Source organism: Bacillus sp. FSL K6-1006 (assembly GCF_038593175.1).
Lineage (GTDB): Bacteria > Bacillota > Bacilli > Bacillales > Bacillaceae > Bacillus > Bacillus safensis.
The window spans coordinates 3279129-3336799 of the sequence record NZ_CP151970.1; the positions used below are offsets into that span (position 1 = coordinate 3279129).

General features: G+C 42.8%; 52 protein-coding genes (1 of these 52 only partly in view). 25 read left to right on the forward strand and 27 right to left on the reverse strand.

Annotated elements, in window-relative coordinates; genetic code table 11:
- The 3 genes from NSS65_RS17090 to tagD form a co-directional block, all read right to left on the reverse strand.
- Positions 1-502, reverse strand: partial view of a CDP-glycerol glycerophosphotransferase family protein gene (locus tag NSS65_RS17090; protein WP_065214839.1) — the 5' portion only. The gene continues 1775 nt to the left of window position 1, outside the view; the window shows 502 of its 2277 coding nt (coding positions 1-502); the start codon lies at positions 500-502; its stop codon lies off the left edge, out of view.
- Between the two features lie 58 nt (positions 503-560).
- Positions 561-2027: an alpha-glucosyltransferase N-terminal domain-containing protein gene (locus tag NSS65_RS17095; protein WP_034281135.1), complete on the reverse strand. Its 1467-nt coding sequence runs from the start codon at positions 2025-2027 to the stop codon at positions 561-563.
- Between the two features lie 95 nt (positions 2028-2122).
- Positions 2123-2512 (reverse strand): glycerol-3-phosphate cytidylyltransferase, encoded by a 390-nt coding sequence (gene tagD / locus NSS65_RS17100; protein WP_034281137.1) that lies wholly within the window; start codon positions 2510-2512, stop codon positions 2123-2125.
- A gap of 365 nt (positions 2513-2877) precedes the next feature.
- Here tagD and NSS65_RS17105 point away from each other — a divergent pair, with 365 nt between their 5' ends.
- On the forward strand, positions 2878-3648 hold the full coding sequence (locus NSS65_RS17105) for a WecB/TagA/CpsF family glycosyltransferase (protein WP_024426277.1): 771 nt from the start codon (positions 2878-2880) through the stop codon (positions 3646-3648).
- An 11-nt stretch (positions 3649-3659) separates the two neighbouring features.
- The gene (locus NSS65_RS17110; protein WP_080701167.1) at positions 3660-4850 is read left to right on the forward strand and encodes a CDP-glycerol glycerophosphotransferase family protein; all 1191 of its coding nucleotides are present in this window, start codon (positions 3660-3662) and stop codon (positions 4848-4850) included.
- 17 nt (positions 4851-4867) lie between these two features.
- Here NSS65_RS17110 and NSS65_RS17115 read toward each other — a convergent pair whose 3' ends face one another.
- The 12 genes from NSS65_RS17115 to NSS65_RS17170 all read right to left on the reverse strand — a co-directional run bounded on the left by NSS65_RS17115 (position 4868) and on the right by NSS65_RS17170 (position 19119).
- Positions 4868-7498, reverse strand: a complete 2631-nt coding sequence (locus tag NSS65_RS17115; protein ID WP_326135254.1) for an N-acetylglucosaminidase — start codon at positions 7496-7498, stop codon at positions 4868-4870.
- Positions 7499-7622: 124 nt separating this feature from the next.
- Positions 7623-8573, reverse strand: a complete 951-nt coding sequence (manA, locus tag NSS65_RS17120; RefSeq protein WP_024426280.1) for a mannose-6-phosphate isomerase, class I — start codon at positions 8571-8573, stop codon at positions 7623-7625.
- Between the two features lie 147 nt (positions 8574-8720).
- Positions 8721-9542 carry a carbohydrate ABC transporter permease gene (locus NSS65_RS17125; protein ID WP_065214843.1) on the reverse strand — a complete coding sequence of 274 codons (822 nt, stop codon included), beginning with the start codon at positions 9540-9542 and terminating at the stop codon, positions 8721-8723.
- Positions 9539-10510, reverse strand: a complete 972-nt coding sequence (locus tag NSS65_RS17130) for a sugar ABC transporter permease (RefSeq protein WP_034281144.1) — start codon at positions 10508-10510, stop codon at positions 9539-9541. The genes NSS65_RS17125 and NSS65_RS17130 overlap by 4 nt, the downstream gene beginning before the upstream one ends.
- 56 nt (positions 10511-10566) lie before the next feature.
- On the reverse strand, positions 10567-11832 hold the full coding sequence (locus NSS65_RS17135; protein WP_326135253.1) for an ABC transporter substrate-binding protein: 1266 nt from the start codon (positions 11830-11832) through the stop codon (positions 10567-10569).
- Between the two features lie 103 nt (positions 11833-11935).
- A complete protein-coding gene (locus tag NSS65_RS17140) occupies positions 11936-13354 on the reverse strand; it encodes a response regulator (protein ID WP_326135252.1) in 1419 nt (472 codons plus the stop codon).
- Positions 13348-14790 carry a sensor histidine kinase gene (locus NSS65_RS17145; RefSeq protein ID WP_268412554.1) on the reverse strand — a complete coding sequence of 481 codons (1443 nt, stop codon included), beginning with the start codon at positions 14788-14790 and terminating at the stop codon, positions 13348-13350. Before NSS65_RS17145 ends, NSS65_RS17140 begins: the two co-directional genes overlap by 7 nt.
- A complete protein-coding gene (locus NSS65_RS17150) occupies positions 14787-15788 on the reverse strand; it encodes a sugar-binding protein (RefSeq protein ID WP_034281148.1) in 1002 nt (333 codons plus the stop codon). Before NSS65_RS17150 ends, NSS65_RS17145 begins: the two co-directional genes overlap by 4 nt.
- 69 nt (positions 15789-15857) lie before the next feature.
- The gene (locus NSS65_RS17155) at positions 15858-16313 is read right to left on the reverse strand and encodes a GNAT family N-acetyltransferase (RefSeq protein WP_024423655.1); all 456 of its coding nucleotides are present in this window, start codon (positions 16311-16313) and stop codon (positions 15858-15860) included.
- Positions 16314-16434: 121 nt separating this feature from the next.
- Positions 16435-17034, reverse strand: a complete 600-nt coding sequence (locus NSS65_RS17160) for a bifunctional 4-hydroxy-2-oxoglutarate aldolase/2-dehydro-3-deoxy-phosphogluconate aldolase (RefSeq protein WP_041115555.1) — start codon at positions 17032-17034, stop codon at positions 16435-16437.
- Entirely contained in the window at positions 17006-18022 is a 1017-nt protein-coding gene (locus NSS65_RS17165; protein WP_211043573.1) for a sugar kinase, read from the reverse strand. The genes NSS65_RS17160 and NSS65_RS17165 overlap by 29 nt, the downstream gene beginning before the upstream one ends.
- An 86-nt stretch (positions 18023-18108) precedes the next feature.
- On the reverse strand, positions 18109-19119 hold the full coding sequence (locus NSS65_RS17170) for a LacI family DNA-binding transcriptional regulator (protein WP_041115553.1): 1011 nt from the start codon (positions 19117-19119) through the stop codon (positions 18109-18111).
- 259 nt (positions 19120-19378) lie between these two features.
- Here NSS65_RS17170 and kduI point away from each other — a divergent pair, with 259 nt between their 5' ends.
- From kduI to NSS65_RS17195, 5 genes are all read left to right on the forward strand, one after another.
- Positions 19379-20206: a 5-dehydro-4-deoxy-D-glucuronate isomerase gene (gene kduI / locus NSS65_RS17175; RefSeq protein WP_046313033.1), complete on the forward strand. Its 828-nt coding sequence runs from the start codon at positions 19379-19381 to the stop codon at positions 20204-20206.
- Positions 20207-20214: 8 nt separating this feature from the next.
- Positions 20215-20985 (forward strand): 2-dehydro-3-deoxy-D-gluconate 5-dehydrogenase KduD, encoded by a 771-nt coding sequence (kduD, locus tag NSS65_RS17180; protein WP_046313029.1) that lies wholly within the window; start codon positions 20215-20217, stop codon positions 20983-20985.
- 103 nt (positions 20986-21088) lie between these two features.
- Positions 21089-22555 carry a spore germination protein gene (locus tag NSS65_RS17185; protein ID WP_034281156.1) on the forward strand — a complete coding sequence of 489 codons (1467 nt, stop codon included), beginning with the start codon at positions 21089-21091 and terminating at the stop codon, positions 22553-22555.
- 3 nt (positions 22556-22558) lie between these two features.
- On the forward strand, positions 22559-23659 hold the full coding sequence (locus NSS65_RS17190; protein WP_326135251.1) for a GerAB/ArcD/ProY family transporter: 1101 nt from the start codon (positions 22559-22561) through the stop codon (positions 23657-23659).
- Positions 23656-24801, forward strand: coding sequence for a Ger(x)C family spore germination protein (locus NSS65_RS17195; protein ID WP_326135250.1), 1146 nt, complete (start codon positions 23656-23658; stop codon positions 24799-24801). The genes NSS65_RS17190 and NSS65_RS17195 overlap by 4 nt, the downstream gene beginning before the upstream one ends.
- 13 nt (positions 24802-24814) lie before the next feature.
- Here the strand turns inward: NSS65_RS17195 and NSS65_RS17200 are convergent, their stop codons facing one another.
- Both NSS65_RS17200 and NSS65_RS17205 read right to left on the reverse strand, forming a co-directional pair.
- On the reverse strand, positions 24815-26212 hold the full coding sequence (locus NSS65_RS17200) for a bifunctional glycosyltransferase family 2 protein/class I SAM-dependent methyltransferase (RefSeq protein WP_326135249.1): 1398 nt from the start codon (positions 26210-26212) through the stop codon (positions 24815-24817).
- Positions 26213-26348: 136 nt separating this feature from the next.
- Complete coding sequence (locus tag NSS65_RS17205; RefSeq protein ID WP_117603441.1) at positions 26349-27713, reverse strand: sugar porter family MFS transporter; 1365 nt, start codon at positions 27711-27713, stop codon at positions 26349-26351.
- Between the two features lie 257 nt (positions 27714-27970).
- On the opposite strand from NSS65_RS17205, the gene NSS65_RS17210 reads away from it, so the two are divergent.
- Both NSS65_RS17210 and NSS65_RS17215 read left to right on the forward strand, forming a co-directional pair.
- Positions 27971-28936, forward strand: coding sequence for an LCP family protein (locus NSS65_RS17210; protein WP_025093927.1), 966 nt, complete (start codon positions 27971-27973; stop codon positions 28934-28936).
- A gap of 163 nt (positions 28937-29099) precedes the next feature.
- A complete protein-coding gene (locus NSS65_RS17215) occupies positions 29100-29981 on the forward strand; it encodes a Cof-type HAD-IIB family hydrolase (protein ID WP_025093926.1) in 882 nt (293 codons plus the stop codon).
- Positions 29982-30034: 53 nt separating this feature from the next.
- Here NSS65_RS17215 and NSS65_RS17220 read toward each other — a convergent pair whose 3' ends face one another.
- From NSS65_RS17220 to pgsB, 5 genes are all read right to left on the reverse strand, one after another.
- Entirely contained in the window at positions 30035-31258 is a 1224-nt protein-coding gene (locus NSS65_RS17220) for a C40 family peptidase (protein ID WP_070326097.1), read from the reverse strand.
- 108 nt (positions 31259-31366) lie between these two features.
- Positions 31367-31537 carry a hypothetical protein gene (locus NSS65_RS17225; RefSeq protein ID WP_087976066.1) on the reverse strand — a complete coding sequence of 57 codons (171 nt, stop codon included), beginning with the start codon at positions 31535-31537 and terminating at the stop codon, positions 31367-31369.
- On the reverse strand, positions 31534-32700 hold the full coding sequence (locus NSS65_RS17230) for a CapA family protein (protein WP_041115544.1): 1167 nt from the start codon (positions 32698-32700) through the stop codon (positions 31534-31536). Before NSS65_RS17230 ends, NSS65_RS17225 begins: the two co-directional genes overlap by 4 nt.
- Before the next feature lie 18 nt (positions 32701-32718).
- Positions 32719-33168 (reverse strand): poly-gamma-glutamate biosynthesis protein PgsC, encoded by a 450-nt coding sequence (pgsC, locus tag NSS65_RS17235; protein WP_007497520.1) that lies wholly within the window; start codon positions 33166-33168, stop codon positions 32719-32721.
- A gap of 15 nt (positions 33169-33183) precedes the next feature.
- Positions 33184-34365, reverse strand: coding sequence for a poly-gamma-glutamate synthase PgsB (pgsB, locus tag NSS65_RS17240; protein WP_024423670.1), 1182 nt, complete (start codon positions 34363-34365; stop codon positions 33184-33186).
- 746 nt (positions 34366-35111) lie between these two features.
- On the opposite strand from pgsB, the gene NSS65_RS17245 reads away from it, so the two are divergent.
- The 9 genes from NSS65_RS17245 (at position 35112) to rbsB (ending at position 44562) form a co-directional block, all read left to right on the forward strand.
- The gene (locus tag NSS65_RS17245) at positions 35112-36593 is read left to right on the forward strand and encodes a spore germination protein (RefSeq protein ID WP_065214856.1); all 1482 of its coding nucleotides are present in this window, start codon (positions 35112-35114) and stop codon (positions 36591-36593) included.
- A complete protein-coding gene (locus NSS65_RS17250) occupies positions 36583-37680 on the forward strand; it encodes a GerAB/ArcD/ProY family transporter (protein WP_065214857.1) in 1098 nt (365 codons plus the stop codon). Before NSS65_RS17245 ends, NSS65_RS17250 begins: the two co-directional genes overlap by 11 nt.
- The gene (locus NSS65_RS17255) at positions 37670-38812 is read left to right on the forward strand and encodes a Ger(x)C family spore germination protein (protein WP_065214858.1); all 1143 of its coding nucleotides are present in this window, start codon (positions 37670-37672) and stop codon (positions 38810-38812) included. Before NSS65_RS17250 ends, NSS65_RS17255 begins: the two co-directional genes overlap by 11 nt.
- Before the next feature lie 116 nt (positions 38813-38928).
- On the forward strand, positions 38929-39915 hold the full coding sequence (locus NSS65_RS17260; RefSeq protein WP_065214859.1) for a LacI family DNA-binding transcriptional regulator: 987 nt from the start codon (positions 38929-38931) through the stop codon (positions 39913-39915).
- Positions 39912-40790: a ribokinase gene (rbsK, locus tag NSS65_RS17265; RefSeq protein WP_065214860.1), complete on the forward strand. Its 879-nt coding sequence runs from the start codon at positions 39912-39914 to the stop codon at positions 40788-40790. The genes NSS65_RS17260 and rbsK overlap by 4 nt, the downstream gene beginning before the upstream one ends.
- Positions 40787-41179: a D-ribose pyranase gene (rbsD, locus tag NSS65_RS17270; RefSeq protein ID WP_025093920.1), complete on the forward strand. Its 393-nt coding sequence runs from the start codon at positions 40787-40789 to the stop codon at positions 41177-41179. Before rbsK ends, rbsD begins: the two co-directional genes overlap by 4 nt.
- 15 nt (positions 41180-41194) lie before the next feature.
- On the forward strand, positions 41195-42676 hold the full coding sequence (locus NSS65_RS17275) for a sugar ABC transporter ATP-binding protein (RefSeq protein WP_326135248.1): 1482 nt from the start codon (positions 41195-41197) through the stop codon (positions 42674-42676).
- Between the two features lies 1 nt (position 42677).
- Positions 42678-43631, forward strand: coding sequence for a ribose ABC transporter permease RbsC (gene rbsC / locus NSS65_RS17280; RefSeq protein ID WP_024423678.1), 954 nt, complete (start codon positions 42678-42680; stop codon positions 43629-43631).
- A 13-nt stretch (positions 43632-43644) separates the two neighbouring features.
- The gene (gene rbsB / locus NSS65_RS17285; protein WP_034281181.1) at positions 43645-44562 is read left to right on the forward strand and encodes a ribose ABC transporter substrate-binding protein RbsB; all 918 of its coding nucleotides are present in this window, start codon (positions 43645-43647) and stop codon (positions 44560-44562) included.
- 38 nt (positions 44563-44600) lie between these two features.
- Here rbsB and NSS65_RS17290 read toward each other — a convergent pair whose 3' ends face one another.
- Positions 44601-45218, reverse strand: coding sequence for a flavin reductase family protein (locus NSS65_RS17290; RefSeq protein WP_065214862.1), 618 nt, complete (start codon positions 45216-45218; stop codon positions 44601-44603).
- 59 nt (positions 45219-45277) lie between these two features.
- Positions 45278-46165, reverse strand: a complete 888-nt coding sequence (gene alsR / locus NSS65_RS17295) for an acetoin biosynthesis transcriptional regulator AlsR (RefSeq protein WP_065214863.1) — start codon at positions 46163-46165, stop codon at positions 45278-45280.
- Positions 46166-46315: 150 nt separating this feature from the next.
- On the opposite strand from alsR, the gene alsS reads away from it, so the two are divergent.
- The 5 genes from alsS to NSS65_RS17320 all read left to right on the forward strand — a co-directional run bounded on the left by alsS (position 46316) and on the right by NSS65_RS17320 (position 50585).
- The gene (gene alsS / locus NSS65_RS17300; RefSeq protein ID WP_070326103.1) at positions 46316-48016 is read left to right on the forward strand and encodes an acetolactate synthase AlsS; all 1701 of its coding nucleotides are present in this window, start codon (positions 46316-46318) and stop codon (positions 48014-48016) included.
- Between the two features lie 35 nt (positions 48017-48051).
- Positions 48052-48822, forward strand: coding sequence for an acetolactate decarboxylase (gene budA / locus NSS65_RS17305; protein WP_070326104.1), 771 nt, complete (start codon positions 48052-48054; stop codon positions 48820-48822).
- Between the two features lie 152 nt (positions 48823-48974).
- Entirely contained in the window at positions 48975-49451 is a 477-nt protein-coding gene (locus NSS65_RS17310) for an Lrp/AsnC family transcriptional regulator (RefSeq protein ID WP_024426311.1), read from the forward strand.
- A 16-nt stretch (positions 49452-49467) separates the two neighbouring features.
- The gene (locus NSS65_RS17315) at positions 49468-50049 is read left to right on the forward strand and encodes a chromate transporter (RefSeq protein ID WP_081338886.1); all 582 of its coding nucleotides are present in this window, start codon (positions 49468-49470) and stop codon (positions 50047-50049) included.
- The gene (locus NSS65_RS17320) at positions 50049-50585 is read left to right on the forward strand and encodes a chromate transporter (RefSeq protein ID WP_070326273.1); all 537 of its coding nucleotides are present in this window, start codon (positions 50049-50051) and stop codon (positions 50583-50585) included. The genes NSS65_RS17315 and NSS65_RS17320 overlap by 1 nt, the downstream gene beginning before the upstream one ends.
- Before the next feature lie 33 nt (positions 50586-50618).
- Here the strand turns inward: NSS65_RS17320 and NSS65_RS17325 are convergent, their stop codons facing one another.
- Positions 50619-51938, reverse strand: coding sequence for a UDP-glucose/GDP-mannose dehydrogenase family protein (locus NSS65_RS17325; RefSeq protein WP_061110174.1), 1320 nt, complete (start codon positions 51936-51938; stop codon positions 50619-50621).
- A 116-nt stretch (positions 51939-52054) separates the two neighbouring features.
- Positions 52055-52198 (reverse strand): hypothetical protein, encoded by a 144-nt coding sequence (locus tag NSS65_RS17330; RefSeq protein ID WP_003214884.1) that lies wholly within the window; start codon positions 52196-52198, stop codon positions 52055-52057.
- A 186-nt stretch (positions 52199-52384) separates the two neighbouring features.
- Here NSS65_RS17330 and NSS65_RS17335 point away from each other — a divergent pair, with 186 nt between their 5' ends.
- The gene (locus NSS65_RS17335) at positions 52385-53992 is read left to right on the forward strand and encodes an SWIM zinc finger family protein (protein ID WP_326135247.1); all 1608 of its coding nucleotides are present in this window, start codon (positions 52385-52387) and stop codon (positions 53990-53992) included.
- Complete coding sequence (locus NSS65_RS17340) at positions 53979-56756, forward strand: DEAD/DEAH box helicase (RefSeq protein WP_125585889.1); 2778 nt, start codon at positions 53979-53981, stop codon at positions 56754-56756. The genes NSS65_RS17335 and NSS65_RS17340 overlap by 14 nt, the downstream gene beginning before the upstream one ends.
- Positions 56757-56824: 68 nt before the next feature.
- Here NSS65_RS17340 and NSS65_RS17345 read toward each other — a convergent pair whose 3' ends face one another.
- A complete protein-coding gene (locus tag NSS65_RS17345; RefSeq protein ID WP_034281190.1) occupies positions 56825-57613 on the reverse strand; it encodes an STAS domain-containing protein in 789 nt (262 codons plus the stop codon).
- Positions 57614-57671: the final 58 nt, after the last annotated feature.

Consider the following 57671-nt stretch of genomic DNA (forward strand, 5'->3'; position numbering starts at 1 on the left):
TGTCTGTACGGTATGGAATGATACACAGCATGGCGTCTTTATTTTCTAAAAAAGTCAGCTCAGGCTTTTCTATTTCCATTTTTAAGCGGCGTTTATAGTTTGACGTTTTCTCTTCAGATTCAATATCTGTATTGATATCCGCTTCTTTTACTTCTTCTTCCTCTTCTTCGGAATCAGAATCATAAGCTGAGTCCTCAAGCTCGTCCTCATCCTCTTCTTTGTTTGTGCTCAAATAATCCGTGACATACAAGTTATATGTCTGGCCTTGCTCTAACGCAAGCGGCAGCGATGCTTCATTCAATACCAATTTGAATAGATTCTCTTCTTGATGAACAAGCGGAAGGAAAAGTTCCTGTTTCGAAACTCTCTCCCTCATAAACAAATAAAATTCTCTATCTGTTAATGGCATGTCATCGTTGATGCGAATCAGCATTTCTAGTTTCTCATGGTGATTTTTTAACCCTTCAACGACACTCTTCTTATGAATTCCCTCTTCAATCATTAATCGTTAATCTCCTCTGTTCAGAAATCTTACCGTTGTGTTATATCACTATTTCACACTATTTTACTTTCCATGAATAGTTTCCTTGTTTCGTTTGATATGACCATCCATCGATCGAAGATGGTTTATTCGTAAGCAGCTCACCTTCTATTTCTAGACGCTGCAAAACCTCTTGAAGTTCTTCTGTTTTAAAACGAATGTAAAAATCCACAAATTTCGTTTGGTTGATTTCAATGTTTTTCTTTGTTTGAAAATGGCCGATTGGGAAGCTGACTTGATGGTTCTCATCGATTGTTTGAGAGATGATTTCAGCTCCATTCACTCGATCATATCCTGCGAAATCAATTTGCACATGATCCGCATGACTCATTTCATCTTTTAACTCGAGTTGAAGGTGAAGAACATGATGCTCAGAGCTTAGATCACGCAAGACCCATTTCATGCTGTCAACGATCCCTCTCAGTTCATCTTTATGCTCACGATTTTCGAGCATATGATGAATCGCCGTATTCCAAACAGTCTCTTCGTCAGAAGGAACAAGATAAAAATAGGCTTGTTCTCCCAATAGTTTTTCGACATCTTCTTTATGTTTAGTATCCCCAAAAAAGACAGCGTCCACTTGCTGTTTTCTTATTTGTTTAAATAATTCTCCATATTGAGAATTGACTTGATGCAGATCTTCTTCATAATGTGCGTGATGCACAAATGCAGCGTAATAAGTTGTTTCAGGCTGCTCAATTTTAAACAGGTGGCGGTCTTGATCACGGTCCTCTGTGATCATCAGTTTCAAACGGTCATTTTGTGATTGAATGCTGGATAGCCATAATTGTTTAATATCCGTCTTCTTTGTAAATGTTTGAATTCCTGTTTTTTTATACCAATTAATATGCCGAACTGGATTCTTTTTTACATCTCCATGGTAGATGAACTCCATATAAATACTGCCATCGTCATTGATCAATTCCTCTAAGTATAGTGCACCTGTATGGGGAACAAAGCTTTGTACTCTGCATAAAACGCCCTGCCAATTATATTCTTCCCTTTTCACCAATTGCTGCTCTTCATTATATTGTTCAATATAACAAATGGGAGAAGAAGATCGTTCATATCTCGTCACCTGAATCGTGGATTCATCTGCCGGAATCACTGCTTCATTGATCGAATGCGATGATTCACCGACAATAAATTCCGAGTAACGTCTCTTACTACCACTTTCCGGTAGAATATAGTGTTCATACACATTCAAGATGTCAATCTCAGAAGAAAAGATCTCTTCCATGCGGTGAATACGTTCCTTCACATTTGCATCATAATTTAAAGTTAAAATTGCAGTACGTTTATGTTGATCAGCCAAAGGCTTAATTTTTGTCTTTAAAGATTTTGTTAAGCTCTCATCCTGTTTTGGCACATCACCCATAATAAAGTAATAGTCCATATCAGGCACGTCCATTGATGCCATTGTTTCATGTTGTTCAGATTGATCCAATGTGTCTTCAACTTTTTTCTTCATCCAATTTTGAAACAAAGGAAGCTCTCCTTCATAATATTGATTGCTTACTCATTGTATTTTACATGAAAAAGTACTTCTTACCAAAAGATAAGAAGTACTTTTTTGATCTATTAAAGTCCAGCAATTTCTTCTTTAATTTGTGTTGTCGAGATACCTTCTGTTCTTTTCAAGTATACGACTTCGCAATGTTCTTTTAAAAAATCGAATTTGCCTTCCCAGTCATCTCCCATAACAAACACATCGATATCATGCTCTTGCACATCATGGACTTTTTGATCCCAGCTGTTTTCTGGAATGACTTCGTCAACATAACGAATGGTTTCAAGAATCAGCTTTCTATGTTCGTAACTGTGATAAGCTTTTTTAGATTTTTGTAAGTTAAACTCGTCTGTAGAGATGGCCACCACTAAGTAATCTCCGAGCTGCTTTGCACGTTCTAGCAGCTTAATGTGCCCCCAGTGTAATAAATCAAATGTACCGTAAGTAATAACTTTCTTCATTGCAAACATAAACTCCTTTCTTTCATCCTTATTCGTCTGCTTCAAGCAGTAATGTTATCCGTAATCTTATTATCATCGATCATTTTTCGCTCTTCGGAATTTCATTATATCACAACGCCTATGAAAGGTTAAGAAAATGTAAAGACAAACTATTTCCAATTTATTGGGCGCAGGAGGAAAAGTCCGAAGAATCAATGTTTCACAAAGGATCGTCGAGATGAAATGATGAAAATGTCATGAAATTTAAAGGTTTGTAAAGTTATTGTTAATATTTCGTGGAGCATCTGTGATAAAATGATGAGTAGGCGAAGAATGAATTTACAATGAACGTTCATAGATAACAAGTTAAAAAGGAGGTCTAAACAATGCAAACAGAAGTGGTCTCTAACCTTTCTTATGTAAACGGCGACTTAGATGAATTTATCAGCTATATGAACCAGCATCATATTTCTCAGAGAAGAGGCGCCATGATTGCGACTGTCAATCCAGAGATAGGCTATGCCGTCATGAAGGATCATGCGTACCATCAAGTCGTCTCATCTGCGGATTATGTACTGCCGGATGGCGTAGGCGTCGTATTGATGTCCCGCATGACCCAAAGTCCGCTTAAGTCAAGAATTGCCGGCTTTGATGTCTTCATGTCTATGCTTGACCTAGCAAACAAGCAGTCTAAAAGAATCTTTTTATATGGTGCGAAAAAAGAAGTGCTTGAGGCTGTGAAACAGCGAATTGATACGGAATATCCAAATGTGGTCCTCGCCGGAAGCTGTGACGGCTATCAAGCCGATAAACGTTTCGTAGCGAAGCAAATCGCGCGCTCGAAACCTGATATGGTGTTCGTTGCATTAGGTTATCCAAACCAAGAGAACTTTATTTACGAATACCGCCATTTATTCCCGCAGGCTGTTTGCATCGGTTTAGGCGGAAGCTTTGATGTATTTAGCGGAACGGTGAAGCGTGCACCACGCTGGATGATTAAAACAAATACAGAATGGCTGTACAGATTGATTGTGAATCCATGGAGATGGAAACGAATGCTCAATATTCCTAAGTACGCTTTTGCCGTATTGAAAGAAAGCAAAGGAAAAAAACGTTACTATCCTGAGCAGGTAAAGGATCAGACGAAGCAGCTGTGAGAGACTGATAAATGATGAATATACGCTCAATGATGATTTCATGTTACGCAGCTTTTATTTCTTTCATTGGATGGCTGATGAGCGGCGTGAAACCTCGTGAAAACCAGGTGACGCTGCTTGTTTCATTCCAAGAGAATGCGGCTGCTCTCATTCATACTTATCAACAACAGGCGAACATGACAATGAAGCTCACTATCCTCTATACGAAGCATGCTTCTGCGATAGAAAAGGACGGGCCTCATCTGTCATTTCGCTATTTTCATGAAAAAAATCCTCTCCATCTCATTCAATGTATATATACGATGTTTAAAAGCAAGGTTGTCGTGACGGATAATTACTTTCTCATGACGAGTGTGCTAAGAAAACGGCCTTCTACAACTTGTATTCAAGTTTGGCATGCCAATGGGGCTTTGAAAAAGTTCGGACTTGAAGATGCTTCAAATTCTGACCGGAGTCCACGTGATATCAAACGCTTCAAACGCGTTTATGCGTCTTTCGATTACATCGTGACAGGCTCAGATCACATGCGTGAGATTTTCAAGACCTCGTTTGGGGTCAAAGATGAACGCTTTTTACCAACTGGTGTACCACTGACGGATGTGTACTATGAACAGCACCAGCCTTCCTTGAAGCTGAATGATGTTCCAAAAGGGAAAAAGATCCTGCTCTATGCACCGACCTATCGAGACTTTGCAATGGACGGTCTTGTGCTGCCTTTTTCAAAAGAGCAGCTGCAAACTGAGCTGAATGGCGATTACATTCTGCTCATCAAGCTTCATCCTGCGGTCAAACATTTAGCGAAAGCAGAAACAGACGGTGAATGGATATTTGATGTGTCCGATCAGCCGCTCTATCCATTGCTTTGTGCTTGTGATGTCCTGGTGACAGATTATTCGTCCATTGTGTTTGAGTATGCACTGCTCGAAAAGCCTGTCTTGTTCTTCACTTATGACTTAGACACTTATCGGGAGAAACGCGGCTTAGTCGACCGGTATGAAGACATCATTCCTGGTAAGGCTTGCGTCACTCAAGACATGCTCTTGCAGGAGCTTTTGCACCTAAACGCATTAAACAATAAAGAACGAATCAAAACCTTTGCTGAGGAATGGAACCAATATTCAAAGGGACAATCAAGTCAGCAGCTCCTCTCATTCATTGAACAGCAGCTGCTCCTACACAAAAAACGTCCGGCTTCTCATTAGAAAGCACGGACGTTTTTTTATTTGTTATACACCGGGATATCGTAATACAGCGTATAGTCATCAAGCAGGTTATACAAACTATACATGCGAGTGACTTGCTTAGAAGCCCAGCCAATATCTGTTGCATATTGATGAGTCGCTGCAGCCGACCAGCGCATTTTATAAATTGTATCTTGCTTGTATGTGGCATTATTGATATAGCTGTTGCCAATGAATTTTGCTCCGCCAATAATGGCAGCCTCTGGCGTGAACCATTGCTGTTCATACGCATACTTTGCACCAAGATAATTCGGATTGCTGTCATATGCGCCAATGCCATACATGTTATAAACTTTCTTTCCATTATACATTGTACCATTCGCTAAAATGGAACTTCCGTTACCCGTTTCAAGCAACGCATGAGAAATAAGATAAATTTCGTTGATATGATACGTTTTTGCTGCTGTAATAAAGGCCTGTCCTTTACCCGCAAGAATCCCTCTTCCTGCTAAAATCTTTGAATTGACCTCTGCTGGATTGAGATTCGCAGCTTCAGAGAGTTTCAGAAATTGAAAATAAGATTGCGTGCCTTCTGCAATATTAGCTGGATCTACATATTTTTGCACCTCTGCTGCACTTGCATTTCTCCAGCCGAGGTTGATCCTGATCCAGTTCCCTTCTTTCCCAAGCTGTTTTACTTTTGCTCCTTTATTGAGCTGTGCCACAATGTTGCTTGCAGAGCTCGAATCAGGTGTAGAACGGACATTTAAGCCATCCGTATTCACTGTCGATGTTGCTTCGTCTACATATGCTGCATAGACATAGGCCGCACCATCTGTCTGTGGCGACACCTTCATTTGTTTGTTGACCATCTCATTGACAGTAAGGTTGTAGTTCGTTTGCATAACCATTGGGCCATTTTTAATTTTTACGGCTGTGGCGGTCCAGCCATATTGGCTTTTCACAAAAGCAATGGCTTCATTTACAGTTGGTAATCCTGTAAATTGCTGCGTAATGTTGATTTTGTAAGTTGGTTTCGTTGTGGTTGTATACGCAGCGGTTTCATTCCGTTTTTTGAAAAATGCCAAGCCTTGGTCACGCAGTGCAGCGGTTGAGATGGCACCTGTTTTGATCTGATATTGAGCATAATCGGCTGCGCCTGTTTTTTGAGCAGCGGCCTTCATTTTTTGTTTCGTCAAATAGCTGAGTGCTTGATTCAGTTTTGTCTGATTCACTGTCGGCTCTGTCGTGATACGGTATTGCTTGACCGCTTCTGTCAGCGTTTTTGTACTGCTGGCAACGCCATTTTTCTTGATGATCTCTTGAGCCTGTTTCACTTTACTTTGTTCAAATACAGGCGTTGTTTTGAGACTATACGTTTTGCTGACAGCCTGTCCCTTACTTGTGGTTATGCTGCTTGTCAGCTTCTGCGTTTTTAAGTAGGCGGCCCCTTTATTCACTTTCGCTTGGTCCACTGCTTGATTGACGACGAGTCGATACGTGCTGTCTGATACCTTGCCAGTTTTTTTCGTTGTCGCAGATACTTTTTTCTTTTGGAAGAAAGCCGCTGCTTTTTTGACTTGGTCATCTCCTAAAAGGTTTCCCGTCACGACTTGATATGGCTGTGTAGAAGAAATCTTTTTGGACGTGTAGCGCCATTTCTTTTTCTTGAAAAAGGCCACTGTTTTTGTGTAAGCTGTATCGTTCAGTTGATTGAGCTTCACGATATAATTTTTTGTTTTTCCCACGCGCTGCACAGTACCTGCAGCACCGGTTTGTTTCTTAATCTGAGCTGCAGCTGAAGCTGCTTGTTTGTTGTCTTTAAAATAGCCTGATTCCAAGCTGTAGACATTTTTTAAAGCACCTGTCTTTTGAATCTTCCCGCTGATCTTTGCTTCCTTTTGCAGTTGAGTAAGAAGCGTCTGTGCTTTCGACTGGTTCGCTTGTGCAGCGGATGTGACGATGTAATACGGCTTACCTGCTGTCACCGTTTGAAGCACTGCTGTTAAGCCGGATGCCTTTTGAAAGCCTTGCAGAATGGTATTCGCCTTACTTTGTCCAACAATACCGCTTGAAATCAGCTGATACACAGTGCCAGCTTTCGTTTCGGTTTGGTATGTACTGGTGACGCCTGCCTGCTTTTGCAGCTCGGTTTGAATATTTTTCACTTTCGTTTCAGAATCAATGGCTCCTGATATGACCTGATAAGAAGGTTTGCTTTGATTGATGACTTCATAGGAGCTATTGAGCCCTGATGTTTTCGTTAGTTCGAGTGAAAGCTTTTTCGCCTGACTTTCATCATTAACTGGATCAGATACGACCTTTTGTAAAGGAAGGCGGTCACCTACTGGAGACACCGTACCGCTCATGCCCACTTCTTTTTTTAATGCAGCTGCACTTGCATTCGCTGCTGCTTGCGAATCATATCCTGAAGCAGTGAGCTGATAGGTCGACTTATTTCCTGAGGTTTGATAAGTGGCTGTCCACTTTTTGTCTTTCTTCAGTGTTTCCACTGCTTTTTTCACTTCTGCTTCTGTTGTAAATACCTTTGAGGTGTTCATCGTATAAATGGATTGATCGACATAGGAGGCTGCTTGCGCTTCTTTACCCGTGTGTAATGTCATACCAAAGGCAGCTGCGAGTAACATAATCTTGATGGTTTTTTTCACGTTCCCTGTCCCTCTCTTAACTTTGCATAATAGTCTACTAATCTCTTTATCGACAAAAACAAGTACTCTTTCAAGTCATTTATGCAATAGAAAAATAGAGGACCCCCTCGAAGTCCTCTTTTCCTTATATATGCGACACAATCAGTTCACAAGATCCTTCAATTGAGAAGCTTCCTGTTTCAGCCGGCAGAATAAAATGAGCGCCCTTTGGCAGTGGATATGTGTGTCCGTCATGCTCTAAAGACCCTTCTCCATGAATCACACTGCATAGCAAAAACGGATAATCCTGCGAAAGCTCTACTTTTTGATCAATTTCCCATTTATACACAGAGAAATATTCTGCTTCGACAAATGTACGAATGGTCACTCCCCGGCGTGTTTCAACTGATTCATCTGCATACCCGTCTACATGAGGAACCGTTGTGACATCAATCGCTTGCGCAAAATGAAGTTCACGTTCATTGCCATCCTGATCTTTTCGTTCATAATCATATACGCGATAAGTTGTATCTGAGCTTTGCTGCGTTTCAAGGACAAGCGTTCCTTCGCAAAGCGCATGAATGGTACCGCTTGGCACATAATAAAAATCACCAGGCTTAATCTTCACCCGCCGCAAAAGACCTTCCCAATCTCCACTATTCATCATGGTGACAAGCTCAGTTCTTGTTCTTGCATTGTGCCCATAGATCATTTCTGCTCCTTCTTTGCAGTCAATGATATACCAGCACTCTGTTTTTCCAAGCTCGCCATTTTCATGTCTTTCCGCATAATCATCATCTGGATGTACTTGCACGGACAAGTCTTGGTTTGCATCTAAAATTTTGGTTAACAGCGGGAAGCGGTCGCCTTCTATCCCCCCGAACAATTCTCTATGATTGTCCCAGAGTTCGATCAGCGTTTTCCCTTTATATGGACCGTCTTGCACGACACTTGGCCCGTTTGGATGAGCAGAAATTGCCCAGCATTCTCCCGTTTGATCAGAAGGAATATCATAGCCAAATTGATCCCTTAAGGCTGTACCTCCCCATATTCTCTCCTTCAATTCAGGCAGTAAAAAAATTGGTGACTGCTTCATTCAGGATGACTCCTCCCTTTGCTACCCTTTGATAATCCTTACCTAGCTTGATGAAAACTAGTAAGTCTCAACTTTTATTATGACGCTATCTAAAGAGAAGTCAATCCTTTCAGTACACCGAATGAAAACGATAACACAAAAAATATTTTACCCTTTGACAGAGCCTGCGAGAAGCCCTTTGACAAAGTATTTTCCAAGAAGAATATAGACGAGCAGGGTCGGCAGCGCAGCCAATATCGCCCCTGCCATTTGGACGTTCCATTGCACAATTTGACTGCCTGATAGATTTTGCAAGGCAACCATCACCGGCTGATGCTCCGCAGTGGTCATCGTGACTGCAAATAAGAATTCATTCCACACATTTGTGAACTGCCAAATGGCCACCACAACAAATCCTGTGATCGAAAGCGGCAGAATCATATGTCTGAAAATCCCGATAAACCCTGCGCCATCCATTTTCGCCGATTCAATCATTTCATCTGGGATGCTCACATAGAAATTTCGGAACATGAGTGTTGTGATCGGAAGCCCGTATACGACATGGACAAGCACAAGCCCTGGAATTGAATTATACAATCCGACTTCACGCAAAAATTGAATGAGCGGGATCAGAATACTTTGATATGGAATAAACATCCCAAACAGCATCAGCGTAAAGACGACTTCTGATCCTTTGAAACGCCATTTTGATAATACATAGCCATTCATTGCACCTAATACAGCTGATAATAAAGTAGCAGGAATGACAAGATAAAGAGAATTCATTAAATTGGGCGCCAGCTTTTCAAACGCGATTTGATAGCTTGAAAAATCAAAAGTAGATGGCAGCGACCACATTCGCTCAAGGGTGACTTCACCTAATGGCTTCAAGCTTGTGACGAGCATGACATAAACAGGCATCAGAAAAAAGAGACTGCACAAAATCAATAAAGCATAAAGAACTGGACGGACAAACCATCTGGCTGTCATGATGAAGCCCCCTTCCGGCTCGACAGGAGATATGGCACGATAAAGACCGCAACAGAGATCAGCATGACAACCGCAATGGCAGCACCGCCTGCATAATGGTTTCCTCTAAAGGTCATTTCAAACATATACACGCCCGGAACATCCGTGACAAAGTTCGCACCCGGCCCTGTCATCGAGTAAATCAAATCGAAGATCTTTAAAGAAATGTGAGCCATGATGATGACAACACTTGCAGTAATCGGTTTTAAAAGAGGGAAAATGATTTTCCAGTAAATCTGCCACTCCGTTGCACCATCCATTCTAGCAGCCTCTCTTACTTCCTCTGGAATTCCTCGCAGACCCGCCAAATACATCGCCAGAGAGAAGCCTGTCATTTGCCAAACAGCTGCAATCACAACAGCAATCATGGCCGCAGGTACACCAAACTCAATTTTCCCCCAGACAAATCCGGCCAATATATTCGTATCCGTATACCACTTAGGCTGGATACCAAGCGTTTTCAAAAATAAATTTACCCCAGTTGACGGGTTTAAAATCCATTGCCATACGACTCCTGTGACAACGAAGGAAAGGGCCATCGGAAAGAAGAATAAATTCCGAAAAAGAGATTCCCCCTTGATCTTCTGATCTAGTAAAATCGCAAGTGCAAGACCAGAGATAATGACAGCCCCAATAAAAAATAAAGTGAAAAAGACCGTGTTTCGAAGATCTGATTGAAAGCGGAAATCTTGAAACAGCATGACATAATTGCGAAGACCTGCGAAAGAGAAATCAGGAACAAGCGTGGTCCAGTTTGATAATGACACATATCCTGTCCAGCCGATAAAACCGTAAACAAAGATGAATAATAAAACCGCTGACGGGGCTAAAAAAAGCAGCGCCAGCAGCTGGTCTCCATTCCATTTTTTCCGCATACGTTTAACTTTGGGCACAGGTGTTTTTGTCATCGGCGATGTGTCTATGCGCATGAAACTACACTCCTTTTTAAAAAAGAGGCGGTGCCTAGCCGCCGCCTCCTTCGTCTTTATTTCATTGCATCTTTTAAAGATGAAACAAACTGACTGCTGTCTTTTTGTGTCACGAAGATATTGACGGCTTGATTCGCTTTTGTCACAAACCCTTCTTCAGCAGCTGAGCCATGGGCAAGAGACGGCGCTAGTTTTGACTCTTTAAATGCCTTCATCGCCGATTTTCCGTATTCATCATATTTTGATACATCTGCATCCACACGTGCTGGAATCGATCCTTTTAGCGGATTAAACGCATCCTGTCCTTCCACAGATCCTAAAACGGATAAGAATTTCTTCACGTTTTCTGGCTGTTTCACACCCTTTGGCAGTCCAAATGTATCGGTGATCACCATAAAGCTTCCTTCCGTTCCAGGAGTCGCCACGTATCCAAAGTCTTGATTCACCTTCAAATCAAGATCATTCACAAAGTACCCCTTCGCCCAGTCGCCCATGACATTCATTGCCGCTTCTCCTTTTGCCACGAGCTGTGAGGCATCCTGCCAGTTACGTGAACTGTGATCGTCATTGACGTATTCGATCATACGTCCAAAGATGTCTGCCGCTTCCTTCACTTTTGCGTCATCCATTTTCATCTCGCCAGCCCAAAGTTTTTGATAACCATCTGCCCCTAATACACCCAGCAAAACACTTTCAAACAAATGAGTCGCTGCCCAAGGCTCCTTATCTCCAAGTGCAAGTGGTGTGATCCCTTTTTTCTTTAACGCATCTGCTGTTTTGAAAAATTCATCAAATGTCGTTGGCGGCTCTAAGCCTGCATCATCAAATACCTTCTTGTTATACCAAAGCACATTGCCCCTGTGAATGTTCACCGGTACGGAATAGATTTTCCCATCTTTGCTGACAAGATCAATCAGTGATTTTGGAAATTTGTCTTTCCAGCCTTCTTTTTCATATAAATCATCCAGAGGCTCCATTTTGCCTGCCGCGACCCAGCTCTCATTCAGCTCCGCCCCGCCATGCACTTGAAACGTAGCAGGCGGATCATTTCCCTGCATCCGGCTAGTCAGGACAGCCTTTGCATTTGTACCAGCACCACCTGCGACGGCTGCATTTTCAATTGGAATGTCTTTATTCTCCTCTTCAAACAATTGAATGAGTGCCTTCAGCCCGTCTTCCTCACCCGCTCCTGTCCACCAAGAGAAAATTTCGAGCTTCTCCGCTCCGCCTTCTTTTTTTGCCTCTGAGTTCGTCGATGAGCTGCAGGCAGTGACGATAAGCATACAGAGTGCCAGCAGTGTAAAGCCTAATTTGAACTTCATAATTGATCCCCCTATCCCTATTTTGTAAGCGTTATCAAAATAAGTATAATGGCAGATCCTTGCTTATTTTCAGGCAAACTTCTTCACTTTTTTATGAAATTCTTCATTTTTTTACGGCCTGTTTTCGATATTCCTTCGGTGAACAGCCGACCATCTTCTTAAACACACGGCTGACGTAATTAGGATCTGTATATCCTGCCTGAAAGGTAATTTCTTTTAAGCTAAGCGTACTGTCTTTGAGGAGCTTTTTGATTTTATCCAGCCGGCAGGCTGTCACATACTCTTTAAATGTCAGACCCGTCTCGTCTTTAAATCGTTTTGTGAAATAGGTTGGACTTAAATCAACATAAGCGGCCGTTTGCTCAAGTGTGATTTGTTCACAATAATGCGTTTTGATGTAACGTTTTGCCCGCTCGATGTCATTGATGGTCTGTGTTCTCGCTTCATACACGTCAAATAGGTGTTCACAGCACTGGCGGCATTCAGCAGCGGTGCTGATTGTCAATATCGATAGGTCTGTACGGAGGCGTGATTTGAAGAGAATCAGCAGTTCTTTTACCTGCGAAATCGCCGCCCCCTCTAATTCAAAGGCATCAAATAAAGCCAGCGCATCCTCTCTTCTCCCTTCCTCGAGCGCCTGCATCATGCTGTCTGCAAGCTCCGGCAGATGAATCAATGGGCGGGGCTTCACTTCTGTTTGGTAAAAGCCATAACGAACAACGCCGCCACTCTTTTTTCGCTGATAATAGGAAAGCTTCGCCTCTGCTGCACTTTTCTGAAGATGAAGCGGGTTTGAGACTGGATGCCCTATGCCAACGACAGGTGAAGGCTGACCGTTTGTCATGGCAGCTCGAATGGCTTGCAGCACCTCTGCCTTTAGCTGACCTGGTCCCTGCTGACTATAAATGAGACATGTAAACAGTTCTCCCCCCATCTGAATCGGCACCGTATGAAATCGTGCAGATTTCTGTAAATCGATCAACAGCTGATCTCCTTCTGTCCGTTGCACAGCAATGATAAGACCTGCTTCATATTCGGAAAATAGTTGTTGAAACTCCATTTCGGTATAAGATTGACCGTTCATGACATGCGCTTCAAGCCACTTTGACTGCTGATCGGCCGCTGCCTCCTGCCGTAGAGACGCCTCCTGCTGAATCTCTGCTGCTACAAATCGAATGGCTGCGATGGTTTCATCCTTGTCAGCTGGTTTGACGAGGTATTGTTTCACCCCTTCCTGCATCGCTTGCTTGGCGTAATCGAATGTATCGTAGGCTGTCAGCATAATGAATTTTGTATGAGGACTGCTTGCTTTGATCTGTTTGATCGCTGTCAGTCCATCCATGCCAGGCATCTGAATATCCATGAGCACAAGATGAATGGGCTCAGACCGCACGAATTCAACCGCCTTCTTTCCATTTTCCGCTTCTCCTGCTATATGACACTCTGGAAGCCATTCGGTTAAGAACTTCCGCATCGCTAGCCGTTCTATTTTTTCATCATCGACAATCAGCACGTTCAGCATGCCGGTCCCTCCTTTATCGGAATAGCCAATTGTATGGTGGTGCCTTCGTTTGGCTTTGAATCAATTTGAAGGGCATCTTGCACCCCGTAAAACAAGCGCAGTCTTGACATTACATTTCGAAGACCGATTCCTGTCGAGTGGCCTTTACTCAGTATGTTCGGATCTTCCTCTTCTTTTTCTGACAGCAATCTTCTTTTCTCCTGTTCATTGATGCCCATTCCATTGTCCTGAATCTGAATCATCACATAGCCGCCTTCTTGATAGATCGAGAGCTCAACAAGTCCCTCTTCCTCCTTTGGTTCAACGCCATGAATGAAGGCATTTTCGACAAGCGGCTGTAAGGTAAGACTTGGGATATGCACAGATAAACATGATTCATCGATGGAGGTTTTGCACGTAATACGATCGGCAAATCTCGTTTCTTGTATATGAAAATATTCTTTCACCACTTTCACTTCTTGTTCCAATGTAACGGATGTACTTAGAGCAGACAGCGAATACCGCATCAGCGTGGAAACGGATTGAATCAACCTCGATGTGGCTTCTGCTGATTCTAAGTAAGCCATCCGTGAAACGATGTTTAATGTGTTAAATAAAAAATGCGGGTTCATTTGGTTTTGCAGCGTTTTTAGCTTCATGTCTTTGATTTTTTGATCTAATGCTGCCTTTTGTTTGATCTCTTCAATCATCATTTTCATCTCTTGCCGCATTCGCTGAAAGGCTTCATTTAAAACAGAGATTTCATCCTTTGTGGTAACATGCAAATTCGCTCCATCAAAATTTCCTTCTGATACTTCTTTTACACTTCGGGACAGATGAACGATGGGTCTTGAGATCCCGCCAGCAATCATATACGCCATCCATAAGGCGACCCCGATTGATAACGTAAACAGGCATAAGGTAAAGAGCGCATAGGTTTGATGCCTTTTTTGAAGAGATTGATAGAGTATCTGATACTCAGATAATTCATCATCAAGCAGGGTCATCGTCTGCTCTTGTATATAGGAGGAGACGGTTCTCACTTCCTTCACACTTGCAGCATATTCTTCGATTTTCCCTGCTTTCACATGTGTCATGGTCGCATCACTTTCATTGATGAGCGTCCGCATCATATATTGATATTTTTCAATAGAAGGAATTGCCGCATGAAGACCGGCATCCTTTCGCAGCGCTTGATCGTATGATTTCATTTTCTGTTTTGACGTAAGATATTCTTTGGCAAACTTCCGATCCTTTTCAATGGCATAGGCATTGACCTTTTCATACATCGTTTTCGCCTCTGTTGATATATCATTGAGCAAGAGAAAAGAACGGAAGCTCCGGCTATATTCTGATGTGATTTTTGAACTGCTCCAGTAGACAAAAAAAGCGGCTACGTTGCCAAGAAGCACAAGGATTAAAAATGCTAATAACAGCTTACTTCGAATCTTTCTCATGGCTGCATCCCCTGCTTTCTGTCTGTTTGCTGAAGAGGCAGATCCCCGCGCCGGATCACACTCGTTCCCGTGTACTGGAGCGGTTCTTCTTTTTCACCTTTCTGCAAACGAACAAGCGATTCAACCGCTTGATAGCCCATTTCATAAGGATGCTGCACGACGACGGCATCAATTGTCCCATCATCAAGCGCCTGAATCGTATCAGGCAATGTGTCAAATGCAAGCACATAAAAATCAGTGGATGATCGATACTGTGCAATTGCTTGGATGATGCCTGCACCATCTAATGCACTTGTGCCATAAAATGAGGTGAGCTTTGCATGATCGTTTAATAGTTTATAAGCGGCACCTGAGGCACCTGACTTCGTAATGGCTGATTCTTCTATTCCAGCAATATGAATGCGTTTTTCAGCAGAGACGGCATCTCGAAAGCCCTTGACGCGCAGCTTTTGATGAATGGCATCCAGCCTGCCTGTGACAATTCCTACATACTGTTCACCTTTTGTATCTGCGATGAGTGCCTGTCCTGCGATAAAACCTGAATAATAATTGTCCGTCCCTACATACACTTGACGCTTGCTCCCCTCTGCATCCGTATCGACGGTGACGACATCAATGCCTTTTTCCCTCGCCTTCTGAAAAAGCGGTTTGTATTTCTTAGCATCAAGTCCCTGCGTCATAATGCCATCAACATGCCCAGCGATCGCCATATCAATGGTTTTCAGATGATCGTCTACATCCGCCTGTTTTGGGCCCAAATATTCTAGATATACGTGATGAACGTCTGCCGCATCCGCAGCTCCCTTTTGTACAAGCTGCCAATATTCGTTATCAAGTTCCTCCGGTACAAGAACAAAATGGTATTGATACGTTGACGCCGTTTCATCGGAAGCGCTTTCAATTTTAAATAAATCTTGACCTAATAACGTTAAGAAGATGACAGATACCACACAAAATGTGAGAAATGCGCTCATTCCGATCCACTTAGATAATTTCACCGTGTCCTCCTCCTTCCCACTATTTCCGCATAAAAAAAAGAGCTGCTTATAAGCATACTCTCTCGACCTCTATAATTCCTTTGTCATAAATAAACTGTTTGGATCTTCTTGATATGTACCAAAAGGCGGACAATACTGAAATCCAGCGCTCTCATATAGTTTTCTTGCTGGTTCAAAGAAAGCCATTGCCCCTGTCTCTAAGCTGACACGTGTATACCCGCGCCGTTTTGCCTCTTGGAGAAGATGATTCAGCATATACCTCGCTACACCTTTTCGCATATGGAGGGCTGCGGTTCTCATCGATTTGATTTCCCCATGTTCACTTGACAGTTCCTTTAACGCTCCGCAGCCAAGAAGCTCCTCTCCATCCCGCACACTCCACACGGTGACATCCTGTTTTTTTAAATCAGTTAATGGAAGGGCATGAATGCTTTCTGGCGGCGAATGCTCCTTCATCTCTTCTATATGTGCGGTGATCAGCTGGTCAATTCGTCCATCTGTAAGTTCATCTTGTAGAATATACATTTTCAATCACTCCTTCACGAACATTGTACGTGAAGAGTTGAAATTTCATCTGCTGTTATGTCAGATAAACGAACAAACAACCGGCATCAACGAGCCAGTTGTTTGTTCGTTTGACAAGTATTTATGAAGAAAGAACTGCTTGTAATTCCTCTGCTGTACTGCTTTCAAGCTGACTTCCGACACCGACAGCCACCGCGCCTGCTTTGAGCCACTTTGGAACATCAGCTGGATGAATGCCGCCCGTAGGAATAAATTCAATCTCTGGAAATGGACCTTGCAGGTTTTTCATATAGGATAAACCGAAGGAGCCGCTTGGAAATAGCTTGAGCAAGCAGTAGCCATCTGCTTTCGCCTGCATGATTTCACTTGGGGTGAGGACACCTGGTACATAGAGTGTGTCGTAAAATGAGAGATGTTCACCAATCATAGGAAGATATCCTGGACTAACGATAAACTGTGAGCCTGCCTCAATGGCTGATTGTGCCTGCTCCAGCGTCGTAATTGTTCCCGCTCCTACAATGATGTCCTGCTCCTCTTGGAAGGATGCGATGATGCGTTCAGCATTTGGCGTGGTATACGTCACTTCAATGGCACGGACTCCTTTTTTCTTTAAACGCTCAATCATTTCAATACCTTCTGCTTCACTATCCGCTCTCACAACTGCGATCAATTTACAAGACGCTAGCTGCTTTTTAACGCTCAAACTTGCTGACTTTCCCATATCTCTCATCCCCTTTCATGTACTCCCGCCTTTGATATCGCTTGGCTTCTTTCATAAAAGCCTGAAGCTCCTCCCGGGTAGGCAGTCCATCCTTATCGCCCGGTGACATCACTGCAAGTGCCCCAACCGCATTGCCTCTTGTCACAGATTTTTCATCTGATAAGCCGTCAAGCAAGCCGCTGATGACCCCCACTGCAAATCCATCACCAGCTCCAACTGTGTCTACGACATCCTGCACATAAAAGCCATTCACAATTCCCTGACCGGCTGCACTTTTATAAAAGGCGCCTTCTGCCCCTAGCTTAATGACCACTAGCTTGACACCTTTTTGCAAATAAACATCTGCAATCTCTTCTGGCTCTTGATAACCCGTGAGCCTTTGCCCTTCTGCAAGCCCTGGAAAAAACCAATCCACTTGCGAAGCGATATGATTCACCGTATGAATCATATCTTCCTCCTCTTCCCACAGCTGAAGCCGAAGATTTGGATCAAATGAAATGGTTTTGCCCGCTTCTTTCATTTCTTGAAGGACACGAAAAGAAAACGCTCTCATTCCACTGGATAGGGCAGGTGGAATACCAGTCATATGAAGATGGCCTGCCTGTTTGAAATAGGCGGCGGGAAAGTCGCTTGGACTCATTGTGCTCGCAGCAGAGCCTTTTCGATAATACGTGACGTCAGGATCTCCATCCATCACTTTTGATTTAAGTAAGATTCCCGTTTGAGACCCATCATTTGAACGGAGTACTGCACTTGTATCGACTCCCTCTTTTTGAAGCTCTTCTAAAATAAATGTGCCAAGTGAATCTGCTCCAACTTTGCTCATCCATCCCACATGAAAGCCCAGCCTCGCCAAGCCGACAGCCACGTTACTCTCTGCACCAGCAAGCGCCTTTTGGAATGTATGCACTTGATGAAGCTCTCCGGCTTCCTCTGCATAAAACATCGCCATTGATTCCCCAAATGTGACCGCATCCAATGCTTTCACTCATTTCTCCCCTTCCTCGGTACCGGTTTCAAATCAGTTGAAAAAGAGAGAGCATGCACGTATGTATACTCTTCTCTGCCTATCGTTTATAAAGATTTCCTCACAATGATTTCTCCATCAAGCTGAATGGTTTGGGGCGCACTTTCATCCCCTTCTAGCCGTGTCTTGATTTTTTGCATGGCTGCTTTCCCCATTTCATGAGATGGCTGGGCAACCGTTGTGATTCCAGGTCCAATCAGCTTATACCATTCTGTATCATCAAACCCTGCAATGCCTATCTCTTTAGGAATCTTCACCCCAAGCTCTACAAGTTCACTAATCAGCTTCAGCATGAGTAATCCATTACCGGCTAAAATCGCTTTTTTCTGTTCGTTTGATTGTAAAAAACGGACAATCTCTTCGCGCATTTGTTCCTTTTGCTTTAAATCAATCTCTGCAATGATCGGCTTCTTCTGTTTACTCAAAGCTGTCTGTTCATATGCTTCCTTTCGTTCTTCACGAGGGCTGATTCCATCGACAGGCTCAGTAAAGAAAGCGATATGATCATAGCCTTTCTCATACATTTGTTGAAGCAGCCGGATGGTGATATCACGGTTATTCGTGGTCACTGTGTCGACTTTCAGTTCAGGCAGCTTCCGGTCCACAAGAACAATCGGCACACCATTTTTCTGAAAATCCTCCAGAATGTCATTGTTCTGTCCTGTCGTATTGATGATGAGCCCTTCAATATAATGTGCATTCAGCTTTAGGAGCATTTCCCGTTCTTTTTCTGGACGATTATCTGTGTTGCACACCATAATGCTGTATCCATATTCATCACAAATCTCTTCGACCCCGCGAAGTGTTGCCACAGAGAATGGATTCGTAATGTCGGCTACAATAAACCCAATGACCTTGCTTTTTCTGACTTTCAATCCTTGAGCAAGCTGACTCGGACGATAATGGAGTTCCTCAATGGCTTTCTTGATTTTTTTTACCTTTTCTGAAGAAATTTCATTTGTTCTGCCATTGATATATCTGGATACAGTTGATTTTGAGACCCCTGCATAAGCTGCAACTTCATTAATGGTGACTTTCGTTTGCTTTTTCTCTTTCATTCAAAAAAACTCCCACAATTGATCTTCTCATTTGGTTCGAAACCGATTTCAAATAAACTTAAAAAAAGCATATCATAATTGAATGCATTTCAGAAGATTTTTTTGCATGATGATGGCAAAAATTTGTCTAACCAGAGAAAAAGAAAGCGATTTCAAATTAACGGTTGACGGCGCTCTCTTTTTCCTCTAGAATTTTCCTTGAAACCGATACCAAATAAATATCAATATTTGTTTCAGATGGAAAGGGAGGCTTATCCAAATGGAAAATCGTTATGCTGTACATCCTGAGCAGGTCAAACGTTTTACAACAGAGGAACTTCGTCGTCATTTTCATATTCCTACGCTGTTTGTCAGTGGTGAATTAAAGCTCTATTACTCGCATGAGGACCGCGTGGTGATTGGCGGAGCCATGCCGGCAGCAGAGCCGATCACACTAGATGCCGGAGACTTTTTACGGACGGAGTATTTTCTTGAAAGACGAGAAATCGGGATTGTAAATGTCGGCGGACAAGGAACGGTCACTGTTGATGGTGAGGCCTTTGTGCTGGAGCATAAAGATTTCTTATATATTGGTCTTGGTCACGAAGATGTACAGTTCGCTAGTTCATCAGGCGAGCAGGCCAAGTTCTATTTAGTATCAGCCACGGCTCACAGGGCGTATCCTACGCAAAAAGCAGCCATCGCTGAATTAACACCAAACCACTTAGGGGAAGCAGCTGCTTCCAACGTTCGAAACCTGTATCAAGTCATCCATGCAGACGGCATCCAAAGCTGTCAGCTCATGATGGGCATCACTCAGCTTGAAACCAATAACACATGGAACACGATGCCCGCTCACATTCATGATCGCCGGATGGAAGTGTACTTATATCTTGATATCGAAGAGGATGCACGGGTCTTTCATTTTATGGGGGAGCCATCTGAAACAAGACATCTTGTTGTGGGAAATGAGGAAGCAGTCATTTCACCTGCCTGGTCCATTCATTCAGGCTCAGGTACAGCGAATTACTCATTTATTTGGGCAATGGCGGGAGAAAACTATACATTCAAAGATATGGACTTTGTTCCAATGGATCAGCTGAGGTAACGAAAGTGATGACAACTTCATATGCAGCGTCCCTCTTTTCCCTTGAAGGAAAAACAGCCCTTGTGACAGGCCCTGGAACCGGTATTGGGCAAGGCATTGCCGTGGCGCTTGCCAAATCAGGAGCAGATATCATCGGCACATATCACCATACACCGCTTGAAGAAACAAAGGCACTTGTCGAACAGGCAGGCCGATCATTTCATGCGGTTCAGGTTGACTTTTCTAACCCTCAGTCTGCAAAGCAGGCTGTCGACGCCATATTAAAGAAGCATACGATTGATATTTTAATCAATAATGCTGGAACGATCAAAAGAGAGCAGGCGGCTCACTATTCAGAGGAAGATTGGCATACGGTCATGGATGTGAATATCAACAGTCTCTTTTTCCTCACACAAAAGATTGGACAGCAGATGCTGAAAAATGGGCAAGGGAAAATCGTCAATATCGCCTCCCTTCTATCGTTTCAAGGCGGCGTCTTTGTCCCTGCTTATACAGCAAGTAAGCATGCTGTCGCAGGGCTGACGAAAGCTTTTGCCAACGAATGGGCGAGCCAGCATATTCAAGTGAATGCGATTGCGCCTGGGTATATTGCGACCAATAACACACAAGCCATTCGTGACGACGAAAATCGAAATGAAGAGATTCTGAAACGAATTCCAGCCGGGCGCTGGGGAAAACCTGAGGATCTAGCCGGTGCGGCTGTTTTCCTTAGCTCACCAGCTTCTGATTATATGAACGGCCACATTTTAGCTGTTGATGGCGGCTGGCTTGCAAGATAAATATACGAGAGAATTCCTATTAGGGGATTCTCTTTTTTCTATTTGCATAATTCTCCACCTTCCGAGTCACTCTATAAAAAACATGTGATGAGGGTGAGGTATTATGAAAAGTCGTATTGAACAAGATATAGCGTCCGTCATTAAGCGTGTCAAAAGCTTTGCCGGAAGAAGTGATGATATCGTGTTCCACTCTTTTTCATTTGGTCCTTCCACTATTTCTGCATGTCTCGTGTACGTTGAAGGACTCACAGAATTTGAGATGCTTTCTAAGCAAATCATTTCACCTATGCAAAAGGAACTCGACATCACCGAGGTTGGTTCTGCTACACTTTCCTCCCTTTCAAAAACGTTCTTTGGCATTCAAAGTGATGTGCTGGATGATATGAACCTTGCCATCGAGCAGTTATATAGCGGCAGGGCTATTTTATTTGTAGATGGAGCGGCTCAAGCGCTTGCGCTCCATACGAATCTTTTTCAATTTAGAGAAGTAGAAGAGCCGCAATCTGAAGTTCTTGTAAGAGGACCGCGGATCGGATTTATTGAGAATCTTGAAAAAAACACGGCTTTACTCCGTGAGCGGGCAAACGATCCTCACCTTGTGATTCAAAAGGTGAGTATAGGTACTCGAAATAAAAAATCCGCTGCTCTTGTGTATGTTCGTGATATTGCTGATCCTAAACTAGTAGAAGATGTGCTATCACGCATGACCGAAATCAAGATGGATGATATCCCTGAAACCGGCTATATTGAACAGCTGATTGAGGACAGTCACATCTCCATTTTTCCACAGATTCAAAACACAGAACGTCCTGACCGGGTGATAGCATCTGTGCTTGAAGGAAAAGTCTCCATTTTGCTCGATGGGACTCCTTTTGCCCTTATTTTACCTATGACACTTACAGCTTTAATGCAATCTCCGGAAGATTATTATCAGAGGTGGACAAGCGCGACTCTTTTACGTTTACTTCGTTACATTGCCGTGCTGCTCACGATTTTTTTACCCGGCCTTTACATTGCACTTGTCTCTTATCATCCCGGTTTATTACCGACAAGAATGGCACTCACCATTGCAGGCAGCCGGCAGAATGTTCCCTTCCCTCCTGTTGTCGAAGCCATTCTCATGTCTTTTACGATAGAGCTGCTGCGGGAAGCTGGACTACGGCTTCCAAGAGCCATCGGACAGACAATTGGACTCATTGGCGGCGTTATTATTGGTCAGGCGGCTGTCCAAGCCAATATCGTCAGCGCCTTAATGGTGATTATTGTGTCGCTGACCGCACTGGCTGACTTCACAGCACCGTCATATGACTTTAGTTTCCCACTGCGTATTTTGCGGTTTATGGCCATTTTTAGTTCAGCATTGTTTGGGTTATACGGCTTAATCATGTGTTATTTATTTGTACTTTGCCACCTGATGCAGTTAAAGACTTTTGGTTTTGACTATTTCACACCAGTGTTGTCTTCACCGTTTTCAGATCTAAAGGATACGTACGTTCGTTTACCAATCGGGCTATTTAAATCCAGACCAAAAACAGCAAAAATAAAAAATCTCAAAAGACAAGGAGATTAAACGATGTACAGACCTGAAAGGCTATCATTGTTACAAGTCACCATCCTCTGCAGCTCTACAATGATAGGCGCTGGAATTTTAACCATTCCACGCAGTTCTGCCAATTCAGGATACCCTGATGGCTGGATCATTGTATTAATACAGGGAGTCATCTTTGCTTTCGTTGCTTTTTTGTTGGGGTGGATTGCCGAAAAGAATGCACCAGACACCATTTTTGAGTCAAATACAAAAGGAGCAGGGGCATTCTTCGGGACGATCTTTAATTTAATGCTGGTCGCCTATTTACTAGGCATTGTCGGCTTTGAGGCACGTGTTCTCGGCGAAGTGGTCCAGTTTTTCCTCCTGCAATCGACTCCCATGGCAGTGATTGTAATGATTTTTCTACTTGTGGCGATCTATCATTTGAAAAGCGGTATCTTTCCAGTTGTCAAAATGGTGACCTATATTTATCCAATCACCATGGTCATTTACATAGCGCTCATGCTGTTTTGTTTGAAAATATTTGATTTTGATTATTTGCGTCCTGTGATGGCGCATGGTTTTAAAGATTTTAGTAAACTGTTCTCTCAAACCTTTATTCAATTTACAGGCTTTGAAGTGATTTTGTTTGTCGTGCCACTCATTTATAAAGACAAATGGTCGAAGGCAAAATGGGCAGCTGCCATCGGCGTTGGCATTACGTCTCTCGTGTACTCCCTCACACTTTTTATTGTGATTGGCTCCATGACCGTGGGTGAAACGAAATCTCTCACCTGGCCGACGGTGTCCCTCATTCAAGCGCTTGAAATTGAAGGGGTGTTTATCGAACGATTTGATATTTTCTTACTGACGATCTGGACGTGTCAGCAGTTCATTTGTATGCTGGGATTTTTCCAGTTTGCGATTAAAGGCTGTTTCACCGTTTTTAAAACAACCAATTTAACGAGACTGTTATGGCTGCTATTTTTGATTACATCAGCCCTCTCACTTTTCCCTAAAAATATTAATGAAGTCTTTTACTATTCTACTTTACTCGGCTACGCATTGTTCGCGGTTTTAGCCATTCCTTTTATTACAGCTGCCCTGCTGATGATACGCAAAAAATGGGGAGGTCGTTCTGCATGAGAGGAAGACGTGTACTTTTATTCTTTTTATCCTGCTTTCTTTTCCTTCTATCAGCAGGCTGCTGGGACTTAAAGGATATTGAAAAACTATCGTTTGTACGCGGTGTTGGCATTGATGAACAAGATGAGAATGGAGTTAAGCTGACCTATCAAAACCTTGTACCGAAAACAGGCGGAACACAAGAAGCCGATTCTCCCGGCTATGTGAATGTCGTCTCGAAGGGAAAAAATGTGCTGGAGGCTGTCAGTAATGTCGCCTTGAAGGACCCGCCGATCTATAGTGATCACCTGAAAATCTTCTTGTTCGGCAAAACCCAGGCGGAGCATCACGATATTCAAGGAACACTCAATCATTTTATTCGAGATGATGAGGTTCGGCGCAGCAGCTATCTCCTCGTGTCACGAGGTGATGCGTCAAAAGTCATCAATCAAAAATTGAAATCACAGCAAAAGGTTCCGGTTGAACATATCTTCGAAACATCCAAAAACCGAAGCTTTAACGGGAAGATCGCACTGCCAACACGTATTGGCCGGGCATCTGATTATTTTCAGATGGGCATTAGCTTCCTTGTACAAAGTGTAGATGCGGTAGACGGTGAACTTATTTATGATGGGGCAGGTATCATTCACGGAAAAACAAGAAAGCTGATCGGTTTCATCTCTGCACAGGATGTACAATATTTAAACTGGGTGATGGACCGTATCTCAGGCGGCGTTGTACCTGCCACCTATAAAGGCTTTCCGATTACGTATGAAATTAAGAAAGCCAAAACCAAGATTGAACCCTACCTGAAAGACGGAAAGGTTTCATTTAACGTTAGTGTACAAACAAATGGAAAATTGTCAGAGGATCAATATCCCCCGGAAAACTCATACGATGAACAGTACATTAAACGATTTGAGAAGATTTTTTCTCATAAAATTAAAGAGCGCATACAAAAAACGGTCAGTCATATGCAACATGAAGTAGGTGTTGATCCTATTTTTTTTAGCCGGCAGTTTCGTATTAAGTATCCTGAATATTGGGATCAGCATCGAGATGAATGGGACAAACTATTTCAAGAAGCAGACATAACGTATGACATCAAAGTGAGCATCTTGAACTTTGGTGCAGAAGGTGCAACGAAAAGCTTCAAATGGTAATACAAAAAGGCGGTTATCCCAAAAGAGAGCCGCCTTTTTTACGTACGACAATGAGAAGCTGATACAAAGACACTTGATCAGACAACGCTTTTGTTTGAAAGCCAAGTGATGCTCCTATCCTCGCCACCTCGTCAAAAAACAATTGGACGTTTTGATCAATCTGTACATTGATCCGCTGCTCGATCACGCGTTCAAATAATTGGTCTGGGAAAAGCGCACGCATGGTGTTTGGTGTGAAAAACCGTATATGGGTTCGGTCTAAGATTCCTACATCTTGATAAGTAAAATCACCTGTCATTAAAGGAAGAAGCACCTCTGCATGCATCATGTTAGGCAGGCAGCAAATGATGACGCCGCCTGGCTTTAAAGAGGCGTGCGCTTGCTCAATGATGTGCCAAGGATCTGACACATGCTTTAAAACATCCGAAAAAATGACCGCATCAAAAAAGGCCTCTTTTTCTGACCATGGGTATTCATCTGCATTTGCCTCGATGACTTCTTCATAATACGCCTTTGCGACCGCTGCTTTTAATGTATCTGCCTCTACCCCGTACATGTGTACAGACTGCCGATTCATCAGTTCAAGCCCAGTTGCGCCAGCTCCGCACCCAACATCCAGCACGTGTGCAGCGTCCTCAGGGAGTAATTCCGCAAAATACGGATGAGGAGTGATCAAATTTAGATCTATGCCCCACTTATCTAAAAATCGAAGTCTATTCTCAGTAAACAGTGTAGAGATGTTCGTATCTTGATTGGCATTGAAGGTAGCATGACCATGATGATGCACAAAGGAATCATGCACAATTTGCAGCTGATATCCTTTTAATAATGACCGCAAACATAGATCGTCATCCTCAAATGATCCATATACAAACCGCTCATCAAATAATCCCACATCCTCGATCAGCTTTCTTTTCACGAGCAAGCAAAACCCTACAAGCCGGTGCACATAAGTTCTCTGACCTTTTCTCTTAGACGTATACTCCTTAGCAAAGGCTGGGAGCTCCTTCACATCTGTATACGATGGCTGGACCATCTGAGGGCCGCTTACATAATTAGAGACGGGCCCCACCATCCCAATCTGTTCTGAAGCCAATAGCGCCTCTTTTAATGGAGGAAGCCAATTTTCCGTCACGATCGTGTCATTATTTAAAAAGAGAATGCTGTCTCCTGAAGCTTTTTTTGCCCCTTGATTACATCCCTTTGCAAAACCTTCATTCTCTTCATTATCAATGAAAATCACATCATCCAGCTCTCTTACATATTCCTTCGTGCCATCAGTTGACGCATTATCGACGACGATGAGTTCATATTGGCCGCTGTTCGTATGCTGTTTAATGCTCTCGATACATGTTTTCGTCAAATGCAGTTCATTGTACGTCAGCATGACAATGCTTGTTTTCCCTTTCATCTCATTTCCACCTTTCACCCGCCTGTTCCATATGTATGTGATAGGCAGCACGTTCAGAAGATGAGGGAATGTCCTTTCTTGATTAAACGTTTGTTTAACATAGAAAAACCAGCTGCACACGGCAGCTGGCCATCGTTCATACCGTTTTTCCTTCGCCACTTGTGACGGCACGATTTCTCTTTTTTAAATCTTCTTCAATTTCTTCAAGACTTTTCCCCTTCGTTTCGGTCACCAAGTATTTTACAAATAAGAAGGCGACTACGCCAATGACCGCATAAATGAGGAAGAGATTACTGATGCCAATCGCGCTTAATAAAGCTGGGAATGTCAGCGAGATGATTAAATTTCCTGTATGAAGAAGGAAGGTCGAGACACCTGTACCGATTCCCCTGACATGTACTGGGAACAGCTCTGGAAGCATCACCCAAACGACAGGACCCCAGCTGACAGCAAAGATGACGATAAAGAGACCCAAACAAATAACGGTTGTCCATCCTGCTGCTGTTGATCCTTCAAAAAATCGGTTGACCACTGACAGGACAATTAAACTAAGGACCATTCCTGCATTCCCAAATAGGAGCAGCGCTTTACGCCCTACACGGTCAATGATTTTAATGGCAACAAACGTCATGATGACATTCACTGCACCAATTCCGACAGTTCCTAAAATCGCTGCTGAATTCCCAAAGCCAACACTTGTGAATGTTTTTGGTGCATAGTAAATGATCGTATTTGTACCGATAAACTGCTGCAGAAAGGCAAGGCCGACACCAGCAATCAATGCTGGGCGTACCCATGGCTCAAATAATTCCTTAAAACCGCCTTTCTCTTCACTTTCCGCCTTTTGAATATCTGAAATTTCTTCTGCCACTTCTTGCTTACTTTTTCTGAGTTTAGATAATATCTCCTTCGCACGGTCAGCCTGTCCGTGGACAAACAGCCAGCGGGGACTTTCCGGCATAAACAAAATCCCGAATAATAAAAGAACAGAAGGAACAACCGCAATTCCAAGCATCAAGCGCCATGCCTCTGCATCCGCTAAAGCGTAGTTCACAATATAGGCAAGAAGAATACCAAATGTGATCATGAGCTGGTTTAAAGAGGACAGTGCCCCTCGTGATTCCTTTGGCGCAAGTTCAGATAAATATAATGGAACAATCGTTGTCGAGCACCCGACAGCGAGCCCTAGTACAATTCGGAATAAGATCATCACTTCCGTATTCGGGGCGAGAGCTGTACCAAATCCACCGATAATAAACAAAATAGCTGCGGCGATGATGGCTTTTTTCCGCCCAAATTGGTCTGTCAGCTTTCCAGAAAGAGAGGAACCAAGCATCGCCCCGATTAAAATCGAGCTGACGACAAGCCCCTCTGTAAACGCATTTAAACCTAAATCTTCTTTCATAAATAAGATGGCGCCAGAGATGACACCTGTATCATAGCCATATAAGGCACCGCCAAGGGCGCCGAAGAAATAAAGCCATCCATTCCGATTTTTCATATACATAACCCCACTTTTGTCTCTGTACTCTATGAAAAGTCATTTTCCTCACTTCCTGTCATTTCAAACATTTCGATGTTTTATGACAAATATATTTCATTTGTGTATCTTTGAAACTTTTTACGAGAAGGAAACGTCAATTAAGCGTTAGTGAAAAAAATGTCGCACTATATCCCGTTTTAAGGTATATTTGTTTTAGTTTGTAAGCAGAAAGAAGGACATCTTTACTATAAAATCATAGCGAGGGTTTAAAATATATGGATCAATCACGAAGTAAACGCAAAGGAAAAAAGCGTTTAAAACCATGGGTGAAAGTCACTCTTTTTATCATTAGTATTCTTTTACTGACAACGGCTTCAGTCACAGGCTATGCCTACTATAAAATAACCAATGCTGCTAAAAAGGCTCAAGTATCTCTTGATCGCGGCGCACAATCTGTGAAACGAATTGAAGCATTCGATCCAGGAAAAGACAGTTTTTCTGTCTTGCTGCTTGGAATTGACAGCAGACCGGGCGAAACAGTGAAACAAGCACGAAGTGACGCAATGGTTTTGGCAACCATTAACCGCACAAATAAAACCGTTAAATTATTAAGCATTCCTAGGGACTCATACGTTAATATTCCAGGCCACGGTTTTGATAAAATTACTCACGCACACGCATTTGGCGGTGCAGATTTAACAGTGAGCACAGTTGAAGATTTACTAGATATTCCGGTCGATTTTGTCATTCAAAGTAATTTCGTAGCGTTTAAAGAAATCGTCAACGAATTAAACGGTGTTCCTATTAACATCAAGGATGAGTATCTTGTGAAACAGATTAAAAAGGATACAAAAGGCAAGGTTGTGCTTCAAACTGGAACTCATACACTAGATGGTGATCAAGCGCTCGCATATGTGAGAACAAGAAAAGCAGATAGTGATTTAATGCGTGGACAGCGTCAAATGGAAGTGTTAAAAGCCATTTTTGATAAATCAAAATCATTAACATCTATTCCGTCATACGACAATATCATTGATACTCTCGGCGATAATGTGTCTACCACCCTTTCAATGAAGGAGTTAGTCGGTCTTTTCCCGCTTCTGACATCATTGAAATCGGTTGATACCATTCAGCTTAAAGGATCTGATTACCAGCCAAACGGTGTTTATTATTTCCAATTGGATCAAAACCAGCTGAACGAAGTGAAAACTGAATTGAAGAAGCAGCTTGAATTATCATAAATAAAAGCGTCCCTTTGGGGCGCTTTTTCTTATTTCCTTGATCATTCACTCATTTTTGTTTAGCCTTGATAGAGAGGAATCAACCTTCCTTTTTTATGAGAATGAAGGAAATCGTACATACTTTGAAGAGGCTATTGCATGAATGAAGGAGGATTTGACAGCGATGAAAAAAATGATTGCGATTGATTTAGACGGTACACTCTTAAATACAAAAAGTGAAATATCCGCTCAAAACCGTGAGGCATTGATTCGTGCAAAGGAAGCTGGATATATTGTGACCATCTGTACAGGGCGGGCAACTTTTGATGTAAAGGAGCTGCTTGGCGATTTGGACATCCCCATTATTGCGGCAAACGGCGGGACTGTCCATACAGAAGGATACGAGCTCTTCAGCCGTATCACATTGGACCAAGAAGCGGGCAAGCGGGCTGCAAAGGCATTAGTGGAACGAAACATTTACTTTGAAGTCTATACAGATGATGCTCTCCTCTCTCCTTTTGATGGAAAAGAGAAGCTGAAAGCAGAATTTGATCTGATCAAAAGCGCAAACCCAAATGAGGATCTCGCTGATCTATGGGAAGGAGCCATGACGCAATTTAAACAATTTGGCATCAAACCAGTGGATGATATCCGTGAGATTTTTGAGTCGAACGAACCGACCTATAAATTACTCTGCTTCTCGTTTGATATGAACAAACTGAACGAAGCACGAAATCTTCTGGCAGACATGCCCGAGCTTTCATTGACCTCGTCTGGTAAACATATTATTGAGGTGCTGCCAAAAGAGTCTGGAAAAGGACATGCCCTGAAAAAGCTCGCAGCCCATTATGGTGTAGACCGCTCACATATTTATGCAATTGGTGACAGCCCAAACGATCTTTCTATGTTTGAAGAAGCAGGCCACCGTATTGCAATGGGGAATGCTGTTGATGTCATTAAAGAAAAGAGCACCTTCATCACAAAAGGAAATCATGAAGATGGTGTCGCTTATTTTATTGATCTTCTTTTACAAAATCAATTCCATGAAAAAAAGACGCTTGTCTGATCAGCGCCTAGAGAGAAGTGCAGAAGTCCGATGGTATTGATCGGGCTTTTTCTTTATTTTTTGATTCTAACAGCCGTTTCATATTTGTCCTTCCAGTACGTACTTGTTTTCATATTGGTTAAGACAACACCGTTTGAGACAGTCACATGAATGACTTGATTGGATCCTGCATATATCGCCGGCATCAATGATGTTCCGCTGAAGAAGACAAGATCTCCCGGCTGAAGCTCAGAACGTTTCACAGGTGTACCTGCTTTAACTTGACCTGATGCATAGCGGGGCAGCTCAATGCCAAGCACTTCTTGATACACGTACTGCGTGAACCCTGCTGTATCAAATCCTTCCTTTGGGTTCGTACCGCCTTTGACATAAGGGACTTCACCAATATACGTAGCGGCTTTTGATACGATAGGGTCCTCTTTCGCAAGCTCCAGATCTGTTAATCGTTTCACACCTGTCCATTTTTCGCGCCAATACGATTCAGACAAATAGGAAATTGTCACACTTTCAGAACGGCTCGCATGAATAAAGCGGTCGCCTCCAATATACATACCTACATGAGAAATTCCGGGCTTATATGTGTTGCTAAAAAAAACAAAATCCCCAGGGCGGATATCGTCTAATGCCACTTTTTCTCCAACGATCCATTGCTGTTCAGCACTTCGAGGTAAATAGATTCCAAGTGATTTTTCAAATAAATACTGTAAAAATCCTGAGCAGTCGAAACCAGTCTTTGGATCTGCTCCTCCAAACACATAAGGAATTCCCAAATAGGTCATCGCATCTTTCACAAGAGGGTCATCAGAAATTTCCTGTGTGCCAGGCAGTCGTTTGACCGCATAGAATCGATCAGTCCAATATTTGCTTTTGCTGACATCTGTTTTCACCACACCTTGACTAAGCGTGATGTGGATAACCTGATTGTTCCCAGCGTACAACGCCACATGTGTTGGGATATCCTTTGTTTCTTCAAGGCTTCGGAAATACACAAGGTCACCGGGCTGCGCTTTATCCCATGATACCTTTTTTCCAATCTGATATTGGTCGATGACCTTCCGCGGCAAATCAAATGTTTCGGATGTCTTGTACACATATTGAATAAACCCAGATGCATCAAAGCCAGTTTTTGGATCGGTTCCTCCTTTATGATAAGGTGTTCCAATCAGCTTTTCCGCTTGCTCCAAAAGAGATGGTGTTTGAGCAGAAACCGCTGTTTGAGACATGAACATCAGCCCTACAAGCGCACACCCTCCAATTAACATTCCTTTCCATTTCATGATCCTTTCCCTCCTTTCTTCTATAGTTTCGACATGACACCTTTCATTTTACACCGTATTTCGACAAAAAAAGAGCACGCGATGTGCGTGCCCTTTATCCTTTTTAGGTTATTTACCTGCTTCCGCTTTTGACTGCTTTTGCTGTTCAATTTTCTGCATTTCAACCGAAATCTTTTGTTTTTCGTGATCTGTCAGACTGTCACTAAATTTAAAAGCAGACATAAAGACAAAGACTAAAATTAACGCAACAAACGGCCAGCTTGCTTTTAGGAATTTCATTTCTTCTCTTTCCCTCCGTTTTCTTTTAAGTTTTTAACTTTATCAGCGTGATCTACTTCAAAGAAAATGTGTCCGTCTTTTTCTTTCCAATCCGCATTCGTTCCATTGGTCAGCATACGGATAATGGCTTTTGATTCTAGAGATCCTGCTTTTACTGGAGCAGGTGTTGCTTCTTTGATGTACATTGGGACAACTTCAAATGTCGCTTTTCCATCTTCATTCAGATGATACTGAACAAGTGCAGAATCACGTGTTCTTGACCAGCCTTGATCAAAAATAAAGTTGCCTAGGCTATAGAAAATCGCTGTTCCGTTATAGACTTCCATTGGTTCAAGGACGTGCGGATGAGCACCGATAATGATATCAGCTCCGGCCTTAGACATCGCTCTTGCCAATTCTCTTTGTCTGTCGTTTACTTCATTGTTGTACTCCTGTCCCCAGTGAGCATGAACAACGACGAGATCTGCCTTTTCAGCAGCCTGCGAAATCATCGGAATAAAGATAGATGGATCGGCTGGCAGAATACCCGCCTGGCGATTCGTTGCTTTGAAATCTTTCCCATACACATCTGTAAAACCAAGTGTAGCAATTTTGACACCATTTACTTCTTTGTACGAAATGTTCTGCTTCGCATCTTGGAGGTTACGGCCTGCACCTGTATAATCCATACCATTTTGTTCAAAGGCATTGATCGTGTTGTTCAGCCCTTTTTCACCATAGTCTGCCGCATGGTTATTCGCAAAGTTTAAGACAGAGAAATTTAAATCCTTCAACGCTTGGACAGAATCTTCATCTGTTTTTAAATGAATATTCTTTTGGGCTGCCTGCTCCTTATCTGAAGCGACTGGATGCTCAAAGTTGCCTGTCACATAATCTGACACATCAAAATATGGCTTGGCATAACGAAAGAGATGCTCTTTTCCATAACGGTCTGTTACTTTCTCTACGTTTCTTCCAAACATAATGTCACCGACAAACGAAGCGGTCAGGATGTTTTCTGGATTCTTTTGTACAGTTGGCACTTGTGCTTGCCCGATAAACGTAAATAGAAATGTACAAGCAATAACGATCGGTAAAGCAATCAGTACATGTTTATTCGTCTTTTTCTTTTGATTCTTTGTGATTTTCAGCAGCTTTTCCTGAAAGCTCAATTTTTTATTCATCATTGGACACACCTTATCTTAAAATAGATAGTAAACATACATGATGGCAAATGTTGCACCACTTAGAAGTAACGTGCTTCCAAGGGTAATTGTAAGACCTTGCTTTTGAATCGTATTCGCAATCAATCCAGGAACGATGATTCCAATTCCGCGGAATTCTGCTATTTCAAATGGGACCACTGGATAGAAGAAATCAAATATCAGTTTCAAAGCAATCCCTGTAATCAGCATCGCAGCAAACTTTCTGCGTCCGTATAAAATCATAAATTTTGATAGACCAAAGCGAACGATGACATACGTAAGCAAGCTGACAGATAAGACGACTAAAATGAAGACTGGCTGGTTAAATACAAGCGCCAGATAACCCGGAACAACAAGTCCAGCTGGTACGATTCCTGTTTTTTCTGCAAAGATTAAACTAAGTAGAACACCTAAAATTAACGAGATATAAAGATCTGATCCGAACATTTTCTATATTTCCTCCTAGCTGACAAGCTGCTTAATTTTGTATTCTTGAATTTTTTCGATTAACGGTTCAGCGGCACCATGGATATTGCCGACTCCATAAACCACTCGATTATGAAGCTTTTTCTCAAGCATATTCATAATTTCTTCTGTAGATTGATATTCAAGGTTGTGTAAGTGGTCAGCCGGAATTTTCCCTTCCTCATATGCCTTCACAATTGGATCTGTTGTTTCACCAATTAAGACAAGATCACTTGCTTCAATATATGGAAGTACATCCTCCGCAAACTGGATCGTTCTATCTACCCGATCCGCACGGCAGTTCATAATAATAATCGGTTCATCTGTTGGATATCCAATTTCTTTCACACGCTTCCAAATGTTCAATGTAGATGCTGCGTCATTTGCCGCAAATCCATTTACAAAGTGTCCAGGCGTTTTCGCGTCCATTAATGGAAGAATTCTCATCGCTCCTGGATCAGGCGGCGCATTTAACATTCCTCTGAATGCCGTATCTTCATCAATCCCTAATGCTTGGGCAACACCAAGTGCCAGTGAAGCATTATCTGGGAAAACCATGTACTCAAATTTCCTTAAAAACTCATCGGAAATCTTGGAATTATCTGCAACAATGACTTCTGTGTTGCGTTTTTTCGCAATCTCTTTAAAGAAATCCGTATATTCACTATCCGTAATAACCAAGTGTCCATTGTAAGGAATTGTCGCTGTAAAGGCTTCTGCTATTTCATCAAGTGTCGGCCCCATGACGTCCATATGGTCTTCAAGAACGTTTACGATCACGCCAATGTTTGCTTGAAGCAGCTCTTCCTGAAAGATAATTTGGTAATCTGGATTTACCGCCATACATTCACTGACGATAGCATTTGCTCCTCTTTCAACTGTTTCTCTCATAACTTCTTTCTGCTCTCCGATATTCGGTCCTTGCGGTTTCCTTTTAATCGGTTTCTCCTCTGGCGTATCCCAATAAATCATTCTTGCATCCGTTCCCGTTGTTTTACCGACAGTTTTATAACCTGCCTCCATTAAGATACCGGTTGTCAATCTTGTGACGGTAGACTTTCCGCGAATACCATTAATATTGACGCGCACCGGCAGGGCATCGATATTTTTTTGATGACGCTTCTTTTCAATAAAGCCAATCCCTAACATGATGACACAGGCTATAACGATTAACCACATCGCTATCTACATCTCCTTTTTTTATGAGTGTGATATGTAAATTCAATCAACAGTATATCTGTTCAGCATAAAATCACAATCGGTATTATGTAACATAATCTTTCACTTCCTCGTATGCCAAATTCCTCTAATCAGAAGGCTTTTTTGCCTACCCATCCTTTAAATGAAAAGGCCAAAAGGCGGACAAAAATCAGTCTGAATTTCCGCTGAATTCATGAGAAAGCGTTACCATCAATGATCCGAAAATCTTTTGTCCTTTTCTCCCTAAATTTTTTGACAATTATTAAGATGTATTTTGAATCAATGTTTTAAAGCCCGCTCTTCTCTATAACAACAGTCATATCAGCGCTTTAAATGAATAGTGCGTGTTTTGGAATGTTTTATATTTTTGAATGAACAGGTTAGAAAGTCATTCTCATTGGTCAGATCGCTGTGTGTTGACCTATGACAAAGGTCACCTCTAAAAAAATCAAGTCATCTGCTTATTTTTAGGTCACGAAAAATTGGGATAAGATGTAAATATTTGATCATTTTGGTGTACCTTCTCTTTACGAGATTCGCATCTTATGACCTAAACAATGAAACATTATTCATTTGTTTTTATCAAGATTCATCATTTCTTAACATTTTTAATGTGAATTTAGTTGAAAGTTGTCAGCTTATGTCAGGCTTTCCCCAAAGGAGACGAATAAAATTCGCTTCTCCGCTTACACTATGGGTAAAAAATCTGTGAGAGGAGGCTAAAGATGCCAAACACCAATGAGCAGACACGCCTGCATTTTTTATCAGGCAGCTTCGAGGAAAAAATCCGTATCCTAAAAAAAACATTTCAGCAAAGCGGCGATTTTGAATACCGAGAGTTAATGGTGAATGAAACAAAATCTGCACTGTTTTTTATTAAAACAAGAATAGATGAAGGAAAACTAAATGATTTCATTATCGGCAACTTGTTAGGCTCTCCCGGAAAGCAGGATTATATAAAATCTCTTAGCACACTTGAAACAGGCGACTTGACGCTCATTACAGATAGTATTATTGCAGGAAGTATTGCCTTTCTTGATGAAAACTCCTCGCAAATCAAGCTATTTGCTGTCGGACAGCCTCCGCTGCGTTCTATTTCTGAACCTTCTTCTGAAAGTATTATCGCAGGCGCACATGATGGATTTGTTGAAAGTCTTGATACCAATATCTACTTACTGCGTTCGCATTTAAATGATCGGAAGCTCGCCATTCAATATCATAAGGTCGGTACAAAATCAGAAACAAAGCTTGCGACGGTTTATATATCTGATATTGCCAATCAAGAAAAGGTTGAAGAGGTCAACAGACGGATTTCTTCTATTAAAGTAGACACACTGATAAGTCCTGGCTCTATCGTTGAGGCAATTGAGGATGATTCATTTTCTATTTTCCCGCAGCTGATTGATACAGAACGTCCGGATAAGGTGAGATCTGCGATCCTTGAAGGCAGGATCGTCGTACTCATGGATGGCAGTCCAATGGCCATCATTCTGCCTATCACGTTCTTTAGTTTTTTTCAGTCGCCAGATGATTATAACAGCCGCTGGATTCCTGCTACGTTTATTCGTATTCTTCGTTATCTTGCCTGCATCATTGCAGTCATATTGCCATCTTTTTATATTGCTGTTATTGCGTTTCATTATGAGGTTGTCCCAGATGAACTAGCCATTACGATGAAGAACTCTATTATCGGAATTCCCTTTCCTCCATTGATAGAGGCCATGCTGATGGAGATCACGATTGAACTTATACGTGAAGCTGGGGTGCGTCTGCCTAAACCAATCGGGCAAACCATTGGGATCGTAGGTGGTTTGGTTATTGGGGATGCGGTTGTACAAGCAGGACTTATCTCGAATGTCCTAGTCATTGTAGTCGCTGTGACGGCTGTGGCTTCATTTGTACTTCCGTCGTTTGAAATGACGTCCACCATCAGGATGCTTCGTTTCCCGCTCATGTTTATGGCATCGATGTTTGGATTTATTGGCATTTCATTTGGACTGGCCATTATTCTCATGAATTTATGCCGATTAGAATCACTAGGGGTGCCATATTTATCACCTGTTGCTCCATTTAACTGGCAGGACTTAAAAGATACTGTGATTCGACTCCCAATGTGGATGTACAAAAATCGACCTGTTTATTTAAATCCGCAAAAGAAAAAACAAATTGAACAACTGAGAGGGTGGACAAAGAAAAATGAAAAATAAAATATCTCCACCTCAAGCTGTTTTTTTTATCATCCAGTCTCAAATTGGTGTTGGTATTTTAGCGCTCCCCCATTTGCTGATGAAAGACATGGGGCACGATGGCTGGATAGCGATTATTTTAGCTTGTTTTTTCATCCAAATCATCAATACCATTTTTCTTTATATTATCTACAAGTATCCAGAAACGTCATTCTTCCAAGCACTGATTGAGGTCTTTGGAAAATGGATTGGACACGCCTTGGTCGTGCTCTATACGGTATACTTTGCCTCGGTTTGCATCGTTGTCCTTTCTATATTCACAAGGATTCTTGGCATATGGGTGCTCCCGCTCACACCAAACTGGGTGATTAACCTATTACTGATGATATGCATTATCTATATCGCAAAGGAGCAAATTACAGCCATTGTCAGGTTTAACTTTATCTTAACTCCCTTTTTGCTCATGCTCTCTCTATTGATGTTCTATGCATTGAAAGGAACCAATATTGATTACCTCCTGCCTGTTTTCCAAACGGGTATCTCTCAATTTCAGCTTGGATTGAAGGACGTAGTGCTGTCAATGAATGGATTTGAGATGATTTTGATCATCTCTCCACTGATGAAGGGCACCATTAAGGAACGATATAAAGTGATGACCATTTCAAATATATGCACGACACTTTACTACCTATTTATTACATTGATTTGTTTTATGTTTTTCAGCCCGGCTGAGCTTGATGTGATCCCGAATCCTGTTTTGTATCTATTAAAAACCATTACATTCGGTGTCATTGAACGCACGGATTTAATTTTTCTGAGCTTTTGGGTCTTTGTCATTTTAGCCACACTGAGTAATTATCTGTACTTTTGTGCAAATGGTGTGTCCAGTATGCTGAAGAAAAAAAATCACAAAAAATATGTCTACTATTTTGCCATTTTGATTTACGCTGCAAGCTGTTTTCTTTCAACTGATAACTTTAGAATTCAGCGCTTCAATGACTTTACCACCGTTGCACAATATTCATTTATTTACACACTTCCGATCATGATGGCCATTATCATCTTGATCAAACACCGCAAAAAGAAGGTGAAATCACATGAATCATAGGTACATGTTGACACTGCTTATGTGTGTTTCCCTCATTTTCATGCCTGGCTGCTGGGATCAAAACCTATTAAAAGACATCTCTCTCGTATTAACTTCAGCTGTTGATCAAGGAGAGGATGACAATGCGAGATATTCGATTACCTATCGAAAGGTGCAGCAGTCTCAAAGTATGCAGCAAGGGAATTCTGGCAGCTATTTAACCACTGTTCTCACAACCGATGCGCCTACTTTAAGAAAAGCAAGAAGCAACTTTAGCCGGAGTGTAGACCAAAAAATTGATATGTCGAAAATGAGGGTGCTGCTGATCGGTGATGAATTTGCCCAAAACCGGCTGCTTCCTTACTTAGATATGTTTTATCGCGATCCCAAAAGCCCTTTGCTCGCAAACTTGGCAGTGGTGCAAGGGGGGAGCTGTGTGGACTTAATCAATTCTCTGCTCAAGGAAAAACTCATTGTGAGCGACTATTTAAACAACCTGATCACTTCCGCATCACGCTCCTCACAAGTTGCACCTAAGAACATTCAAAATATCCGGTCCAAAATGCTGCAAACCGGCGAGGATTTCACACTGCCGTTACTCTACTACGATAAGTCAAAAAAGTTAACGAGTGTGAGAGGGGTTGCCTTATTTGATAATGAGAAAAAGAAAGGTGAACTGTATGCACAGGATGCCATTCTGCTCACCATTATGGATGGAAAAATGGGCAGTTATGCAAACTTCACGAAAAAAGTAAGAAGTGATATGAAATCAAAGGAGAACAATTACATCACCATTCAAGTAACGGATTCAAAGAGAGACATAAAAATCGTCAATCCTGATCATCGAAACGTAACCTTCTCTCTTGACTATGAATTCACCACCTCTGTTGTTGAATATCCGAAAGACAATTTAGATACAGACAAGAAAATCGAAATGTTAAATAAAAGGCTGTCAGCTATTTTTACAAAAGATGCCGAAAAAGTCATTGCAGCCCTGCAAGAGGCGAATTCTGACGTCCTCAGCCTTGGCAGAAAATATCGGGTCAGACACTATGATGAATATATGAAAATGAACTGGGTCACCGATTATCCGAAGGTGAAAATCATTCCAAAAGTGAAAGTGAACATTACACAAACAGGTATCATTAGTTAAGAAAAGGAAGAAGCCATCTTTCTTTTCTTTTTTTATTTTTTTAGATTGTCATTTCGATGCTTTCGTGATAATCTATGTGTGTAAACGGTTACACATTCATGAAGGGAGGCTCTCCATTGGCTACAATTAAAGATGTTGCAAAAGCTGCACAAGTGTCTGTTGCCACTGTTTCACGCGTGCTCAATGATACTGGATATGTTCATTCAGATACGAAAATCCGCGTGACACAAGCGATGCAGGAGTTGAACTACTTTCCCAATGAAGTGGCTAGATCCCTTTTTAAAAGAGAATCACGCTTAATCGGCTTAATCTTGCCTGATATCACAAATCCCTTCTTTCCTCAGCTTGCTAGAGGCGTTGAGGATGAGATTCATGCGCACGGTTTTCGGTTATTATTCGGGAACAGTGATGAAGATCGAGCGAAGGAAATGGCTTACTTACAAACCTTTAAACAAAATCAAGTAGTCGGTGTCATTGCGGTCACAAATGAACCTGAATCAGATATATACAATGATGATGATCTACCTGTTGTGTTTTTAGATCGAACGGTCCCACATGCACCTTCTGTTTTTGCAGATGCTGCAGCTGGCGGGAAAATGGCGGCAATGGAATTAATCAGACGCGGCAGCCGGCAGATCACACTGTTAAAAGGACCTGCCCATCTGCAAACAGCGCGGCAGCGATTCAAAGGCGCACTCGATGTTCTCACGGAAACAGGCGTCGACTTTCATGTGATGTCAAATGCTTCATTTTCCTTTCAAGAAGCCCGAAAAAGCGCCAAGGCCCTTTTCCAGCTGTACCCTGAAACAGATGGGATCATTGCCAGCAATGATATCGTCGCAACAGCGGTCATCCATGAAGCGCTTCGGATCGGAAAAGCCATTCCAGGAGACGTTCAAATCATTGGATTTGATGATATTCCGCAAAGTGAGCTGCTCTTCCCTTCCTTATCGACCATTAGGCAGCCCGCCTATGAGATGGGAAAAGAAGCGGCACAGCTGTTAATCAAAGCGATTCAGAAACAGCCGATAGATCAACCAGTTATTCAAATGCCCGTCTCTTTTATTGAACGAGAGACCACAAGAAAGGTGGATTCACAATGAGTCATATTGTTGTAGTAGGAAGCTGTTCAATGGATTTAGTCGTCACATCAGATAAACGGCCAAATGCCGGTGAAACGGTTTTAGGTGAATCGTTTAAAACCGTCCCCGGCGGAAAAGGTGCCAATCAGGCAGTCGCAAGCGCCAGACTCGGTGCAGATGTATACATGGTCGGCCGAGTTGGTGATGACGCTTATGGTCAGGATATTCTCAGCAATTTAGAAACACAAGGTGTCCGCACCTCATATATGAAACCGGTTACTGAAATGGAGAGCGGCACAGCTCATATCATTTTAGCAGAAGGTGATAACAGCATTGTTGTGGTCAAAGGGGCAAATAATGAGGTCACTCCTGACTATGTAAGAGAGGCCTTTTCTACAATTGATAATATCGGGATGGTTCTCATCCAGCAGGAAATACCTGAAGAAACGGTCGAAGCGGTCTGCGCCATTTGCAGTGAAAAAGAAATCCCTGTCATTTTAAACCCTGCACCAGCCCGCAAAGTATCGCAGCAGGTTTTAGAGCAGGCTGCTTACATTACACCGAATGAACATGAAGCTGTTCTAATGTTTGATGGTCTGCCAACCAGTGAGGCCTTGCGTCAATACCCTAACAAATTATTGATCACAGAAGGAAAAAATGGGGTTCGATATTTTGATGGAACGAAAGACGTGTTGGTTCCAGGCGTTCCTGTCGAAGCAGTCGATACAACAGGAGCTGGCGATACCTTTAACGGAGCCTTGGCTGTCGCTCTAACAGAAGGCAAATCCCTCTATGACGCACTTGCCTTTGCCAATCTTGCAGCATCAATGTCCGTCACAAAGTTTGGCGCACAAGGCGGCATGCCAACAAGAGAAGAATTGGAGAAAAAGAAATGAAAAAAAACGGCATCCTAAACAGCCATATCGCCAAGGTGCTTGCTGACCTTGGCCACACAGATACAATCGTCATCGCAGATTGTGGTCTCCCTATCCCAGAAGGTCCAGTCAAAATCGACCTGGCATTATCAATCGGCACACCATCCTTTCAGGAGGTCACCTCCCTCCTTCTTCAGGAAATGGCCGTTGAAAACATCACTGTAGCTAGTGAAATCAAAGAAGCCAATGAACGAGATCATTTATTTCTTAAGAAAGCGCTCTCAAAACCGTTACATGAAGTAGACCACGAGACGTTCAAAGACATGACCAAACAGGCAAAAGCAGTCATTCGAACGGGTGAAGCCACCCCATACGCAAACTGCATTCTTCATGCCGGTGTCATCTTTTAAAAGGAGGAGCCAGATATGAACATAGAGATGCATAACATCCATAAGGCTTTTGGAAAAAACACCGTTCTCTCCGGGGTCTCCTTTGACCTCGTCACAGGTGAAGTCCACGCACTCATGGGTGAAAATGGTGCGGGAAAATCAACTTTAATGAATCTGCTTACAGGTCTTTATTCTTTAGATCAAGGAACGATACAAATCGACGGAAAAGAAACCGTTTTCAAAAATCCGAAGGAAGCGGAACAGCACGGCATCGCCTTCATTCATCAGGAGCTCAACATATGGCCGGATATGACCGTCTTGGAGAACCTATTCATCGGGAAAGAAATCTATACGAAACTCGGACTGCTAGATACTAAGAAAATGAAGACCCTCGCCCAAACGCAGCTGGACCGTTTGTCTGTGAATCTCTCACTTGAACAAGAGGCAGGCAGCTGTTCTGTTGGACAAAAACAGATGATTGAGATTGCAAAAGCATTAATGACCGATGCAAAGGTCATCATCATGGATGAGCCGACAGCAGCTCTAACGGAACGTGAAATCGAAAAGCTCTTCCAGATCATTGAATCTCTCAAAAAAGAAGGCGTTTCCATTGTCTATATTTCTCACCGTATGGAGGAAATCTTTGCAATCTGTGACCGGATTACGATCATGCGTGATGGGAAAACGGTCGATACGAAAGCCATACCTGAAACGAATTTCCATGAAGTCGTCAAGAAAATGGTCGGCCGTGAATTGACAGATCGATATCCCGAGCGAACGCCTTTTACAGGAGACATTATCCTTGAGGTGAAACAAGCAACGAGAAAAGGACAATTTCACGATATCAGCTTCTCAGTTAAAGCTGGAGAAATCGTTGGTGTTGCAGGCTTAATGGGTGCTGGCCGGACCGAAATGATGCGGTCGCTGTTTGGTCTTGATCCTCTTGACCAAGGAGAAATCTGGGTTCATGGGAAAAAGGCTGTTATTAAAAAACCAAGTGATGCCGTCAAGCTCGGCATCGGCTTTATCACAGAGGATCGCAAGGATGAAGGATTGATGCTTGATGCATCCATCCGAGAAAACATCGGTCTGCCAAACTTAAAAAGCTTCTCTCCAAAGGGACTGATTGATAAGAAAACTGAACAGGATTTTGTCGACCTGCTCATTAAAAGACTAACGATTAAAACGGCTTCCTCTGACATCTCTGCCCGAAGCCTGTCTGGTGGAAATCAGCAAAAAGTCGTCATTGCCAAATGGATCGGCATACAGCCGAAGGTGTTGATTTTAGATGAACCGACACGAGGTGTCGACGTCGGAGCGAAACGAGAAATCTATCAGTTAATGAATGAATTGACCGATCGAGGCGTTGCCATTTTAATGGTCTCCTCTGAACTCCCAGAGATACTCGGGATGAGCGATCGAGTGCTCGTCATTCATGAAGGAACCATCAGCGGAGAATTAGACAAAACAGAAGCAACGCAGGAACGAATTATGACACTAGCTACAGGAGGGAAGTAACATGAAACCACTTACTTCAAATGGACGATTTGATCACATCATGCAAAAGCTTGGGCCATTCTTAGGACTCATCATCCTTGTCGCCATTGTTTCTATTTTAAACCCGGCCTTTTTAGAGCCATTAAACATCTTAAACTTACTGAGACAAATCTCCATTAATGCCCTCATTGCCTTTGGGATGACGTTTGTTATTTTAACTGGAGGCATTGATTTATCTGTCGGTGCCATTCTTGCACTGTCCAGTGCCCTGACTGCCGGCTTTATCGTTTCTGGCATGGACCCGATTTTAGCCATTATCGTCGGCTGTATCATCGGTGCCGTTCTTGGGATGATCAACGGTCTTTTAATTACAAAAGGAAAAATGGCTCCTTTTATCGCAACGCTTGCCACGATGACGATTTTCAGAGGTTTGACACTCGTTTATACAGACGGAAACCCAATTACTGGGCTTGGCTCTAACTATGCCTTTCAGTTATTCGGCCGCGGATATTTCTTAGGCATTCCTGTTCCAGCGATCACGATGCTTCTCACCTTTATCGTACTTTGGGTACTGCTTCATAAAACACCTTTCGGCAGAAGAACATATGCCATCGGCGGGAATGAAAAAGCGGCTCTCATCTCAGGAATCAAAGTACCGCGCGTGAAAATTATGATCTATTCATTAGCAGGCTTCATGTCTGCCTTAGCAGGTGCGATCTTAACATCTCGTCTAAATTCAGCGCAGCCAACAGCTGGTACGTCCTATGAGCTTGATGCCATTGCTGCCGTCGTACTTGGCGGGACAAGCCTGTCCGGCGGAAGAGGACGAATTGTCGGCACACTCATCGGGGTGCTCATTATCGGTGTCCTGAACAATGGTATGAACTTACTTGGTGTTTCATCATTCTATCAATCTGTTGTGAAAGGGATTGTCATCTTGATTGCAGTCCTGCTAGACAGAAAGAAATCTGCTTAAGGAGGCAGCTGCTATGAAAAAATATCTTATTCTCATCCTGACTCTCTCTTTGTTTCTGCTTTCTGCCTGCTCGCTTGAACCGCCGGAGTGGGCCAAGTCATCTAAGGATGGCAAGAAAAAAGACATCAAAATCGGTCTGTCGATCTCGACATTAAATAACCCATTCTTCGTTTCTCTGAAAAACGGTGTGACAAAAGAAGCAAAAAAGCTTGGCATTGAAGTCGTGATTGCAGATGCACAAAATGATTCAGCTAAACAAACAAGTGATGTAGAAGATTTAATTCAGCAAGGTGTCGACGCATTGCTCATCAACCCAGCGGATTCATCTGCCATATCAACCGCTGTCGAATCAGCAAACGCTTCAGATATACCTGTCATCACATTAGACCGCTCAGCCGAAAGTGGAAAGGTAGAAGCACTTGTCGCCTCAGATAACGTCAAAGGCGGAGAAATGGCAGCTAAATTTATCATTGACAAGGTTGGCAAAGGAGCAAAAGTCGCTGAATTAGAAGGCGTACCAGGCGCTTCCGCTACACGTGAGCGTGGAAAAGGATTCCATCAAATAGCGGATAAAGATCTAAAAGTGACAGCAAAACAAGCTGCTGACTTCGACCGGACAAAAGGACTGAATGTCATGGAAAACCTTCTTCAAGGAAACCCTGACATCAAAGCCGTTTTTGCCCACAATGATGAAATGGCTCTCGGCGCACTAGAAGCGATTCAAAGCTCTGGGAAAGACATTCTTGTCGTTGGCTTTGACGGCAACGAAGATGCACTCAGCTCGATCAAAGCAGGAAAGCTCTCTGCAACGGTTGCGCAGCAGCCAGAGCTGATCGGTCAACTGGCAGTCGGTGCTGCAAACGACGTATTAAAAGGGAAAAAAGTACAAAAGAACATCGCAGCTCCACTCAAACTAGAACAGAAGAAATAAACAGAAAACCCCCGATATCCCTCGGGGGTATTTTTCTATTACTGTGGTCTTTTCAGCACAAATGACGTGCCTAAATGGGCATAATCATTACCTGCTAGGCGAGCGACTGGTTTCAGTTCATTAGTAGAAACATAGCCTTTTTCTGCATCATAAACAGCCTCATCTAAATGTGCACATACAACCCGGCCAATGATATGATCAACTGTGATCTCCCCTTCATCATTTTGAAAGGTCAGATGTTTTTCCAGCTGACATTCAAAACGAATGCGTGCTTCCTTGATCCCCGGCACCGAAATGACATGACTCTCTACTTGATGAAGTCCGGTGCGATCCAGCTCACTCTCTTCCCTAGGCAGAGTAGCAGCTGTTTCATTAATATCTTCTATCATGCCTGCATCACTCACATGAACGACAAACTCTTTCTTATCGATGATATGCTGCGCAGTATCTTTCATCTGACCATCACGTCGTCCGATAGAAACCGCAATGAGCGGCGGGTGTCCGCTGATGACATTAAAGAAACTAAATGGTGCGGCATTGACGACATTTTCTTTAGATAGACTTGTAATAAATGCAATCGGTCTTGGAACGATAGATCCAGATAATAATTTATATGCCTCTTTTCGTGACAGCTGATCCAGTAGCAATGTAATCAATTCAGGTACGCCTCCTTTTAATGTAACGACATCATACCATACCCCTTTCTCTATACCTCTTATTCCAGCTCGGTGCGATGCAGGATATGGTGGACCAAATGAAATAAAGCAGGATTATGATTTTCACGCCTATAGGAAATCGTCCATTCCGCTAGAAGCTGTTCATCCTCAATGGAGCGATATACAACATCCAGATTAAATAAACGCCGGGCTGATTGTGGAATCACTGCAATACCGATCCCTGCTGTGACAAGGCCAATGATCATTTGATATTCCGCCGCTTCCTGCACGATATTTGGAGAAAACCCGTACTTTTCACATAGCAGGACAAAGTGCTGATAAAGAGACGGCCATGATTCCTGTGATAAAGAAATAATCGGTTCATGACGGATATCTTCAATCGCGACCGTCTCTTTTTTAGCCAATCGATGATTTTTTGGAATCGCAAAAATACATTCACTTTGCTTCATCAAACGACTGACTAATTCTTCATGCGGCGATGTAGGGTGTAAAAAACCGATATCAATCTCACCATTTAAAAGTGCCTCTAGCTGCTGCGGAACGGAAAGCTGCTGCAGCTCAATACTGACAGAGGGATACAGCTCCCTGAATTCACGTACAACGGGCGGCAGAATATCATATGTCGCAGTTCCAACAAAACCTATGATGATTTTCCCCAGCTCTCCTCTTGCTGTATGACGGGCATGATCAACGGCTTTATCAAGCTGCTGCAGCACTCCCCGAACCTCATGTAAAAAGACCTTTCCAGCTGCTGTTAGCTCCACCACCCGCTTCGACCGGTGAAATAAAGGAAAACCCAATTCTTCCTCAAACTGCTTAATTTGCTGACTAAGTGGAGGCTGTGTCATATTCAACCGCGCGGCTGCTCTGCCAAAATGCAGCTCCTCCGCTACTGTGACAAAATACTGCAAATGTCTCAGTTCCATCCTTTCACTCCTCACACACTTATTCGTGAAACATATCAAAACCACGTTAAACATATATTGGAAAATTTATTTTATGAAATGTATAGTAAATCATATCATGAAAATATATTTTCATAAAAAATTTTACTTGCCGAAAGGAGTGCGGGGTAAATGAAATCTCAAGCACAACCCCTAACAAGACGAGGAGCAGAGTTGATTGTTGATACGCTGATTGCTCAAGGTGTGACCCATGTTTTTGCGATTCCAGGTGCAAAAATTGACGCTGTATTTGATGTATTAAAAGACAGAGGTCCAGAGCTTGTCCTATGCAGACACGAACAAAATGCAGCCTTTATGGCAGCTGCTGTCGGACGTTTAACTGGCAAACCAGGTGTTTGTCTCGTCACATCAGGTCCTGGTGCATCTAATTTAGCAACAGGTCTATTAACAGCCAATACAGAAGGTGATCCTGTTGTCGCAATCGCTGGAAACGTCATTCGTGCAGATCGTCTGAAACGAACACATCAATCACTCGACAATGCGGCATTATTCAAACCAGTCACAAAATATAGCGTTGAAGTACAAGACGTAAACAATATACCAGAAGCATTAACAAATGCTTTTCGCGCGGCACAAAAAGGGCAGGCTGGAGCAGCATTTATCAGCTTTCCACAAGATGTCGTGACAGAACACACCACACAAACACCAGTGTCTGCTCACCCTTCTCCAGAAATAGGTCCTGCACCAGATGCTCTCATCAGTTCGGCTATCGCCAAAATTCAAAATGCACACTTACCTATTGCGATTGTGGGAATGAAAGCTAGTCGTCCAGCTGCTGCAAATGCCACAAGAGCATTATTAAAAACACTTGGTATCCCATTTGTTGAAACGTACCAAGGAGCCGGCGTTCTCTCAAGAGAGCTCGAGTCTCAATATGTAGGCAGAATCGGCTTATTCCGTAATCAGCCGGGTGATCTTCTCATTGAACATGCAGATGTCCTTTTGACCATTGGCTTTGATCCAATTGAATATGATCCGAAGCATTGGAATCTTCAGCCGCAGCAGCGTCAGATCATCCATGTTGATGATATGCAGGCAGATATTGACCATTTTTATGAGCCAGCGCTTGAGCTTATAGGCAATATTTCTGAAACCGTCAAACATCTCGCGCATGACAGTGTTCCCCTTTCTCTAAGCAAAGAGAACATAGAATTAGTCACTGAATTACAGGAACTATTAAGCGACATCGAAAAGACACCAGAAAGAGAAAGTCATCGATCTCACCCACTGGATGTCATTCATACATTGAGACGTCTGATTCCTGATGACACGAAGGTCACGTGTGATATCGGATCTCACGCGATTTGGATGTCCCGTCACTTCCGCGTCTATGAACCGAACTCATTCCTGGTGAGTAACGGCATGCAAACATTAGGCGTCGCATTACCATGGGCAATTGCGGCTTCTATCATGAATCCAGATGAAAAGATTATCTCGGTCTCAGGTGATGGCGGTTTTCTCTTCTCCGCAATGGAGCTAGAAACAGCAGTCCGGAAGAAAACAAACCTCGTTCACCTTGTTTGGAACGACAGCACATACGACATGGTCGCGTTCCAGCAGGAAATGAAATATGACCGTACATCCTGCGTTGAATTCGGGCAGATCGATTTAGTGAAATATGCGGAAAGCTTTGGAGCGACTGGACTAAGGGTCAACTCACCTGAGGAGCTTTCAACCGTCCTTCAAAAGGGTATAAACATAGAAGGACCCGTGATTATTGATATTCCGATTGACTATCAAGACAACCCTGACCTCGCCAGTCAAAAATGGCCAGAAGTCTTTCGCAAGAAACATGCAATGAACGTCAGATAAGACTTCGATACATTACATTAAAGGAGTGAGCGGTTATGGGTATGATGCACCCAATGAATCAACAGAATGAGACAAGACAGCATGACAAACAGCAAGAGGTCTATCAAGTATCGACAATGACCTCCCTGCTGGAAGCCGTATATGATGGAGATTTCTCCCTCGCACATATTCCTGAACACGGTGATTTTGGCATCGGTACATTCAATCAATTAGATGGAGAGCTGATCGGCTTTGACGGCGCATTCTACCGGCTGCGCTCGGATGGAACAGCGACACCGGTCACCAATCAAGATTATTCACCATTCTGCTCTCTAGCATTCTTTGAAACAGATATCGTTCATCGAATTGATGCACCTATGACATCCAAAGAGCTGGAAGAAGAAATCGACCGCATTTTACCAAGTAAGAATATCTTTTATGCGGTCCGCATTGATGGATCTTTCAAAAAGGTTCAAACACGTACGGTTGAAAAACAGGAAAAACCTTACGTTCCGATGGTAGAAGCAGTCAAGTCTCAGCCTATTTTCGACTTCGAGGATATTCAAGGCACGATCGCAGGCTTCCGTACACCGCAGTATGCACATGGCATTGCGGTGAGTGGATATCATCTTCATTTTATTGATGAAGATCGAAGTGTTGGCGGACACGTATTTGATTACACCGTTGATCAAGTCACCATCCGCATTTCCCAAAAACGCCATATGAATTTACACCTGCCAAATACGCAGGAATTCTTCCAAGCAGACATTGATCGAGCTGATCTTGCACAGCAAATTGCCAGTGCAGAAAGCAGCCCAGATCAATAAATGAAGACACCCCGTTGATTCCGGGGTGTTTTTTTATGCACAAAGATGATTTCTTGCACGTGATGTTTTCGTTTCGATAGCAAAATAGAAATTATCCAGTCTATTCGTAATGAAATATGATAGAATATCAACAGAAGAAAGGTGGTTATACGGTGTCAAAAGACTATAGCATTCCAAACCTAACATTAGACGAAAGAGATAAACAAATTCTATCCCTATTACACGAGGACGGGCGCATGTCTTATACAGATCTCGGCAAACAGGTCGGTCTGTCACGTGTAGCCGTACAAGCCCGCATTCAGCAGCTCATTGAAGCAGGGGTCATTGAACGATTCACCGCTGTAATTAACCCCGCGAAGGTTGGCATTCATGTCTCTGTCTTCTTTAATGTAGAGGTAGAGCCAAAATTTTTAGAAGCGGTTGCCCTTCAGCTTGAAAAGGAAACGGCTGTCACAAGTCTTTATCACATGACAGGACCAAGCAAGCTGCATATGCATGGCATTTTTCAACATGAACAGGAAATGGAGACTTTCCTGACAAAAAAGCTATACCCTTTAGAAGGAGTCGTCAGTGTGGACTGCCAAATGCTCATTAAACGATACAAAAGCCGCATGGGCATGAAATTGTAGACAGGAGTTGAACCACTTGCAATCATATATCGAACTCATTATCGCTATGGTGCGAACCGGGATTCTCGGTTTTGGCGGAGGCCCTTCCGTCATACCGCTTATTCGCCATGAAGCGGTGGTGAAATATCAATGGATCAACGATGACGAATTCGGAGAAACACTCGCCATCGCCAATGCCTTACCAGGCCCGATCGCAACAAAAATGTCAGCATACCTCGGCTATCGATTAAAGGGTGTATCTGGCGCAATTGTTGCCACAGCTGCTCATATTTTACCTACTTGTCTCGCCATGGTAGCCCTTGTCACGCTTGTCAGCGTCTTAAGCTCCTCACAAATCATTCAAAATATGATTGGCGCTGTGACCCCTGTCATAGCGGTTCTGTTAGGCATCATGGCATATGAATTTGGACAAAAAACGCTGAAAGGATTCGGCATGATCTTCGGGATCGCTCTATTCCTTCTTGCCTTTATTGGACTGCAAGTGCTGTCCATTCATCCAGGAATCATTGTGATGATCTTTTTATTTTATGGCGCTTTTCATTTTAAACTGAAAAATCGGTGGAATCGGCCAAATAAAGAGAAAGGAGTGTCTTCATGATCCTGATTCTCTTTTTATTCTGGGCATTCTTTTTATCCAATCTATTAGGATATGGCGGTGGTCCTGCATCAATCCCGCTCAATTATGAAGAAATCGTCAATCATTTTCATTGGATGACGAACGAAGGATTCTCCAATATGCTGGCTTTAGCCAATGCACTGCCGGGGCCAATCGCTACGAAGATTGCAGCATATGTCGGTTATGACGTCATGGGCTGGCCAGGCTTTATCGTGGCACTGCTTGCCACTGTACTGCCGTCTGCTGTTGGGCTGATTTTATTGCTCAAGCTGATTGACCGCTTTCGTCAATCTCCCGTCGTTAAAGGCATGACCTTATCCGTTCAGCCTGTCATTGCGATGATGATGCTTTTATTAACATGGGAAATCGGCGGAGATGCAGTGAAAGCCATCGGCTGGACGCAATCGCTCGCCATTGCCGCGGTCTCCTTTTTCTTCATGACCAAATTCAAGCTGCACCCTGCTTTTCTGATTGTGGCTGCTTTCTTATATGGCGGATTCATTCTGCCGCATTCATAAAAACCGATAACATTCACTGTTATCGGTTTTCTTTTACATATAAATTGGAGAAACTGATCTGCGCCCAATCGAATGATACTCGACCCCAGCTTGTTCTGCCGCTTCAAGTGTATGACAGTTTCGTCCATCGAAAATAAGCGGCCGCTTCATCCATTTCTTATAGGAAGCAAGTGGAAACGACTGAATATCCGCCCACTCTGTTAATAGACAGACCGCATCAGCATCCTTGATCGCTTCTTCAATCGTTTGAGCAAATAAGACTTGATCCGGCAGCTCGCGAGCTGCATGCCTGGCAGCAACAGGATCATATGCCACAAGCTCCGCACCTAATTGATGGAGCTCATGAGCGATCGGAATAGATGGCGCCTCCCTCATATCGTCTGTATTCGGTTTAAAGGACAGACCAAGAAGCGCAATTCGCTTCCCTTCAAGAGCTGCCCCCAGCCGATCCTGAATATTTCGGATAAAACCTGCCCGCTGCTCATTATTTACTTTGATGACAGCCTTTAGCAGCTCAAAATCATGGGACACATGCCCTGCAATTTGGACAAGTGCATTTGTATCCTTTGGAAAACAAGAACCACCGTAGCCAATGCCCGCTCTGAGAAAGGACGAACCGATCCGCTGATCAAGCCCCATTCCCTGCGCCACCCATTCAACATCAGCCCCTGTTTTTTCACAAATGGAGGCAATCTCATTCATAAAGCTGATTTTTGTCGCAAGAAATGCATTTGATGCATACTTGATCATTTCAGCACTTTTACGGTCTGTTTTGACCATTGGAAGGTGGAAATCAGCATACATCTCCTCCAGCTGATCTAATACGACTTTTGTTTCAGCTCCAATCACAAGCCGGTCCGCCCTCAATGTATCTGAAATGGCAGAGCCTTCCCGTAAAAATTCTGGGTTAGATGCAATCGCTAGCGGCTCCTTCCGTCCTAATTCTTGATGGATCAACTGATCGATTTGATCACCCGTTCCAACAGGCACCGTACTTTTCACCACAAGGATCGCCCCTGACTTTGCTTTTATCCCCATCTCTTTTGCAGCCTGAAACACATACTGTAAATCAGCTTGGCCATCTGCCTGCTGCGGGGTGCCGACTGCAATCATTAACACATCTGCCCGCGGGTAGACTTCCGCTCCATTTATGTGAAAATGAATTCGTCCCTGCTCAAGATTGCGTTTCAATAGCTCTTTTAACCCTGGCTCATACATTGGGGGATTTCCCTGTTTCAGCTGCATGACCTTTCGGCGGTCAATATCAATACACGCGACATCATGTCCTGCCTCCGCTAAACACACACCTGTCACAAGCCCCACATACCCACAGCCTGCAATCGCAATATTCATGACACCATCAGCTCCCCATACTCCTTATGCTTGTAATGACATCGTATGCCGGGAGCTTTCATTCCATTCTTAAAAGCATACAAAAACCCCCTGCCATCACTAGCAGGGGGTCACTTTTATGAAACAAGACCATTTCGAATATGAGCAATCAGATTTTCAAGCATTTCTTTTGTTGTGACATCATTTGAATTTTCACCAATATCATGAGCGTACATCAAAATCTTTAAAAATTCTTCTTGATTTAAACCCTTATTATCCATGTCTGTATCCTTTCGATTCCACTAATTTCATTATTATATGCTGTAAGGTTGGTTTATGCAATACTCTATTACATCATTCGACAGCTTTTGAAATTTATGACCATTTTCATGAAAAACTTTTTTATGAATCCCCATTGAGCTATAATAAAAGAATTGGAATCTTTTACTTGGTTAGGAGCGGATCAAATGCTTCAGCACAACATCAACGAAGAAGAAATCAAACAAACTGCCGAACAGATCAAAGAACTTCTTCCTGCAACAGATGAGAACAAACAACTCATCAAAAAAGCATTGATTACTTATAGACAGGACAGCGTATATCGGCTCAAGCAAGAGTCTGATACCGAATGGTCAGCTTATGTACATGACGTCGTGGCAGCAAAGGTCCACCTTCATGTGCTGTTTCCTGTGAGAAGCAGCTGCTCATGTCCAGCAGATGGACTTTGCAAACACATTCTTGCTGTCTTCTTTTCGCTATACGCTCAAGTAGAGAGTGTGACCGGATTTACAGAAAATTGGTCAGAAAAAGATGAATTACAGCGCAGCAAAGAACTGATTCGCCAGCACTTCCAAGTGAAGCGCCCAGACGAACAATCACTCCAAAGCTGGCTGACTTTTTTCCAAGAGGAATTTAACCTCTGGCTGAAACGGACACCGAAGCATCAGCAAACACCGCAGCATTTGTATTACGGCTATTTATCGATCCTAAAAAAACACGCACCTGCTTCACCTGAATTCAAGAGCTTGTATGCGATTCATACGTCGATCGATGTATGGCTGAGGCTTCATGAACTCATCGACCTCGGCCGGCTTGATGCCGAAAAGGACTTTTATTCCATGAATCCATATGTAGAACAGCTCATGAACACCATTTTCGATTCAGTGGATCATTTGAAGACATACGCCCTTTCCTTTTCCCTCGATCCGTTTCTTGAAAACACACCAACTGCCGTTCGCACACTTCTTCAAATCAATGGACCTTTCCAGCATGAACGAGTAGCGGTCTTTATGGAGATTTGGGGCACCATATTAAATAGAGGGAAATGGGTCAAAAAAGAAACAGAATTACTCAAGAACGCACAGAAGAAAGAACAAACGGTTGAACGTACCATCGGCCTGATGCACATGGATTATTTACTGAAAGAAGACGAAAGCCTCTTTCAGCAATTACAGCTGCTCAATGCGGATATGCTGCCAAATGTGCTTAATTGGCTGAAGGATCTCACAAACCGAAAGGACTGGAAGCGCCTCAAGCTCTGGTATCATGAAATCACCTATATATTAGAGGAATATTGCCAGCTCGACCTTTCCTATAGAGAACTGCGGGGAGCCGTCAGTGATTTCTTCTTTTATTTAGATGCATACTTTAAGCAGACGAAGGATCATCATTTATATGAACGCTACCTACAAATCTGTATGCCCTATGCGTTTACAGAATACAGTCAGCTCTTGTATGCACAGCAGCGTTATGCGGAATGGATTGAGATTCACAGCCTTGTTGGTTTCTCCATTAGTGAACTGGAGAAGGATTTGATCAAACAGATTGCAAAAGAGGAGCCGGAAGCCCTCATTCCATCGTACCACCGTGAAATCTCACTGCTTCTCGATCAAAAGAATCGAAGTGCTTATCGAGAGTCTGTGAAAATGCTGAAGAAACTGCGTACGCTTTATCATAAAACGAAAAAAACCGTGATCTGGGAAAGGTATGTAAAGCAGCTGCAAGATTCAACAAAACGGCTGCGTGCGTTCCAAGAGGAAATGAAGAAAGGAAAATTGATTGATGACACGCCATAAACAAATTGTCATTCATGCAGAACAAACTGAAGATTTCTCTTTCACCATTTCAGCGCAAGCAGAGGACGGACACCCTGTTCCGCTTAATGAAATGAAGAGGCAGCTTTTCCAATGGCACGAATCTTCTTTCTACGGAACATTTTTAGAAGATGTCAGCTTTATTGGCACTCCTGCCTTTCTGTTAAGCCCTTGGATGACCGTTGAATTGCTAGGAAAAAATTCATTTAATACGTTTAGTCATGTGACATTAACGGATGAAACGGAACCACTGATGAAGACTGCCTCCACCATTTACGAATTCATCGAGGACGAAGATTTCGTTCCCGATTATGAGGCGTGGACAAAAGGCGAGCTTCGGTTTAAAGATAAAGAAGGCCTATTAGATGGTTATACGGCTGATTGGTTCTCCTTTGCTGTACAGGATTACATTCAGTATGATGATGCCTTGCAGCACAAATGGGAACTCATGAACGCACAATCGCCTGCGCTCTCAACCTTCCAAGGACATTTTCTAGATGAGCAGGATTTCTTAGAGACGATTGGCTGGATAGATGATGAGACGCCGTTCACTGTCGGCTTGCGCTTAAATGAACCGGATTTTGACGGAGATGATTGGAAAATCGAATTGTTTTTGCGGGACAAGAAAAACAGTGACCTTCACTTTTTTGAAGGCATTCGTTCATTGAAAAGGTCTTGGCATCCGTATCAAGATAAAATTTCAAGAGAGCTGGAACGATTCAGTCAAATTGTCCCTTGGCTTTCTTTCACATCTGGCACCACACTTATGTCAGAAGAAGAAGCATGGCTCTTCCTATCTGAAGCAAGTGAAACACTTGTCAATATGGGCATTGAGATTCTGCTCCCATCGTGGTGGCAAATTGTTAAAGACAGCACGATGATGTTAAAAGCAAGGATTTCTTCTACACCGCGAGGCGAATCGCATGTCGGAATGGACGCATTAATGGACTTTAATTGGCGCTTTGCTACAAACGGCATTGAACTGACAGAAGATGAGTTCAACGAGCTTGTCCAAAGCAAACGACGCCTTGTCAACATTCGAGGACAATGGATCAAAATAGACCCGACCTTCATTCAGCAAATGAAAAAGTGGATGGAGCGTGCCGAAAATGAAGGGCTTCACATGTCTGATATTTTGTCACGCGAACTGGCAGATCAAGAAGCTTCCTCTGAATCGATTCCAGAACTACTAGACAGTTCAGCATTTGCCCATATTCAATTTGAACTTTCATCGCAATTAAGAGGGCTTGTCCACCAATTAAATGATTCGCACGAGCTGCCTTCTTACGAAATGAGTGAGTCCTTCAAAGGCAAACTGCGTCCGTATCAGCAGCATGGCGTAAATTGGCTTTTATTTTTAAGATCTCATGGATTTGGGGCTTGTTTAGCAGATGATATGGGTCTTGGAAAAACGATTCAAATGATCGCGTATTTCACGTATTTGAAGGAGCAGGAGCAAAATGCCGCTCCCTCTCTCATCATTGCGCCGACCTCTGTTTTAGGAAACTGGCAGCGAGAGCTCGAAACATTCGCACCACATTTGAAGGTTGCCCTGCATTATGGCCCATCGCGTCCACAGGGAGAGGACTTCACAAAAACATATGAGTCAACAGATATTGTTTTGACGTCTTATGGACTCTCACATTCTGATCGTGATGAATTAACGGCAGCAAAGTGGAATACCATTTGCTTAGACGAAGCCCAAAACATCAAGAACGCCCATACGAAACAATCGAGAGCGATTAGACAGCTCAAAGGACAGCATCACATTGCCCTCAGCGGGACACCAATGGAAAACCGTTTGACAGAGCTTTGGTCCATATTCGACTTCGTCAACAAAGGATATCTCGGCAGCCTGACCAGCTTCCATAAAAAGTTCGTCCTTCCGATTGAAAAAGACCGTGAAGAAAAAAGAATTGAACAGCTCCAGCAGCTGATCAAACCATTTTTATTAAGACGAACAAAACAAGATGAAGAGGTTGCCCTGAACCTGCCTGAGAAACTCGAAGAAAAAGAATTCATTCCGCTCTCCGCTGAGCAGGCGTCTTTATATGAACAGCTCGTGAAGGATACATTTGAACACATGGCATCATTAACAGGGATGCAGCGAAAAGCCATTATTTTAAGTATGCTTGGCAGACTCAAACAGATTTGTGATCACCCTGCGCTCTATTTAAAAGAGAGCGGAACAGATGTGAAACTGCTGAAACGTTCGTTAAAAATGGATAAACTCGCAGAGCTGTTAAAAGTGATACATGAGCAAGGAGAAAGCTGCCTCATCTTTACGCAGTATATTGAAATGGGCAACATGATCAAGCAGCTGGCAGAAAAGATGTTTGGAGAACCAGTCCAATTTTTAAATGGCAGTCTCTCAAAACAGGAGCGGGACAAAATGGTGGACCGCTTTCAGAAGAAAGAATTCAACATCTTAATTCTCTCTTTAAAGGCAGGAGGAACAGGACTCAACCTAACCGCCGCAAACCATGTCATTCACTACGATAGATGGTGGAATCCTGCTGTGGAAAACCAAGCGACAGACCGAGCTTATCGGATTGGACAAAAACGATTTGTTCACGTCCATAAGATGATCACAACGGGCACAATCGAGGAAAAAATCGATCAAATGCTCGAAACAAAACAAACATTAAATGATCAAATTATCCAAAGCGAGAGCTGGATTACAGAGCTATCGACAAACGAACTAGAAGACTTATTTACCTTAAGTGCCGCCGCTCAATCATCTTAATCACAGCAAAAAGAGGACTTTTCATTAATCTTGAGAAAAGTCCTCTTTTTCATTTCATATAACGTACGCTAAATGTTCAGTTTTTTCAATGCAGATTTCACATTCATATACGTATTTAATTCACGGAAGTCCTCTCTCATTTCTCCCATTTTCATTGCAAGATTCGGTTTAATTCCTGTCACAATGAGTTCAGTACCTGTCATTAAAATCAAATCGTTCAGCTTAAAGATCGCATCTGCCACAAATGAATCCACTGCTAATAATCCGGACAGATCGACAATAAAATAATCATCCTTGGATTGAGAGATATAGGTGGAGACCGTTGAAATGATCTTATCAAATCTAGGCGCTGTTAACGTACCAATGATCGGTAAAACAGAGATACCATCTTTCACAGGAACGATTGGGACCGAAATATTCAGCACTTCATCAATTGATTGCTCAAGAAGCTCCTGCTGTTCCTTCTCTTTCGTGACATCCTTTTGCAGACCAACGAAATAAAGACGTTTTCCTTCCTTTTCGTCAATCCAAAGAGGAGCGACACTTAACTCGTTCCAAAACATTTGTCCAGATTTTTTATAATTTTTCAGCTGAACCGTGACAGCCTCTTTGTTCTCAATGGCTGTTCTAATTTGTTTGAGAGCGATTTGCTCAGTTTCATCTCCCTGAAGGAAACGACAATTCCTCCCCAATACTTCGGTTTCTTGATAGCCTGTCATATCTAAAAAGCCCTTGTTCACATATATTAAAGGATTATCAGGTAAAGACGGGTCCGTCACCGTCAGGCCAACCTGAGTATAGTCCAAGGCTTCCTTGATTAAATGCAGATTTTCGGACTTATAAGATTCCAGCGCCATTCGTTTACTCTCCTTATTTTCCTTACAAGCGGGTTATATTCATAATTAAATTATATGA

Excerpts from the sequence above, each read along its gene's own strand:
- tagD (WP_034281137.1), bottom strand. The coding sequence starts at position 2,512 with ATGAAGAAAGTTATTACTTACGGTACATTTGATTTATTACACTGGGGG.
- NSS65_RS17105 (WP_024426277.1), top strand. The coding sequence starts at position 2,878 with ATGCAAACAGAAGTGGTCTCTAACCTTTCTTATGTAAACGGCGACTTA.
- NSS65_RS17110 (WP_080701167.1), top strand. The coding sequence starts at position 3,660 with ATGATGAATATACGCTCAATGATGATTTCATGTTACGCAGCTTTTATT.
- manA (WP_024426280.1), bottom strand. The coding sequence starts at position 8,573 with ATGAAGCAGTCACCAATTTTTTTACTGCCTGAATTGAAGGAGAGAATA.
- NSS65_RS17125 (WP_065214843.1), bottom strand. The coding sequence starts at position 9,542 with ATGACAGCCAGATGGTTTGTCCGTCCAGTTCTTTATGCTTTATTGATT.
- NSS65_RS17130 (WP_034281144.1), bottom strand. The coding sequence starts at position 10,510 with ATGCGCATAGACACATCGCCGATGACAAAAACACCTGTGCCCAAAGTT.
- NSS65_RS17135 (WP_326135253.1), bottom strand. The coding sequence starts at position 11,832 with ATGAAGTTCAAATTAGGCTTTACACTGCTGGCACTCTGTATGCTTATC.
- NSS65_RS17140 (WP_326135252.1), bottom strand. The coding sequence starts at position 13,354 with ATGCTGAACGTGCTGATTGTCGATGATGAAAAAATAGAACGGCTAGCG.
- NSS65_RS17145 (WP_268412554.1), bottom strand. The coding sequence starts at position 14,790 with ATGAGAAAGATTCGAAGTAAGCTGTTATTAGCATTTTTAATCCTTGTG.
- NSS65_RS17155 (WP_024423655.1), bottom strand. The coding sequence starts at position 16,313 with ATGTATATTCTACAAGATGAACTTACAGATGGACGAATTGACCAGCTG.
- NSS65_RS17160 (WP_041115555.1), bottom strand. The coding sequence starts at position 17,034 with ATGGGAAAGTCAGCAAGTTTGAGCGTTAAAAAGCAGCTAGCGTCTTGT.
- NSS65_RS17170 (WP_041115553.1), bottom strand. The coding sequence starts at position 19,119 with ATGAAAGAGAAAAAGCAAACGAAAGTCACCATTAATGAAGTTGCAGCT.
- kduI (WP_046313033.1), top strand. The coding sequence starts at position 19,379 with ATGGAAAATCGTTATGCTGTACATCCTGAGCAGGTCAAACGTTTTACA.
- kduD (WP_046313029.1), top strand. The coding sequence starts at position 20,215 with ATGACAACTTCATATGCAGCGTCCCTCTTTTCCCTTGAAGGAAAAACA.
- NSS65_RS17185 (WP_034281156.1), top strand. The coding sequence starts at position 21,089 with ATGAAAAGTCGTATTGAACAAGATATAGCGTCCGTCATTAAGCGTGTC.
- NSS65_RS17190 (WP_326135251.1), top strand. The coding sequence starts at position 22,559 with ATGTACAGACCTGAAAGGCTATCATTGTTACAAGTCACCATCCTCTGC.
- NSS65_RS17195 (WP_326135250.1), top strand. The coding sequence starts at position 23,656 with ATGAGAGGAAGACGTGTACTTTTATTCTTTTTATCCTGCTTTCTTTTC.
- NSS65_RS17200 (WP_326135249.1), bottom strand. The coding sequence starts at position 26,212 with ATGAAAGGGAAAACAAGCATTGTCATGCTGACGTACAATGAACTGCAT.
- NSS65_RS17205 (WP_117603441.1), bottom strand. The coding sequence starts at position 27,713 with ATGAAAAATCGGAATGGATGGCTTTATTTCTTCGGCGCCCTTGGCGGT.
- NSS65_RS17210 (WP_025093927.1), top strand. The coding sequence starts at position 27,971 with ATGGATCAATCACGAAGTAAACGCAAAGGAAAAAAGCGTTTAAAACCA.
- NSS65_RS17215 (WP_025093926.1), top strand. The coding sequence starts at position 29,100 with ATGAAAAAAATGATTGCGATTGATTTAGACGGTACACTCTTAAATACA.
- NSS65_RS17220 (WP_070326097.1), bottom strand. The coding sequence starts at position 31,258 with ATGAAATGGAAAGGAATGTTAATTGGAGGGTGTGCGCTTGTAGGGCTG.
- NSS65_RS17225 (WP_087976066.1), bottom strand. The coding sequence starts at position 31,537 with ATGAAATTCCTAAAAGCAAGCTGGCCGTTTGTTGCGTTAATTTTAGTC.
- NSS65_RS17230 (WP_041115544.1), bottom strand. The coding sequence starts at position 32,700 with ATGAATAAAAAATTGAGCTTTCAGGAAAAGCTGCTGAAAATCACAAAG.
- pgsC (WP_007497520.1), bottom strand. The coding sequence starts at position 33,168 with ATGTTCGGATCAGATCTTTATATCTCGTTAATTTTAGGTGTTCTACTT.
- pgsB (WP_024423670.1), bottom strand. The coding sequence starts at position 34,365 with ATGTGGTTAATCGTTATAGCCTGTGTCATCATGTTAGGGATTGGCTTT.
- NSS65_RS17245 (WP_065214856.1), top strand. The coding sequence starts at position 35,112 with ATGCCAAACACCAATGAGCAGACACGCCTGCATTTTTTATCAGGCAGC.
- NSS65_RS17250 (WP_065214857.1), top strand. The coding sequence starts at position 36,583 with ATGAAAAATAAAATATCTCCACCTCAAGCTGTTTTTTTTATCATCCAG.
- NSS65_RS17255 (WP_065214858.1), top strand. The coding sequence starts at position 37,670 with ATGAATCATAGGTACATGTTGACACTGCTTATGTGTGTTTCCCTCATT.
- rbsK (WP_065214860.1), top strand. The coding sequence starts at position 39,912 with ATGAGTCATATTGTTGTAGTAGGAAGCTGTTCAATGGATTTAGTCGTC.
- rbsD (WP_025093920.1), top strand. The coding sequence starts at position 40,787 with ATGAAAAAAAACGGCATCCTAAACAGCCATATCGCCAAGGTGCTTGCT.
- NSS65_RS17275 (WP_326135248.1), top strand. The coding sequence starts at position 41,195 with ATGAACATAGAGATGCATAACATCCATAAGGCTTTTGGAAAAAACACC.
- rbsC (WP_024423678.1), top strand. The coding sequence starts at position 42,678 with ATGAAACCACTTACTTCAAATGGACGATTTGATCACATCATGCAAAAG.
- rbsB (WP_034281181.1), top strand. The coding sequence starts at position 43,645 with ATGAAAAAATATCTTATTCTCATCCTGACTCTCTCTTTGTTTCTGCTT.
- alsR (WP_065214863.1), bottom strand. The coding sequence starts at position 46,165 with ATGGAACTGAGACATTTGCAGTATTTTGTCACAGTAGCGGAGGAGCTG.
- alsS (WP_070326103.1), top strand. The coding sequence starts at position 46,316 with ATGAAATCTCAAGCACAACCCCTAACAAGACGAGGAGCAGAGTTGATT.
- budA (WP_070326104.1), top strand. The coding sequence starts at position 48,052 with ATGGGTATGATGCACCCAATGAATCAACAGAATGAGACAAGACAGCAT.
- NSS65_RS17325 (WP_061110174.1), bottom strand. The coding sequence starts at position 51,938 with ATGAATATTGCGATTGCAGGCTGTGGGTATGTGGGGCTTGTGACAGGT.
- NSS65_RS17330 (WP_003214884.1), bottom strand. The coding sequence starts at position 52,198 with ATGGATAATAAGGGTTTAAATCAAGAAGAATTTTTAAAGATTTTGATG.
- NSS65_RS17335 (WP_326135247.1), top strand. The coding sequence starts at position 52,385 with ATGCTTCAGCACAACATCAACGAAGAAGAAATCAAACAAACTGCCGAA.
- NSS65_RS17340 (WP_125585889.1), top strand. The coding sequence starts at position 53,979 with ATGACACGCCATAAACAAATTGTCATTCATGCAGAACAAACTGAAGAT.
- NSS65_RS17345 (WP_034281190.1), bottom strand. The coding sequence starts at position 57,613 with ATGGCGCTGGAATCTTATAAGTCCGAAAATCTGCATTTAATCAAGGAA.